This is a genomic window from Waltera sp. (assembly GCF_046969025.1).
Taxonomy (GTDB): domain Bacteria; phylum Bacillota; class Clostridia; order Lachnospirales; family Lachnospiraceae; genus Acetatifactor; species Acetatifactor acetigignens.
The window spans coordinates 66,987-124,657 of sequence record NZ_JBKVQF010000006.1; the positions used below are offsets into that span (position 1 = coordinate 66,987).

Genomic DNA, 57,671 nt, shown 5'->3' on the forward strand with positions numbered 1-57,671 from the left:
ACCTATGAGCAAGCTCATGTGGGCTTAGACCTTTTGACCCTGGCATCATTATATATGAATCTTCAGACACTTCTTGCCGGTCAGTTCCTTCGTCCGTTCATCCGGCTGTCCAAAGCCAACATAAATATCTGCTCCCCTACCGGTATGTACAAATTTACCTTCTTCATCTACAACGGTAAATGCCCTCCTCGGAATTTCCAGTGTCACCATCTTTTCTTCTCCCGGTGCAAGTTCCACGCGCTTAAACACGGCAAGTTTAGGATTGGGCACTTCGTTGATATCCTCAACCTGTACATAGACCTGCAATACATCCTCTGTAAAAACATCTCCGTGATTTGCAACGGTTACTTCAACACCTACACTCTGTTCTTCCGTCTGTGCATATACCACATCTTCCGTCAATTCCGCCCTCGTAACTAGTGTATCAGCATAATTCAGCCCATAACCGAATGGATAAAGCGGAGCTTTTTCCACAAAGCGATATGTCCTGTTCTTCATGGAATAGTCATCAAAATCCGGCATCCCCTGTAAATTGCGGTAAATGGTAACCGGCAATTTACCCGAAGGTGATATTTCTCCAAAGAGTATATCTGCAACTGCCTTTCCACCTCTTGCTCCCGGATACCATGTCTGAAGAACTGCATTCGCCCTGTTATCTGCCAGGTTCAAATCCATAGCACTTCCTGCCATCATACATACAATAAACGGAACTCCCATTTCTGCCACGATTTCCAAAAGCCTCTGCTGTGAAGGCGGAAGCATCAGCCCCTGCTTGTCTCCGGATGCATATGCATTGCCTGTATCGCCCTCTTCTCCTTCAAGACTTTCGTCCAGTCCCAGACACAGAATAACAAGATCCGAATGTTCTGCAACTGTCATTGCCTCAGAGATACGGTCATCCTCTCTTGCCAGTTTTTCTACCTGATCTAAAAACAAATGGCAGCCTTCTGAATAAAGTACCCTGACATCATCGCCTACATAGTCCTGAATACCTTCCAGTACAGTAACATACCTTGAAGCCGTCCCATGATAATTGCCGATCAGGGCTTCTCTGGAATTGGCATTGGGACCAATGACTCCGATTGTTTTAAGTTTCTTTTTATTTAAGGGTAAAATACCATCATTTTTTAACAATACGACACTCTTGCATGCTGCCTCTATGGAAAGCTCAATATGTTCCCTACATTCAACAACTTCATACGGAATATGATCATATTCTGTCTCATCAAACATTCCCAGCAAGAATCTGGTCGTAAATAAACGAATGGCTGATTTCTGCAGTAGTTCTTTGGAAATAAGCCCCTCTTCATAGGCATTCAGGATTTTCTGATAAGTACATCCGCAATTAACATCGCAGCCCATCTCCAAAGCCAGTCTGACGCTTTCCTCCGGTCTGTCTGTCACCTTATGGTGTTCATGAAAATCACGGATAGCCCAGCAGTCTGAAACATAATGTCCCTGAAATCCCCACTGTTTTCTCAAAACCTCCACCATCAGATAACTATGAGCACAGCATGGTTCACCATTGGTTCTGTTATATGCGCCCATAACCGCTTCGACTTTTCCTTCCCTGACACAGGCCTCAAACTGCGGAAGATACGTTTCCCAAAGTTCTTTCATGCTAACCTTTGCATCAAAATAGTGACGTTTTTCCTCCGGGCCGGAATGTACTGCAAAATGCTTGGCACACGCTGCCGTGCGCAGATATTCTCCCTCTCCCTGCAGACCTTTGATATATGCAACACCCAGTATTGCAATCAGTGTCGGGTCTTCTCCATAAGTCTCATGTCCACGCCCCCAGCGGGGATCCCGGAAGAGATTGACATTGGGCGACCAAAGTGTAATTCCTTTATAAATATCACGGTCTTCATGTTTTTCATTTTCATTATATTTGGCTCTCGCCTCCGTAGAAACGGCAACTCCTATCCGCTCCAGCAGTTCTTCATCAAAAGTTGCTCCAAGCCCGATTGCCTGTGGAAAAACAGTTGCTGTACCCGCTCTTGCAACACCATGCAGGCCCTCATTCCACCAGTTATACTCCGGAATATCCAGATGTGGAATTTCATCTGCGTCAAAGCGCAGCTGTGAAGCCAGTTCCTCTACGCTCATCTGCTCCACCAATTCAGTAGCTCGTCTGACTGCCTCTTGTCTGTTCATAAATTCCTCCATAAATTTTTTTCTGATTATTAGCTATATAGGCTTAATACGGTCTGGCGTTCTCCTGAAAATCCTTTCTTGCCTCTGCCACACAGGTATCATAATCTGCCGAGTAAGGAACTTTCTGCTTGGATCTGAATCATTAGAAAAGCTGCGCTGTCATTTTCTTTTTGTCTTCTCTGATACTCTGTTGGCAGAATACCGTATTTCTCCCGGAACAGTCTGGAAAAAGCCTGACTGTTGGGGAAACCGTTCTTTAATGCAATTTCGCCTATGGTCAGATCCGTTTCCTCCAGTTCCCGCAATGCATGTTCAAACCGGATGCTCCGCAGATAATCTTTATAGTTGATTCTGCCATACTGACGGAACATTTTCGACAAGTAAGTAGGGCAATATCCAAATGTTGCTGCCAGGGTTTCCAGTGAAATTTCTTCTGCATAATGTTCCCGAAGGTATCCAGTAATTCTTTCAAGATGTCCTGACTGAGTATTCCCCGGATAATAATCCTTCTTTTCCTCAGGTATCCGATAAGCGGTTACCAGAAGATATTTCAGCTGATAAAAGATACTCTGCATCAACAGTTCATAGCCGTACTCTTTTCTGATCTGCTGTCTGTACATTTTCTCAAGTAATGCAAAAAGTTTTCCATCCTCTTCCTTTTTTTCACCGGAAAACCGCATTATCTGTTTTTCCATTGGGATCTGTAAAACAATTGCCTCATTTCGTCCCGATGTATGAATGGAATGCACTTCATTGCTGTTCACAATTATAAACTTTCCTGCCGGAAGGACATATTTTTTATCGCCGAGATAAAAATCTACCTTTCCCTCCCGCAAGGCAAATATTTCAACACTGCTATGTTGATGCGCCTCACATATATATTTTCCGTCTGCACCTTCGAAACGGAATAGCTTAAAGGGCAGTCCCCGATCCGGCACCACTGCTTCCTGCCGGTATATCTTCTCTTCTTTCATAGTCATCCCTAATATTCCACACCGGAAGATTTTCTGTTCCATGATAAAATCTCACCGGCAGTTTCCCGGAGGGGGAAAATTCTCCAAACAGCATTTCGGCAATTACCTTACCACCTCTGGCTCCCGGATACCAGCAATCCACGATGGCTTTCACATTCGGGTTGTGTTCCGCCCATGGCAGATCTATGGCGCTTCCTGCCATTAACAGAACCGCCACCGGTTTTCCCATCGCTGCAACAGTTTCCAGAAGTTCTTCCTGAAGTCCCGGCAGATTTAATCCCAGTTTGTCTCCGCTGGCATATTCATTCTTGGCATCGCCCTGTTCTCCCTCTATGGTTGCATCCAGTCCAAGGCACATTACTGCCACATCGGCATGTTCCACGGACAGCTTTACTTGCTCCGTGGTACGCACTCCCACTTCTCAGCTCCGCTGCGGTCCGTGCCAATCATGTGCCACTCTCTTTATTTGTAAATTCTGTAATTTCCCGAAAGTGCCAGCATGGCAAACAGGTACAGGAAATTATCATAATATCGTCTGTCCCCGGTGCGGAGCGGAGTATTCCAGAAGCGATCTACGCATTCCTTTATATGAGGACCGTCTGCTGCCAGTGATGCCTGTGCATTGACTGCTACAATGGCAACCGGATGCAGTGCCTTCTCTTCCAGTCTTGTTCCATCAATCAGGAACACACCGTCCCAGTGTTCTCTCTGCTCTTCACAGTAAAATCTCTGCAGCCGGTTTGCGATCTCCGTCTGCCACGGATCTTTGTCATACCAGAGATGATCCATAGCAATGTTGGCTATGGTGCGGTATGCATCACTGTAGTACCAGTCATGCTTTCCGAAGATCTCCTGATGCCCAGCATGGGGTGTCCCGTCATAGTCTGCGTATTCTGCGCTGAGACCGGTTTGTGGATGACATGCCTTATGCAGATATTCTCTGCTGGCTGCCGCAGCCTGTCTCCAGAATTCCCGGTCTTCTTCCTCCACCTTCTCCGCAAACAACTCATAAAAATGAGGCAGATGATATGAGGGGTCAGAAAAATCCATGTTTGTGACAAATTTGATCAGATGATTGGAAGGCTCCCACATAGGTTCTCCCGGATGTCCAGGCTCCCCTTTGTGAATACATTCCCGCAGGATTGCTTTTGCCTCTTTGCTGTAAGCAAAAATACCTTCTCCGTCCCCCCAGCGGGCAGATGCAAAAAACAATGCCATGGCAAAATACTCTTCTCCGTCCGGTGCCGGTCCCTCTGCATTGTGCGTTCCATCCGTGCTGCAGGACCAGGCAAAATAGTTGCGGCAGGGTCCTGCCGGAATATACATATAAGTCCGCACCCACTTCCAAAGGCGGTCGAATTCTGCCTTCTTATCCATCTGGACACAGACCATCATGCCGTAGGACATTCCCTCTGTGCGTACATCATGATTGCCGGTATCCTCCAGATACGCCATATCACCGCCTGCCTCATGATAAAAACGTTCTGCCTCCGTTCCGTAAAATATGGTTTCAAAGGTCTGTTCCAGTCTTTCCCCGATTACGGTCTCATCATAACCGCACTCTTTCAATACATTTCGATAAATTCCAGTCTGATATGCTCCTGCCATTTGCTCGTTCTCCGATTTTTATTCTTTGACGCCACCCAAAGTAAGTCCGGCTACAAAGTACTTCTGTAAGAAAGGATAAATACAGATAATGGGCAGCATGGTAATGATCGTTGCCGCTGCACGCACGGAAGTCGGTGTTACGGTTCCTGCGGCATTCTTCATTGCCTCCGCTGAAGTTCCCTGATTGGTTACGGAGGATAACAGCTTCATCAATTCATACTGCAATGTGGTCAGATTACTGCTCATGCGATTGTAAAGCATGGCATCAAACCAGGAGTTCCACTGTCCTACCGCCACAAACAGGGCTACTGTGGCATAAACCGGCTTACACAGCGGAGAATAGATCTTAAGAAAAATAGTGCTGTAACCGGCACCGTCCAGCTGTGCAGATTCTTCCAAGCTGTCAGGGATTCCGTTCATATAAGTACGGATTACCAGCATGTTAAATGCGCTTACCATTCCAGGGATCACATATACCCAGAAGTTGTTGGTAAGCCCCAGCCCCTTATATAAAAGGAATGTCGGGATCATTCCACCGTTTACATACATGGTGATGACCCAGAACAGGGAAACCTCTCTCTGGAACAGGAATCTTTTGCGGCTGACAATAAAAGCAAGGATCGCATTGGCTGCCAGAGACAACAGGGTTCCGATCAGTGTTCTGGCAACTGTGATATAAGCGCCTGTGATCAGATTATCTTTATGTAAAACCGTCGTATAGTTTTTCCAGGTGAATTTTCTCGGCCACAGGTAGATTCCTCCCCGCAGGGCATCCGTACCATCATTCAAAGAGATTGCCAGAGTATTCAGCACCGGATATAACGTTACGATCACAAACAGGACCATGATGATGCCGTTTATGAACGGAAAAATGTCATTTTTTTTGGATTTGATCTTATACTTTGTATCTATCATTGTAATTACCATCTCTTTCTGTTTTAGAATAACTGCTCTTCGCCGTTATGTTTTGCAAACTGATTGGCCAGAACGATCAGGATGATACTTACCAGGCTCTTGAAAATACCTGCGGCTGTACCTATTGCATAATCTCCCTGGCTGATGCCCCATTTCAATACATAAATATCAATCGTCTGGGAGAACTTCTGTATCAATCCGTTTCCTAACAGATACTGAATTTCAAATCCTGCATTTAATACATTACCCACATTCATCAGCAATAAAATTACGATGGTCGGTTTGATTCCCGGAAGAGTAACATATTTAATTTTATTCCATCTTCCTGCGCCATCAATGGCAGCAGCTTCATACAGGGAAGGGTCAATGGATGTGATGGCCGCCAGATAAATAATGGCATTCCATCCTGTCTCCTTCCAGACATTTGCAAATGCTACAATCGGCCAGAAGTACCCAGGATGGGCAAAGAAATTGATCGGCTGGCTGAGCACATGCAGATTTACCAATACTTCATTTACAATTCCGGTACCAGACAACATATCATGCAGGATACCGGTTACGATGATCCAGGAAAGAAAATGTGGCAGATAAGAGATCGTCTGTACTGTCTTTTTCCCACCATTACTCTTGATTTCATTCAATAGAATTGCAAATACAATTGCGGTAACGAAAGTTGCCACAAGGTTGATCACGCCCATGGCCAGTGTGTTCCTGATGACCCGCAGGAATGTCACATCCGAGAATAACATCTGAAACTTCTGAAGTCCCACGAATTCGGAGTGCAGGATTCCCAACTGCGGCTTATAATTCTGGAATGCCATCGTCCATCCGGCTAAGGGAAGATAGTAAAAAATCACTCCATAGATCATCATTACTCCTGCCCAGAAAAGCAGAACTTTTTGCCTTTTGATTTCTTTCCATGTGATAGGTGTTCTGGTTTGTTTTACTTTTTGTTTCGATTTTGTTCTCGTTAACGACATATCCTCGCTCCTTAAAAAACGGGCAGATGAAATTTTACCTGCATCTGCCCATTCTCAAATTTCATTTATATGTTTTTATTTGAACTTTGCTGCCAGTTCCATTCTGCTGTCCAGTTCTGCCTGTAATTCACTGATAAAATCTTCCGGCTTGCAGGCATTATATGCATCCATATAATCCGCCCATGCTTTGTCGAAATCAGCTGCCATAACTACCTGAGGAAGATACTCATGCTTTACTTCACCGATCTTGGTCCATGCCATACCACCGGGTGTGCTGGTATTGAAGTTATTGGAGAAGGACCACATAGGATACCATTCACCGGGTGCTTCGTTGGTGCCCAGCATTTCCACGTAAGTCTCCGCACCGTATGCCTGGAATGCTTCCTTCACATCGTCGTTTAATCCATCGAAGAATTCCCTCGCCTGGCCATCTGGCTTGTTTGCATTGATACCATCATCACTGGTTCCGTTGTACTGAGGGAAATAAGAATAAGAGCACATATGGGATGCCTTATACTCTGTATCGGAAGCCTGCGTTCTCTGCTCCGGTGTTCTGTAGAATTCACCGTTCTCATCTACTTCATAGTCAACACCTTCCACACCCCAGAAACGAAGGTTATGGATATCCTGATCCAGCAGATCATTGATCAGCTTCAGTGCGCCGGGAACATCCTTACAGCTTACAGTAATGGCAAGTCCGCTTCCGGAGTTGAATGCGCCACCGGCATTATGCCACTGGTTCTTTACGCTTTCATCAATTGTGATCGGCAGAGGAATGTAATCGCATCCCTGTGCATCCAGTCCTGCCTGCTTGATGGCATCGCCTGCTGTGTAAGCGAAATCCCACCATTGATCGATCATACCCAGGACACGTCCTGTAGAAAGTTTGGAAATATACTCATCATAAGACTGGGTAAAGGACTCGGGGTCTACAATGCCTTTCTTGTATTCTTCATTTAATTTACTGAAATACTTTACTGCGGTATCGGAAGTGTTGTAATCCAGTACCGTCAGCGTCTCAGGATCTACCATACAGCTTCCGTCATTAGGATAACCATCCAGGAACTGAGGTGCGTTCTCCAGACAGAAGTATCTCCAGTCATCACAGAGAATGGTATAAGGAATATTGGCTGTTCCGTCTTCCATAGTAGGATTTGCTGCATTATACTTTTCGATCAGATCAAAATACTGATCCATGGTCCGGATCTCGGGATAGTCTGCCCATTTCAGAACTCTTGCCTGAATCCAGAATGCTTCATCATTATGTGTACATACCTTCTCTTCGTTCTTGATGCAGCTGAACTGAGGGATCCAGTAAATGTGGCCGTCTTCCTGACGAAGCTTCTCCCACTCCAGATCAGTAAACAGATTCTTGATATTAGGATAATCATCCAGATAATCATCCAGCGCTACCAATGCTCCTGCATCATACAGCTGTTTGGTTCCAGTCTGTCCCTCAATGAAGTCCGGATACTCACCACCGGCGATCATGGTACCCACAGCTTCATCTGCAGTCTGTCCGGTCAGCCAGGTCTCTTTTACTCTGGCGCCTACCTTCTCTGCGATCAGCTGCTGCACTTCATTGTCGTCATTGATCTCAGATCCCGCTACCCCAAAAAATGCGGTGAACTCTTTGATACCTGCTTCTTCTGTGGTACTGTTGGTTCCTGCGCTCGTTGTACTGTCTCCGGATGTCTGGTTTCCGTCACTGCCACATCCGGTGAACAGTGCCGCTGTCATTGCTGACACAAGTAACATGCTTACAAGTCTCTTTTTGTTCATGTTGTAACTACCTCCCTTTCGATAAATCTATTTTACCTTTTTGAGAGGAACTAACAATCAGAGGAACTATAGCAAAAGACAGGGGAAATTATAGGTAGTCCTGTAATTTCCCCTGTCTTTTATTCTCTTACTCTCCCTGTTGCATCTTTTTACGGAATCTTGCGGGAGTGCAGCCCTTGATCTGAATAAAACGGTTCGTAAAATAATCCAGATCATGGTAGCCCACATCTTCTGCGATCTGAACGATCTTTTTATCGGTACGCAACAAGGCATCCGCAGCCTGCTCCATCCGGTAATTGTTCAGGTAGTCTTTAAAGGATTGTCCGTACTTTTTCCGGAAAAGCTGACCCAGATAAGCACTGTTGACATAATATTTCTCACTCAGGCTTTTCAGTGTAATATTTGAAGCGTAATTTTCCCGGATCTCTTTTTCCACCATACCCAGAATTCCTCTGGATACATTCTTCCGCAGCTGTGACAGATAATCCGCATATTCGCAGGCAAATCTGGTCAGATGTGCCTTACTTCCGCGCTTTACCCCGGTCGCAAAGCTGCTCTCACTGATGACCCTTAAGATTTCCTCCTGGTTCACGTCATCATCCTGTTCACAGGCTAAGTGGATCAGCTGAAACAACAGATAATTAATATTCAGGGTCATCGTCTCCCCACAAATACCGCGTTTACACATTTCTTCATAAAAGAAAGCCACCGCCTCCCGGATTTCCAGATGATTGTTCTGTTCGATTGCCTTCAGCAGGCCATCCAGGCTCTGCTTACACAGGATCAGTCCTTCCGGAGATACCTGGACCTCCTCCTCATAGAAATAGATATCCTTCTTTGTCCGGAACCCCTGAAAAGAACGAAGCATACAGGTATTGCCGTAAGACTTTGCGATACTGTTGATATCCTGCACTTTTTTTCCTGCCAGCATCACCACATTTGTCTGTAAATTTGATGCAAGATATTCCCGAAACCGTTCCAGATACCGTTTTACATCCATCCCGTTTTTTTCCGGAACATAGTCAAACAAAATCAGTCCGATATCGTAGATTTTCTCATTGACAGAGACATCAAACACACACAGATCTGCATCTTCTTTCAGGTATTCCCTGCTGTATTCATACAGCCGCCTCTGTAATGTCCGCATTTCCCGATCTGTCGTTCCCTCTTCATCACAGACTTCTTCCATCTGGATTTCCACATATCTCACACCGATTCCACACCTCATGTGTTCATGTATATATCTGGCATTCAGGTCATCAAACTTCCCCTGGATCAATGCGATCATATTTCTCGCCAGATAAGCCTGCTCCAGCTTCCGGTTCTTTTCATGATCCAGTTCCTCTCTGTTGTGCAGGGCAAGAACCTTATTCAGTACCTTGCACAGAATCTCGCTGTCTACCGGCTTCAGCAGGTAATCCGTGCAGTCATTCTGTATTGCCTGTTGTGCAAAACTAAATTCCGCATATCCGCTCAGTATAACAAAATAGGCATCTGAAATTTTCTCTTTACGGATGTGTTCCAACAGTTCCAGTCCTGTCATCCGAGGCATTTTAATATCGGCAATAACCAGATCTACCTTTTCCTTCTTCAAAAAAGCCAGTGCTTCCATCCCATTTGCCGCTGTTCCCGCAACCCGAAAGCCTTCCTTCTCCCAATCTACTAAAAGTTTCAATCCCTGTAAAATAAACGGCTCGTCATCTACTAACAATACTTTCAGCATCTGTTTTACCCTCCTGCAAACAGGGAATCCGTATCGTAACCGTGGTTCCCACTCCTTCTTCTCCTTCTACACGGAATTCCACTCTGTTTTCCGTTACCATTTTCAATCTGACACAGGCGTTGATAATCCCTACTCTTCCGCCGCCCTTGAGCATCTCAATGCTGGCATTGCACATGTTGTTCTGTAGCTCTGTAAGTTTGGCCTCCGCCATACCGCTTCCGGTATCTTCAATTTCTATCTCCAGCCCTTCTTCCTGACGGCCTATCCTTACAAATATCCATCCCGGGCTGGATTTGCTTTCAATGCCATGCACACAGGCATTTTCTACAAAGGTTACAATCGTAAGCTTGGGTATCTTGAAGTTTTCACATTCTCTGTCTACTTCAATGTCATAATTCAGCCGTTCTCCGAAACGATACTTTTGAAGCGCCAGATAAGCTTTCACAAATTCAATCTCCTGGAAGATACTCACGGAATCATTGCCCCATTCCACATACTGTCTCTGCATCACCGCAAGTTTGGACACCATGTCGGCTGTCTCGTTTTCTTTTTTCAGAATGCTGTGCATCCGGATGCTTTCCAGTACATTAAACAAAAAGTGAGGATTGATCTGGCTGTGTAATGCCAGAAGTTCCGCATTTTTTCTTCCCACCAGTATCTCCTGCTCACGGATCTTATTCTTATATACAGTCTCGATCAGTCCATTGGTACGTTCCACCATGCGATTATAATTTCGTATCATACTGCTGATCTCATCTTTACCGTCTTCACAGGGCATGGGAATAAGATGATCACTGTCTACCGATTTGAATACCCTGCTCAGTTCCGTAATCCTTTTTGTAAAGGAACGGTTGAAGATCTGAACGAACCAGAAGGGAAAAATAACGTTCGCCACAAGGAGCAGCAATATGATGGGAAGTTCGTTCCGGATGCTTGTAAGAAAACTGTTCTCTACCGGCTTTACATAAATCGTAAGATCCGTACCATACAGACTGATGGTATGTTCATAGGCTTCTCTTATTGTTGCGTTATCCAGCCGCTGAAACTCGCTGCCGTAGCTGCCGTATTGTCCATTGGAAAGGAGGATCCGATCTCCTTCACAGATCAGAACCTCATTATCATAGTTCATGTTTTTAATGATGCGCACCATACTGCCATAATCAAACTCGATTTTTAAGTACTTTTCTGTCTCTGCATCATAGAAATCCAGCCGCTGTAGATAAATGATGCGCCGCTCCCTTGTGATTCTGGAACTGCTGTCATCATAGACAAAAAAGAGCCCTTTGCTTTTCGCCTCTTCGTTCAGCTGCAGATAGCTCTCTGTATTCCTGAGCTTATCCAGCGTATTGACCCTTCCTCCGTTTACAATGGTATCGTTATCCGTATACAGGGTAAATATCATACTGTTCATTCCCAGTGCATTTTCCAATAACGTCCCGCTCAGGAAATTCTGATATGCCGCCACATATTCTGCAGAATTAGTGTATCTTTTGGATAAGAACTCTTCAAAATCGCGATTGGTATAAATACTGTTGCCTATCTCCCCGGCATTTCCGATCATACTGCTCAGACTGTATTCCACCGCACTGGCAATATTAGACATCTCATGCTCCCTGCGCTCTCTGTCAAATTTTGCAGTCGTCAGGAACACAACACTGTCTGTTACAATCAGGGGAATCAACACACAGACAACATAGAAAATATAAAACTTTTTTTTGATGGTGAAATCATCCATCCAAAGCCCCAGCTTATGTAATGCCTTCCCCATAAGATCCTCTCCTCATTTATGTGAAAAAGAGCAGACGTTTCTGTAGCCTGCTCTTCTTTATTATAGGACATCTACGATCTGCCCGCAATACATTTTTATACGGCATTCTGCACAAACCAGGCAAAATCAGCATAGTTACTGCTTTCCTGTCCATTGGCAGATGCGTACATTCCTATCGTACATCCCACAAATCCCCCTGCTTCCTCCGTGGTATAAGGAAGCAGACTGATATCCTCAGCAATCAGCATCTCCCTGCCATCCCGAAAAAGCCATATCCGTGCCTTCTGCCTGTCGCAATGCATTCGTATTTTAAAGAATTGTCTACCTTCTCCTACCGGCTTTTCGGTAAGGATTCTCTCTTCCCCATGGATACAGGCTGTCACAACAAAATAATTCTCGTCAGCCCTTTTCCGGATCTCCATGCGCAGATGATTTTCATGATTCTGGTACAACACCATTCCCGCTGTCTCACATTCCTGCTTCGGTTCAAATTCCATCCCAGTCTCTGCATAGAATGCATAATTTTTCTGACGGATTCCGAAATAGGAACAATGATTGCAGTCAGATATTTTTTCCTTTTTTGCATAGAGCCGCAGCATCCCCGGACGGTGACTCAGCGAATAGTTTTCTTCACAGATTTCTTCTACACTTACCAGCCGTTTGTCCGGTTTTTTCTCCCAGAAACTGATATGATCGGAAGTACTGCTTACTTCCTCTGGAAAACGGTATTCCTTTGTGGGCAGTTCCAATGTATCTTCCAGATGCCCGACGCCTTCTGCAATCACCGGCCATCCATTTTCCCATGTGACTTTCGCCAGAAAAGTCTCTCTTCCCATGCTGCTGTGTCCTTCACAAGGTCTGGATGCCAGCATTACCACGTACCAGTTCCCCTTACCATCCTCCACCAGATCTCCGTGTCCTGCGTAGATCACAGGATAGTTTTTCCCCAGATTCCTGTGGGTGAAGATCGGGTTTCTGGGGCAGCCCTCGAACCACTGGAACAGCTTTTTACTTCTGGCAATGCTGATGCTGTGCTCCGGTCCGGTTCCTCCTTCTGCATGCATCAGATAATAGTAACCGTCGATCTTATAAAGGTGCGGTCCCTCCGGCCAGATAACTCCTTTTACAGCCCCTTTCCAGATTGCCATGCTTTCTCCCACAAGCTTCATCTGCCGAAGATCCAGTTCCTGCACCCAGATTTCCCAGTCTCCGTTATAGCGGACTCCTTCCGGATTCGGTCGTGTACCACAGTAATAGCATTTCCCGTCATCATCGAAGAAAAGACTGGGATCGATCCCCGGAGCATCTTCGCCGAGATAATAAGGATCCGACCACGGTCCTGCTGGATCTTTTGCCGTTACAATGAAATTGCCTCCGTAGCTTACATTGGTAGTGATCATGTAAAACAATCCATCATGGAAGCGGATCGTTGGTGCATAAATCCCCTGTGATATTTCACTTCCCTTCACCGGAAGTTGTTCCGGTCTGTCAAGAATATTCCCGATCTGCTCCCAGTGCGCCAGATCTCTGCTGTGGAAAATTGGAACTCCCGGTGCATACACAAAACTGGAATTCACAATGTAATAGTCCTCTCCTGCCCTGCATATGGATGGATCCGGATAGAAACCGGATAAAATTGGATTCTTTGCTGTAACCATTTTGTTTTCCTCACTCTGTTCTATATTGTGTATCCAAATCCTAAGATTGTAAATTTTTTATTCTGGTCTTCCTCTGTCACTGTAATCCGTACTTTATGGGATCTGCTTTCTGTCTCCCAAAACAGTAATACAGCATTACAATGCAGCCAATTGTTCTTATGGGGATCCGCCGTCATACAATATACATCATTTACAAATACATCGGCCTTCCCCACATCCATTTCTCCGGAATCCTTAAATATAAGAAACAGTGACTTGCAGGTAATCTCCATTTCAAATCCCGGCATCTGCGGTCTGCTTCCATCATACATCCAGTTATACGGAAATTCCGGTGTCTGTGTAAGGCTTCCGTCCATTTCCACACTCTGCAATTCTATATCTGTGGAAGTAAAACTACCCGTCCGGATTTTGGCTCCTACATAACGGTTCTTCTTATCAAGCAAAAAAATTCTTTCAAAATCAGCACCGATCACTGCCGGTCCGAAAAGCTTTTCCGACAGGATCTGTTCCTCCGTCATTCCTTCCACAAAAGTCCCAACTCTTGCAGGTTCTGCTGCATCACAACGCTCAAACAGATATTGCAGGCAGTCCGCCATAATGGTATGTCCGGTATTATTGGGATGAAACATATCATAAAAAAACTGATTTTTAGATAAAATTCTTCCCTCGCCGCACTTTAATGAAAACTGTGGAGTGACCGCATTGAGGATGCTCACCATGGGAAGATCATAAAGATCCCCCACCGGCCTTAACCGCTCCTGTAAATTCCAATCATTTGCAAATACCGAAAACAGGAGAACCACTGCCGGCTTCCATGGCAGTTTCAACACTTTCCGCACCAGGCTTTCATAACAGACACCCTTTGTCTCATCTCCCTCATCGTTTACTGCAAATTCAATAACCACAATATCCGGTCGTTCCCCTTCCCTGAGCACATCCCGGTCAAACCGGATCATTCCCAGTTCTGAAGGTGTTCCGCCGACTCCGGCTTTGATAAACCTGACATTGTTCTGTGTCGAAAAACGATTCTGAAACAGTTGAAAGGACTTATATGCATAGCATTCCGTATGGATTGGTATAGCTCCGGCTCCCTGCGTGATAGATCCACCGATATAGGCAAGCGTTACCTCTTTTCCTGCCTTAGATTTTTCAATAGCCTTACGGATACGATAAGGATTCCCCAGCTGCAACAGAGAGCGGCTGATCATGCCGCAGTATTCTTCCGAATGCATATCTATAAACAGATCCTCTTCCTCCGGAGGTGCTTCGTATCCGTCATTTAGGAAGAGTCTTACACTGACTTTTCCCATCCGCTCCGGCGCTGCAAACAGAATTTTAATCTGTCCCGGCACATGATCATCCTCTGTCCACCTGTAATCCGACAGATAGATTCTATGTTCCATGCCGTCACACTTAAGAGAAGTCGTAAGATTCGTTCCACCTCCGTACAGGTCCTTTTTCCCATACATCTGAAATACAAATTCTGCGGTTTCTTCCGGCCGGTCCGTCTCCACGCTTACGCCGATACTATGTACCAGTCTGCCAAATCCCTCTACTGTCTCCAGAAGTGTCAGTTCTTCCTTATCCGTAACATTTCCCGTGATCTGTGCACTGTTGATCAGCCGTCCGTCGCTTTCATAGATAAACTGGATTCCGGTTCCGTCCTTTTGCCGTTCTCCAAAAATATCTTTGTCTTTTAATATATAGAAAAAAGGTCTTGCCTTTTCCGGATCCTTCGGTGCTGCCGATCCTGTCATTTCTATCCCTCCCGAACTTTTATCAGTTCTATTATAGTCCGGCTCTCCTTGCACAAACACCCGGGAAAATATAGGAAATGCAGGTAATAATTTTATATCCGGCAGGCTGCAAATCGTCTCCGGAAGGAATTCCAATCTTCTCCGTCGCTTCGTTCCATGACAATTGCTTTTGCTTTTTGTCCATCCGGAATATATTTCTTTATAATGTTTTGCATCCGTTCCGGTGTCTCTTCGGCATCGGTCATCACCAATATAGTCTCTACGGCTTTTCCTGCTGCCAGAAAATACTCCATAATGTTCGGTATTTTCCCCTGGTGCAGGAAACAGGACGCAGTTTCTGTGGAAAGTGCTTTTAAGATCATTACGCTCCGCTCTTTTTCCGCTCTTTCAAAATATGCCGGTGTATATACATAGATCGTACTTACTTTCTCTTCCTCCGCAAGATAATCATAATGTATATGCACCTGACCGTGCACTGTATCCGCCAGTTCTGTCAGCGGGAACTCCGGATCTGGCATTTCCAGATAGTTCACAGCCCTGTCTCCCGAGTATCCCACCGGAGCATCCGGGTTGATTACATCCGTACCATTCGCCCTGAAATACACATTATGGTATCCCGGCGTGATATTGTGGATTTCCCCTGTCCAATATCCTTGTCTTTCCTGATCTTTCCTGAGTTTTAGGAATTCTTTTCCGTCCAGGGCGGCTTCTACCGAGACTGCCTCCGGTGCCTCGAAGCATACGACTGCCGTTCCCTGTTCCGTAATGCAGATTCCGTGAGGGATGTCCGGGTATTTTCCTGCAGGCCTCCCTGCTTCATCAGTCTCAAAGCGGATCTGGCGGTATACCGGATCAAACATCAGTATCTGTTCTTCCATGGTCTGTCGCTGTAGTCTCTGTCTTGTGATTCTGGCTGTTCTTTCCCCCGGAATGTCATCCGTTTCTGCCCCCGCTTTCCGGAACAATAACGGTACAAAATCATACAGGCTTTTCCTCCAGACATGCCATTCGTGATATCCCTCATATACTTTGGAAATGCAATACTTTCCTGCATTTTCAAACTTTTGTTCTATCTGCTTCATTCCCGTTCTGATCTGATCCTCATAGCATCCACAGGACATAAATACGACATCCAATGTTTCCTTGCTGTCGCAGATCCGTTCCATCTCATGAATAGCAACTCCGGAAAATACACCAGCAGCAGAAAATAACTTCATATTTTTTGCCACAATATCCGTAGTCTGCGCCGATCCCAGGGAAAGTCCCGCCATCGCCCGGTAATCTCTTCCCTTTCTCACCCGGAAATTATTTTCAATATAAGGAATAATGTTGTGGATCAGTTCACTCTCAAAATTTCCAGGGTAAAATACAGGTTTTTCTCCATCTTTGAAGGCATAGCCACTGCTCATGACCACGATCATTTTCTCGCACTTTCCCTCTGCGATCAGATAGTCCATGATAAAGTTCGTCTTCCCCTGCCAGATCCATCCGGTCTCGTTCTCTCCTACGCCATGCTGCAGGTACAATACCGGATATCTTTCATCTCCTTCTTCATATCCATAAGGTGTATAGACATAACATTCCTTCAGGTGGCTGCTCACCTTCGAAGCGTATTTACAGATGCTGACCGTACCATGAGGAATATCCTTTGCAAAATAGAAATCCACATTCTTCTCCTGCACCTCAAAAGTATTGATCGCAGCAAAACACCCATAAGAAATTCCGGCGTACGGATTGCAGATCCGGACACCGTCCACATACCAGAAATAATAATGCATCCCCCAGTGAAAATCTTGAACTTCCGCAAAAAATCCGCCCTGCCCATCGGGCATCAGATTTATTTTCTTATTTGTAAAATATCCCCCAAGTCCGGCAACCTGTACTATTTTTGCTGCCGGTGCATACAGATAAAAAATGACTGCGCCGTCTTCTTTCACTGTAACAGATGGTCTTCCTGCTCTCTTTTTTTCTATTGGATATCTGTCCAAAGCTCCGTTTCTCTTCTCGTTCATAAAAAAATACCCCCAATCCTTTTCTTTAGTTTAAAGGAATTGAGAGGTATTTTTCTATTTGTTTTTTATACTTTTTTGTAAAAAACTTATCCTTTTACTCTTTTTTCCACCTCAAGCTGCAACATCTGATAATAAATCTCAGGATTACAGGAATCATATGCTTTCATATATTGCTCCCACGCAGTCTCAAAATCTTCTGCCATGATCACCTGGGGAAGCCATTTGTGTTTCACCGCATCCATCCGATCCCTGACCTGTCCGGCAGGAGAATTGGCAGATAGGGATGTCGTGTAGCTATACATGGGATACCATGCCCCGGGAGCCTCATTGTTGCCGATCATATCCACATAATTTGTCACTCCGTAAGCAGAAAAACATTCCTGAATATCCTCCGGTTGATTTTTATAAAATTCCGTTGTCTGATATTCCAGTGAAAACGCATTGATTCCATCGGAAAGCCTTCCTTCTACTCGTGGAAAATAAGAATAAAAACAAAAGTGTTTTCTCTTTTCTTCCGAAGTCATCCAACGCTTCTCCTGCTCCTCTGTCAGATAAAACAATCCGTTTTCATCCACGCAGTAATCATCTCCCTCTTTTCCCCAGAAACGCAGTTTAATAATCTCCGGCTCTAACAGGTCACTGACAAACTGCAAAGCTCCGTCAATGTCATTGCAGGATACCGTAATGGATAAGCCTGTAGAGCTGTCCATCTCTGCGGAGCGTGTTACATGCCATTGGTTGGCGATTCCTTCCTCTCTGGTAATCGGAAGTGGAACATAATCGCAGCCCTGTTCTCTAAGGCCCTGTTCATCATAGGCATTCTGAATCGAATAGTAGAACTGCCACCACTGATCCGGCATACCGCAGACCGCACCCGTGGATAATTTTGCCAGATAATCCTCATAGGTCTCTGTAAATACTTCTGCACCGAGAATATCTTTGTGATATTCCTCATTCAGCTTTTTAAAGTACCATTTGGCAGTATCTGTGGTGTTATAATCGTAAACCTGTAATGTATCCGGATCCACAATACAGCTTCCGTCATTTGGATAACCATCCAGAAACTGCGGAATATTTTCCAGACAAAAATACCGCCAGTCATCACACAAAATCGTAAACGGAATGTTCGGTGTTCCATCCTCCATTACCGGGTTCGCTGCCACATAGCGCTCGATGAGATCAAAATATTCATCCACAGTATGAATCTCCGGATACCCCGCCCATTTCAGCACTCTGGTCTGGATCCAGAAGGCTTCACCTGAGTGGGTCACCTCCACATCTTCGCCATGGGTCACACCAAACTGTGGGATCCAATAGATATGACCGTCCGGTCTGCGGAATCTCTCCCACTGTTCTTCCGTCAGGTAATTTTTGATATTGGGATAATTCTCCCAGTATTCATCTAAAGGAAGTAATGCCCCTGCCTCATAAAGACTGGTATCTCCGGAAATAAAATCCGGATATTCCCCACTCACAATATAACTGTTCAAGGCACTTTCCTTGGACTGTCCCACCAGCCATAGTTCTTCACAATCCGCACCTGTCAGGCGTGCGATTTCTTTTTTTATATCATTATTCTGGTCAATAGATTCTCCCTCCACAGCAAAAAAAGCTGTGAAATGCTTCACATTGTTCTGCGCCGCTGTCTGTGCATATGCAAAATATAATATTCCGCCCAAAAGTCCAAATACTGCTACTGCTGCAATGATTCTTTTTTTCAATCGTCTGTCCTCTTATCCATCTGTTTTGAGGCTTTCAGCCATGCAATCTCCTGCTTGTAAGGTGGAATGGTCTTCTTGTCTTCGCCCTCCGCACACAGCCATGGTGTCTCCAAGATTTTGGGCACGGCGGTAAACCGTTCGTCATGGACGATCCGATGCAGGGTCTCATAGCCGATGGTACCCTGTCCGATATTGGCATGGCGGTCCTTGTGGGCTCCTAAGGGATTCAGGCTGTCGTTCACATGGATCACTGCAATCTGGTTCAATCCCAGAATCTTGTCAAACTGCGCAAGCACACCTTCGTAATCATTCACCAGATCATATCCGGCATCGTTCACATGGCAGGTGTCAAAGCATACCCGCAGTCTGTCCTTCCGCTCTACTCTGTCATAGATCTTTCGCAGCTCTTCGAAAGTTCTGCCGACCTCACTGCCCTTGCCTGCCATGGTTTCCAGTGCGATATTGACCTCACTGTCATCCGCATCAAGCACCAGATTCAGTCCCTTTGCGATCTGCTCCACGGATGCTTCCACACCGGCACTTAAGGAAGATCCCGGATGCAGTACCAGTACCTTACTGTGAAAGGCTGCGGCACGCTTTACTTCTTTTGCCAGAAATTCCACGCCGAAATCAAACATTTCCGGCTTCTCCATGTTGCCTAAATTAATAATATAGGGAGCATGAATGACGATTTCCCGGATACCTGCTTTTTCGGCATAGGAAATCCCCTCATCAATTCTCAGCTCTCCGATTTCCTTGCGTCTAGTGTTCTGGGGTGCCCCGGTGTAGACCATCAGCGCATTGGCACCGTAGCTTTCCGCCTCCTTCACAGAGCCTAAAAACATCTCTTTTCCCGACATTCCCACATGGGAACCTAATAATATCTCAGCCATGATCTCTCCTTATCCGGAAATTCTTTTTTCAAAATTTATCATCTCACAGCTATCAGTTTGGCACAATCGGGAAGGTTTTACAAGAGTTTTTATTATACCGCCTATCTCCCATATTTCTTTCAATAATAGAATATCTTTTAAAACATTTTACGGTAAAATTGTTAGCAACTCTTCAATTTTTTTAATGTGGTAATCTGCTTTGGCGTACGAATATGCTTCACCAGTTCCTACCGCCTGCATATTTCCAGCCTTTGCTGCATCAATACCCGCATAGGCATCTTCTACAACAATACATTCCTCCGGTTGCAAATCAAGGTACTCTGCCGCCTTTAAAAACACTTCGGGATCCGGCTTTGATTTTGAGATATTGGTACCATCTGATATTGCATCAAATGCCTCTTCAAGTGCCACTTTTTTCAAAATAATCTTAGCTTTTCTACTGGATGAGCCCAGTGCTATTTTGTACCCTCTTTCATGTAAATCTGCCAACGTTTTTCGCACTGCATTGCTCACATCCGAAGGTACCATATTTTCAAGATAAATCCGTACCATACGATATTCCCAGCTGCTGAAAATACTCCTTAACTGCCATTATAGACCGGTTATATGTATAGATATCACTGTCAGAATCCACCCGTGCAAACGTTTCACTATCATAAACTGCCTGTTGCATTTCCTGATATAAATGAGAATACGATACCTCAATATTTTGCAGATATGCGGTTACGATATTGCTTTCCGCCCTTCTGTTCTTCCCCCGTACCCATTTCCGTCGATTCATCTTCTCATCCTTCTCTTTTCACTGACCAGAAAGGGGAACCTTTCCGCCTTTCGGTTTCAAAGTTCCCCTATTCAGGATTATCTTATAAAATTCGTTCGTATACGGCTCTCTTCTTCCGGCAGTTTCAATCCCATTTTCAGTCCCAGGTTCTTGCAGTTAATGAAAAATGCCATATTGTTCCCAAGGGTTCGCATGGTCTGCAATCCCTCCAGATCCTGCCGCACGTCTTCCGGGCAGGCCCCGTGTGCCATGTTCCAATACTGTGAAGTGACAATGGGCATCTGCATGAGACCGAAATACTTATTCATCTGGTCCCAGGTTGCTGTGGTTCCAGCTCTTCTGGCCGAGATCACGGCCGCTGCCGGTTTCAGCCGGAAGTGGCTGCTGCCGCCATTCAGATCCGCATAAAAGACTCTGTCCATAAAAGAAGTCATGGCTCCTGTGGCACCCGCCCAGTGAACGGGAGTTCCGAATACGAATCCGTCATAATCTCCGGCAATCTCCAGGAATTCATTAACCGAATCCTGGAACACACATTTCCCTGTGCCCTGACATTTTTTACAGGCAATACAGCCACTCAATGCTTTATTACCAATCCAGAAAATGTCCGTATCCACTCCGTTATCATTTAATGCTCTGGACACCTCACACAATGCGGTGTAGGTGCATCCCTCTCTGTGGGGGCTGCCATTGATCAACAATACTTTCATTGTTGCGCTTTCCTCATTTCCTTATTCATTCAGATTCAGAGAAGCCACCCAGTCTGCCGCATCTGCATCGGATGCACCGGAGCTAAATCTGTGACCTTCCTGCCAGTCACCGGTCCCTGCCATCTCTTCCAGAAGATTGCCGCTGTCACCCAGTCCGGAAGATGAAGAGGTGCAGAACGGAATCACGGTCTTACCCGTAAAGTCATTGCCTTTGACAAAATTGTCTACCGGCCATGCTGCGATTCCCCACCAGATCGGATAGCCGATCAAAACGGTATCATAAGAATCCCAGTCTGCGGGAGTAATCTCTGTCAGTGCAATATCCCGAAGGCTCTCATCATCATGCTCTCTGGATACCCGGCTGGAGCTGTTAGTCCAGTTCAGGTCATCACTGGTATAGGGCTCTACCGGAGTGATCTCATACTTACTGTAATTTACCATATATTTTGCATCCTGATAGAGGGATTCTCCCGCCGCCGTCACCACAAGACCTCTGTGGGTTCTGGCAAAAAGCTGTACTCCAAGATTATTTTCCAACGAATTGATCTGCTTGATCACCGCCGGTGGGGAAATATACAGTTTGTCCGCTGCCTTGCTGAAACTGCCTGCTTCCACCACACAAATGAAGGTATCCAACTGGGGATTGTACATCATTTCTGTTACCTCCTTCTATTGAAAAGGTCTCTTTCTTCCTACGACCAACATTATTGCATCATATAGCGTGATTGTAGCAGTCGGTAGTAGCTACCGGTCAATGGTTTTTATATTTTTTTCGGAAAAAACGGTGAAGCCTGTTGACTCCACCGTCGTATTCTTACCCTTTATGTTATTTCAAACTCTATTTGCAAATCTGCCGATTTACAGGTGTTCCATCAATCCGCTGATCCCCTGTTCCTCATAAATATCCTTGTAATACGCTACTTCTTCCTGAATCAGCTGATCGATGACCTGCATGCCAAGAAGTTCTACAGGCGCCTTGTCATCGGTCATGAGGTAATCTCCGGTCACGTAGGCACTGCTGTTGTCCGCTACCCGCTGCATCATGTTCTGCAGTCCCGCATCTGACAGATTCTCCACATGATCGGATAATACTTCTATCATATCACTGTGCTGGGAAGCAAACAGTTCGCGGTTGGTGGAGCCTGCCACGTCTACAGTATAGACATTGTCAAATACGTTGGCAATGGTGTCGGCAAGGTACTGATTGATATCCCCTTCCTTGTTGCCGTGCATGTTCATATTGACTACCATGACACCACCGTCCTTCAGATGATCTTTGACCATGGTAAAGAATTCCACGGAAGACATCTGGAAAGGAATGGTGATGTCCTGATAGGCATCCACCATGATGACATCATAGGTGGTATCCACCGCCTGCAAAAAAGCCCTGCCGTCATAGGTAGTCACCTTCACATCCTCCGGCAGGGAAAAATATTCTCTCGACAGCTCCGTGATCTTTTCGTCGATCTCCACGCCCTCGATATTCATATCGCCGAAATATTTCCGGCACTGGGTCGCATAGGTTCCGGTTCCCATACCAAGGATCAGTACATCCATGTCCTCTACCGGTTTATCCGGCACCATAAGGGGCGCCGCCATGGCATAGTCATAATACATGCCGGTAAGTCCCCCTTCTTTCATATAGAGGGATTGGACACCGAACAGCACGTTGGTGGACAGGACCACCTGTCTGTCCGTCTCCGATACCTGCAGATAATTATAGATGGACTCTCCTTCGTAGGTCAGATCCTTCTGCCAGAAAGCAAAGGAATCCGAATATCCCAGACCACAGCATAAAATAAAGATCAGTACCGATGCTGCAATCTTTTTCTTTCCCGTATGCTGGCAGATAAAGTAAATCACAGACAGCAGGATCAGAATTCCGGAAAAGATCAGAAATGTAATGGAGGTTCCCACCGCCGGGATCGTCACGAAAGTCGGTACGAAGGTTCCGATGATGCTTCCCACGGTATTGAATGCACCTAAAGTTCCCACGGTCTGTCCGCTGTCATCCAGACTATCCACGGAATATTTTACCAGAGAAGGGGTCACAGTTCCCAGTAAAAATAAGGGGAACACGAAGATCACCATGCAGGCTGCAAACGCCGCAATGATGAGGAAATTGTTGCTGACGGTAAAGATCAGCAGTGCGGAGATCCCAAGGATAATGTACTTGCCCACCACAGGGATCAGGGCAATCCAGATGGCCGCGATCAGGATCCTGCCGTAGAGTTTGTCCGGGTTCGGGGACTTGTCCGCACTTTTACCGCCGTAGATATTGCCCAGCGCCATGGCGATCATGATGGTGCCGATGACAATGGTCCATACGATCTGGGAAGAACTGAAATACGGTGCCAACAGTCTGCTGGCTCCCAGTTCCACCGCCATGACGGACATCCCGGCGAAGAACTCTGTGAGATACAAGAACAGCTTATTTTTCAAAATTCCTGAATGATTCATAAGTGTTGTAATCCTTTCCGCATTGACAGTGCGTCTATTTTACGTTATGATTTTATCAAACGGTAGTAACTACCGGCAATACTTTTTTGTAACTTTTCAGAGCCATGCAAAACTGCGTTCTGCGAATGCTTGCATTCAGTCAGATAAGCAGTTTTATATGGCGAAGTAACCACATGAGCAAAAAGGAAGCCATTTTATGTATTCTATGAAAGAAGCCTGTGCCCTGACCGGCATGACCTATGAGAACTTAAAATTTTACTGCAAGGAGGGACTGGTACCCAACGTGAAGCGGGACAGCCGCAATTATCGTGTCTTCGATGACCACGATATCAAATGGATCCAGAGTCTCGGGTGCCTCAGAAACTGTGGTCTCTCCATCGCCGAAATGAAAGAATATCTGCATTTATGTCTGGAGGGCGAATCCTCCATTCCCGCCAGAAAAGACATCCTCTCCCGGAAAAAAGAAGCACTGTTAACCTCCATGCAGCAGCTGCAGGAGGCCGTGGACTACATCGACTGGAAACAAGGATTCTATGATGACGTGTTATCCGGAAAGACCGCTTATTACAGCAATCTTATCCCTGAGACGACACCGGATGCTTCCGAAAGCACAGCTTCCTGAAACTGTTTGCGCAATCTAAAAAGCGGCCATGCGATTAAAGCATGGCCACCATGAAAACTCATCTCTGTTATTACCGGATCAAAAGTAACCATGCCATTCCATAATAGGTTACCACTGCCACCAGATCGTTTACCGTGGTGATCAGGGGACCGGATGCCACTGCGGGGTCTACCTTGATCTTATGGAAAAACATAGGGATCACCGTACCAACAGCGCTGGAGATTGCCATTGCCACCAGCAGGGATACTCCCACACAGCCGGAGATGCCGAAGGCTCCCATCCAGGTATAACCCTTGAAGAAATGCACATAAATGCCAAGGCACAGAAGCGCCATCACGCCCAACAAAATACCGTTTAAGGAACCGGTCTTTACTTCCTTGACCACCAGCTGGAACTTCTGTTTTCCTGTCAGGTTCTCGTCCATCAGCACACGGATTGTCACTGCCAGGGACTGGGTTCCCACATTTCCCGCCATATCCAGCACCAATGACTGGAAGCATATCACGATGGGAAGCACTGCTACCACGTTTTCAAAAAGTCCCACCACAGAGGATACCGCCATGCCTAAGAACAGCAGGATGATCAGCCAGGGCAGTCGCTTTTTCATGCTTTGAAGTGTGGGCTCCTTCAGATCCTCTTCTGCGGTCAGACCTGCTAACTTTGCATAGTCCTCGCCCATCTCATTGTCTACCATTTCGATCAGGTCTTCGGATGTGATGACACCGAGGATTTTCTTATCTTCTGACAATACGGGAATCGAGTCCTCCGCATAATCCAGGATCCTGTCCATACAATCATCGATCTTCTCATGATCGGTCACATAAGGATAAGATTTCAACACCAGATCTTCCAGATGCGCATTTTCCCTTGCCCGGATCAGATCCTTCAGATCGATGGCTCCGGCGAAAACACCCTTTTCATCTACCACATAGATGGTCATGATATTGTCGTTCTCTCCGGCCTGCTTTACCAACTCGCTCATAGCCTGCCTGATAGTCAGGTTCTCCGGGATACAGATGTAGTTCGTCGTCATGCAGCTGCCGATCTCTTCTTCATCATAGGACAGCAGCATCTTCACATCTTTTTTTGCATCCTCGTCCAGCATCCGGACGATCTGTTCTTTCTCTTCCGGATCCAGATCTTCCAACAAATCGACGGCGTCATCGGAATCCATCTCGGAGATCACTCTCGCAGCACTCTCCACAGACAGTTCCCGGATATACTTACGGGGTTCCTCAATGTATTTGAAGATCTCTGCGACCTTCTGCGCTCCCAGCAGATGATACAATCGCTTCCGTTCTTCCTCTGTCATCCCCGCCATCATATCGGCAATATCGTTTTTATGATAATTCAATAAAAAATCCAGGATCTCCTCATCCGTTTTCTCGCTGCGAAATAATTCTGCCAGTTCGGAATATTTCTTGTTCATAGTCTAAGTCTCCTTTCTCGTTCTCATCTTTTAAATGCAACGTAAAGGGCAAAACAAAAGAAGCATCACACGATGCTTCCTCTGCATAAATCTCTATGCACAACAAATCAAAATACGGCCGTCACTTTCCACAGACAGCTGTACCCTGCTCGCAGGAAAAAAGCACCGTGTTTTCTACTTCGCCCATAACCATCGCAACTGTCCATGAAATTCACCTCCAACTTGTTTTTTTCGTGGTTATAGTAGCACTGTACCATTTGTTTTGCAAGCTGTTTTTCTTATTTTTCAATTGCATTTTTTATTGTATCATCATCTCTTTTTGTAAATAAGCACTTCCGGATCATCGCCTTTCTATCCATTCCTGTGCCATGCTACTGATCACGGATGCGAAATCATCCTCCGTCCAGTATGCAAACATAGACTTACTATATTCGACAAATTCCTCCAGAGACACTGTCTTGTACTGATCCGGCATACTCTCTTTATCATCTTCCGACATGTCATACTCTGCAGCCTGCTCGCTGTCTCCCTGCTCCATCCGCTCTACAATGCAGTCAAAAATATCTCTTTTACTCTTGTAATGGCGGTATAATGCTCCTTTCGTCATGTCAAGCTCTCCGGCGATCTTTTCATTCGCAAAAAAGTCATGCTATATCATACATCTCTCTGCAGATCTTTTTCCCAGTTTCCGTCCGGAAAATATTCCGATAAGCGTTCTGCAAGGCTTCTTCAGACAGTTCGTCCTCACACATGTTTACAAGGAAATCCGCTTCCACCAGAATCTGATAATCAATGCCGTCTATATTGTTGTAGGTATGATGATGGGCAATCAGATACTGTACCCGCTCAGAAACTTCTCCGGAAAAACCAAGATCTGACAGCAGCTTTTCAGCAATGACCGGGCCTTCTTTTTCCTGTAATTTTCCGTTACAGTTTCCGTATTTTTCTTCACACAGATGGATGCCGATATCATGAGTCAGTGCTGCAGTCTCCAAAATAAATAAGGTCTCAGCATCCACATTCTCCATTTCCGCAATCAGCTTCGCATAGCTGTGTACCTTGCAAAAATGCTGAATGCGCTTTGCATCTCCATGGTAAAGTTCGATCATTGCCATATGTAATTTGTTGATCATTTTATTTTTCCTCCTGCCTCCGAAATATCCTACTGGATCTTTGATACGATGCCTTCTTCCGTCAATGTCTGCAAACATTCCTGTGCATTCTCATCATGCATCATCTGCCACACCTGCTCCATACCGGGCGCCAGCGGCTTCTTCAAAAACTGTTCTCCGGAGATCCAGTAGACCTTTCCCTCCTCGGATGAGATCAATTTTCCTTCATATTCCGACGTTTTATATAAAAATCCCACATTCCTTATATCCCCTGTCATCCAGTGATAAATGCCGGTCAGTCTGGGATTTTGGATCGTCAGTCCGGTCTCCTCATAGATTTCTCTGATCACCGATTCTTTGAAAGTCTCACCCGGCTCCACATGCCCTCCGGGAAATGTCGTTCCCGAATACCCTTTTCCCTCCTTGTCCAGTGCCAGCACATTGCCCTCGTTATCATAGACCATACACATATTCATAAAGATTACTTTTTCAATTCCAGCCATTGCTTTCACTCATTTCTCTAAGATAAACTTAATATAACATAATCTCGTTATATCGGCAAATCGAGTTAGTGTAACTTGAAATTTAGCGAAATATCCCCGTAGCCCTTGGCAGGGTATAAGAAACGCGGCACGCTCGCGCTCTGTCGCAGAGCGTAGCGGTACATAAGCGGTCACAATACGACCGCTAAGTACCGACGTCTGCTTACGGCACTGCTTATTCTTATACCCAGCCGGGGCTACTGTTTTTTTAAAACTTTCCAAAATGCAGAACGCCCATGGCGGACGGAATGTCCTTCCGAGGATGTTTGTCGGGAGGTGGTGATATTTTCTCGAAAAGTGTAGAAAAACAGGGTGGAGCGAACAGGACGTTCGCGACAGGCGGACGTTGCCATGGATGGCAACTGGAGCCGTGCCCGTGCGGTTTAGAACCGCTACTCACTTTTCGTCAGAAAATTCCCACCGGGAGACCGACACCTCGGAAGGATGTTCCGTCCGCCATGGGCGTTCGTGGATTTGTTTCACTAACTCTCAATTTATTGAATCAAATCATAGCACATAATCTTCTGCTGTATCTGCGCATAAGCCTCCGGCTCCAGATCATATCCCAGATAAGCAATTCCCTGATACACTGTTTCCGGAATGATCTCCGATGAACTCATTTTTTTACAAATAGCCTCAATCAGATCCCGCTTTGCCGCGATGATCTTCGCATCTGCTGCGTAAAATTGCGACATATCGCAATCTGAAGTATTGCCACAGGGGTTGAGACAGGTAGCGCAGTCCGGTGCAATGGCGAATTTCTCCGCATGAATCTTCTGGACTGTCTCTTCTTCGCTATCGCCGTCTGTCAACCGCAGAAATGCTTCCCGGACCACACTGTCCGTCCGCTCTGTTTTGCCATTATTAGACATGGCTCCCACCAGCCCGATCAGGGCGCTGATGATTCTGTCTCCCTGCATTTTCCTACAAACCTCCATTTTTCAGATGCCTGCTTTCCGTACAGGCAATCCTGATTATTCCATAATTTCTCCGTCAATGGAGATGGTCACTACCTGCCAGGGCAGGAACTTTCCGCTGTCCTGTATAGCCTTCTTTGCCGCCATTTCCAGTCCTCCGCAGCAGGGCACTTCCATGCGCACGATGGTCACGGACTGAATGTCGTTGTTCCGCAGAATCTCCGTCAGCTTCTCGCTGTAATTCACTGCATCCAGCTTCGGACAGCCGATCAGCGTCACTTTGCCGCGAATGAATTCCTTATGAAAATTCGCATATGCATAAGCGGTACAATCTGCCGCGATGAGCAGTTTTGCCCCGTCAAAATACGGTGCCTGCAAAGGTGCCAGTTTGATCTGGACCGGCCAGTTACACAACTGGGATTTCATTGTCGCACTACTCTCTGCCACAATTTCTGCGTTCTCCGTCCGGTTCATCTGACGCATTCTGCTTCCTGGGCATCCTCCATGGGGAATCTGCATACCTTCCCGTTGCATTTTTTCCTGTTGTTTCAGCTGCTGTGCCTGCTTTACTGCCGCCTCATCATAGGCCGGCGCCTCCCGCTCTTCGAAGGTGATGGCTCCCGTGGGACACCCCGGCAAGCAGTCACCGAAGCCGTCGCAGAAATGCTCCCTGACCAATTTTGCCTTGCCATCAATAATATCTATGGCACCTTCATGACATGCTGTGGCACAAATACCGCAGCCATTGCATTTTTCTTCATCAATATGAATGATTTTTCGAATCATGTTGCCTCCTTAATTTTGCTGTTCTCTTTGTCTCTTTCCATACTATAGCAAACTTAAGCAGGTCATTATGTTGTTTTTCCAACAAAATCATTATTTTCTTCGCATACAAGATCATCTTCTCCACCGCCCTGCGATTAATCGTAAGCAGCGCTTCTCCTTCCAACTTATGACCAATGGCCTCATAAAAAGAACCGATAGTGAACCAGTCCAACCTATGGGCACCATCATGTTCTCGCCCAGCTCCAGCGGTAAAATTCTGAACACAAAGGGCAAAAAAGTACCGCCTGCATGAATATTAGTTCCACACAAGCGGTATATACAGCACGACTTATAATTTAGAAAGATACGGTCAGCTGCATCTTGAATCTCTCTTCACCGTATACTGCGTGAGGAATATCCTTGGGCATGATCAGTGTCTCGCCCTCTTCCACATAGAATACCTCATCGCCCACGGTAAATCTGCCCTTGCCTTCCAGAACGGTCACCATGGCATCTCCGCCTGCTGCATGGGTAGATATCTCCTCGCCCTTGTCAAAGGAAAAGATTGTCATGCTCACATAATCGTTCTGTACCAGAGTCTTGCTGACTACCTGGCCTTCCTGGTATTCCACCAGCTCCTTCAGAGTTAATTTGGTCTGCTTGTCGATATTTTTATACATCGTTGTCCATCCTTTCTTAAACACATCGTTATTGTGCCTGCCCGGCATGCTCCCACCAGAGCTCTCCTTGACTTTCTGAGGTGATTATACTAGAATCATCCCATCAAGTATGTTGATTTTCCAACAAAAGGAGAATTCATTATGACTAGCACTCTTTTTCAAAATATTTTACCCGAAGATATCCCTGTTATGCTGAAGCGTCTGAATGCATATACGAAATCCTATCAAAAGGAAGAATACATCAAGCATGCCGGTGATCCTGCGGATTTCATCGGCATTATCGAATCCGGCTCCGTTCACATCCTACAGGACGATTATTACGGCAACCGCAATATCACCGCTTCTATCCCCCCGGATTCCCTGTTTGGGGAGGCTTTTGCCTGTGCAGGAATTCCATATCTTCCCGTGGATATTGTGGCAGCAGAGGACTGTACAGTGATGTTCCTAAATGGGAAAACACTGTTAAACACCTGCGACAACAGCTGCACTTTCCATCATACCCTGATACGCAATCTCCTAGGAATCGTAGCGCAGAAAAATATGTATCTGAATCAGAAGATCAAATATACCTCCCGTAAGACCACCCGGGAAAAACTGATGGCCTATCTTACCGATCAGGCAAAATTGAAAAGGAGCAACGATTTTACCATCCCTTTCAACCGGCAGGAGCTGGCGGATTATCTCGGGGTAGAAAGAAGCGCCATGTCCGCAGAGCTGGGCAAGCTCACAAAGCTTGGCATCCTCCGGACACAGCGCAGTCATTTCACCTTATTAAAACCACTGGATTAATTTTTGATCACCTTTTCAAAATCGGAAGCTGGGTGTTTGCACAGCGGACAGATAAAATCTTCCGGCAGTTCCTCGCCCACGTATTCGTAACCGCAGATGGTGCAGCGCCATACCGTCTGGCCGTCTGCGGTTTTTCCCACTTCCTCCGGCTTCGGCTTTACCTCTTCTTGATAGTACTCATAGTTTGCCGATGGCTCCTCGCTTAACACTTCCATCTCTGTCACTTCACCAATGAACATGGTGTGGGATCCCAGATCCACGGTCTGACTGACCTTTACCGCCAGATAAGCATTTGTGCCTTCTATGATGTAGGGCACGCCATTCTCCGCATTTTTATACGCTGTGTAGTCTGCGAATTTGTCCACTTCCCGGCCGGATTGGAAACCAAAGCGCTGATATAGAGGGAATAGTGCTGTCTTACTAAGCACCGATACGTCGAACACGCCAGTCTTTAACACCATATCATGGGTATAATTTGCCTTATTGATGCATATGCAGAGCTGATTCGGAGTGGATGCCGCCTGAATCGCAGTATTGACGATACAACCGTTTGCTTTCTCTCCATCTTTCGTCGTTACGATATATAATCCATAACTTAATTTGTGCATTGCCTTGTTATTCATTATATTCTCTCCTTTTCTCCTTCAGCCTGTTTCGCTTCCTTTTTAGTATCTCTTATCTACCATATTTTATTTTCTTAACATTACTTATTTTCTTTATCTGATAATAACACAGTTGAAATTATCTGTCAATAATATTAGTAATTATTCTTATTTTTATTTCTATAATTTAAAAACACCGATACCTTTCGATACCAGTGTTTCTTATCTGTTTCCTAATAGGTCACAACGTTATGATACACTCTGTAATATCCGTCTCCGATATCCACCAGCTGCAGCTGTATTGCAAAATGCTCCATACCGAGATTTTTCAACACATCCACCACATATCCCTGCTCGTAGGCTCCGGTATGATAGGATTGCTCAATGGTACTCCACAGGCTCTTAGGCACAACATTGTCAAAATGCTGGTCACCACTTCCCAGGCCGGTCAGCTGCTTCCTGCAGTCTTCATAATAGGAACTTAAATCCGTCAGCGCATCGGCTCTGGGCTCCGGCGTAGCGGCAGCTGTGGTATTGCCTGCAGAGCCTGCGGTATTGCCGGAGGGATAACGCAACGGCTCCTGAGGATCCGGATTGATATAATCACTGAGAGAGCTGCCAGGCTGCTCCGGTTCCTGCGTACCGTCTCCCTGCTGTCCGGGATCTGTAACGCTCCCGTCTGTCTGACCGCCGGAGGGCGTGGTGCCTGCGTCCGGATCCGGTGTGGCTCCGCCTGCTTCAGACGGCTGACCGGTACCCGCTGCCCCTGTGGTATTTTCCTGTCTGTAAGCGGTACCGTTGCAGGCCGGCAGATACACCGACAGATTCTGTCTTACATGGGTGGAGGCAAAATCTGCATCCGTCTTGTTAAAATAGTCATATCGGATGGCCGCTGCGTCATCCCAGGTCACATCCACATTGTAATAACCATCCTCCAGCTTTACGATATTCCAGGCATGATCCCCACCGGAATAACCGGTGCAGTAATAACAGGGAATTCCCAGCTGCTGTAACAGATACTGATAAGCTCTGGCATAACCGGCACACACGCTCTTCCCATTCACCAGTGCACTGTAAGCACTCTGGTTCATATCCGCTGTCAGATCATAGGTCACTGCCGATGCCAGTGCATCATGCACATATTTCTCTTTTTCATAATTGCTGTCAAGGGACGCTGCCCCGGTAATCAGATTCTGTGCCGCCGCATCAAATCTTTGCTTTGCGCTCTCCAGATCATCTGCCGTACTGTTATATTTTAAATCGATCTCCACGCATTGCCCGTTGGTCAGATATTTGCTGGAATAACCCGTCTCCAGCCAGAACATTTCCGGATGATCACCGATCACCGCCTCAAACGCTGTCTTTACATCACTGGCAGACACGGTCTTCTCCGGTGCAAACTTTTCCGTCAGGTTCTGTGCGTTGGCATAAATCTGCCGGTATACGGACTGCTGATTCTCCGTCAGCATCTGATAATACGGATACTCCTCTGCGGAAAATGACAGCCCCTCTCCCGTTTCTCCGGAACCTAATGTTTCCTTCAGATTCTGTGCTTCCTGATCCGGAATCTGCTGTTCTTCCGGCTGCACGGGAGTAAATCCTGTCCTGCCGCTAACATCCTCCGGAATCTGCATCTGATCCATGGACGGCGCCACGTAGCCGTTCATTTCCCCCGGCATACCATTAGGAAGCGTCACACTGATATTTCCATTCCCGGAAGTCTGTCCTTCCCCGGTCTCTTCGGTCCCAAGGGGTATATCCACTGTATTGCCATACAGTTTCTGCGCCAGAGAACTGGTCATATTGGGGTTCAATGCGAATACCAGGATTCCGCCACACAACAGCAGACACAACACTGCAATTCCTATCATGATCTTATTGACTACTTTCATCTTATGCTCCTATCAGACCGGGCTCCTGGCCTGTGCTCCTGCCCGGATTTGTTATAAAGCCAGCTTCTGCCGCTATTGCTTCTCTTCTCCTGCGGCAAGTAATCCATCCGGAGAATAGCGGTTCGTTGCATTCCACAAGATCCATTCTTCATATCCCGCATCGTAGACTGCCTGGATCTGTTCTCTGATCTGTGTTCCGTTGTAGGAAATATGTCCCGGAACCCAGGTTGCGGTAAATGCCTGCAGCCATGGCCGTACTACAGCCCTCTCCGCTTCCGGAATCTCCTGCAATTCTTCTGCAGACCCCTGCATGGCGGCCGATACCGTTTCGTAAGGATGGGCATCCGGCACCTTCAGACCAAACACACCGTTAGCATAATGAGAGGGATATACCATAGGGCTGATGGCATCCACTGTCTGTCCCAGTGCCGTGTAATCCTGCCCTACGGTCTGCACATCCGTCTCGCTGCCGATAATAGTGCCGAAGACATCTGCCGTGACCACACAGCCCTTTTCGTGAAGTCTGTCTCCCGCATAGGAGAGAAAATCCTGTATAGCCTGCCGCTTCGGATAGGCTTCCATATCCACACCGTAATCTGCCGCATCGGCATCCGAACCTACCGGGAATCGCACATAATCATACTGGATCTCATCAAAACCCAGATCTGCCGCCATCTCCGCAAGCTCTGTCAGATATTCCCAGACCTCCTGCCTGTAGGGATTTACCCAGGCCAGTCCATTGGCATCTGTCACCGGCTTACCGTCCGGCTTCGTCAGTGCCAGTTCCGGCTGTGCCGCCGCCAGAATGGGATCCTTAAAGCATACGATCCGCGCAATGGTATATATATTATGATCTTTCAATTCCTGCATCATTGTCTGAATGTCCCGGATGTAACGTATTCCGGCCTGCATTTCGGATATCCGGTCCAGCACGGGAATGTCCTGTGGAATCTCCTCATTAGTCAGCCGGAACGTCAAATTTCCCTCGTCGTTTTTCACGTCGATGACCATGGCATTCAGTTCCGTCTCATCCACCAGGCGGATCAGATCTTCCATTCCGGCACTGCCAGCCTTCGGGCCGGTGACGTAGATTCCCTTTACCTTCGTCCGTCCCGCCATGCGGTCCGCCGTAGTCTGCTCTGCATCCCCGGTGGCGGCATCCCCATCCGTGACATCCGGTGCATTCTCCCCGGTGGCAGCCTCTTCTGTGAAATCCACCGTGGCCATTACTTCTATTCCTGTCTCTTCCGTCCCTGTCAGAGATAATTCATTGTCTGTTCCACAGCCGGTCATGCCTAGTATAAGTACAATCCCTGCTGCCAGAAGTCTCTTCCCCGGACCAGTATTTCGTATCATCGGTACTCTCCCTGCATACCGCCGGTCGCTCCTGTTTTCTTTATCCAGCGGTACAAAAGCTTCATAATTTCATGGTTCTGAATAGTTCCGTCGGAGTCAAAAGGTCTTTCACCCACTTATGAGCAAGCTCGTGTGGGCTTAGACCTTTTGCCCCTGGTATCATTATATTTTTAATTGTTGAAAAATGCAAGAAATGCTATACTATATCTATCGGCTCTGCCTCCGCTTGAGAAAAGAGCCGTCCTGATTTTCCCTGGAATAAGGTTTTTCACCACAAGAAATTAGGTCTTCCATGTATCATAATTTTATCTTTGATCTCTACGGCACCTTAGTAGACATCCACACTAATGAAAATAAAACTTCCCTCTGGAAAAGGCTTGCGCTGTTCTATTCCTTCCAGGGTGCTTCCTATACGGGGAGGGAACTGAGGAACAGATATCGCCAGCTGGAAACGGCTGCCCGCAAGGTTCCCTCATCTTACACCTGTCCGGAGATCTGCGCCGCAGATATTTTTCGAACTCTTTATGTCGAAAAAGGGATCCAACCCACAGAGGCTCTTCTGACCGCTACCGGTCAGTTCTTCCGGATCGAATCCCTCAATATTTTACAATGCTATCCCGCCACGATCGGCACACTGCAGCAGCTCCATGCAAAAGGCTGTGGGATCTACCTCCTGTCCAATGCCCAGCGGATCTTCACCGAATACGAGCTGCGCTCGCTGGGACTCTGGGATCTGTTCGACGGTATCCTTATCTCCTCTGACGAGGGGTGCTGCAAGCCGGATCCCGCTTTTTTTCAGATCCTGTTTGACCGCTACGGATTAGATTTCACCACCTGTCTGATGACCGGCAACGAACGCACCAGTGATCTGGCAGGTGCTATAGCTGCGGGGATCGACTGCTGTTACCTGCACACCGCCACCTCTTCCGGTTCCGCAGATGAGCCACCAAAAAAAGCCCGCTTTACAGTTATGGATGGTGACTCTTATGCGCTGCAAAAAATTCTTCTAAGTTTAGCGAGATAAGATAAAGCACCCGGAAGTCAGCTTTCCCGGGTGTTTTTTCATCCATACAAATGCTGCCACACAGATCACCACAGAGATCATGGAGCCTGTCAGGAACTGCATCAGGGATGCTCCTCAGATTTTTTCCGTGGCACGCTCTTCCTCTGGATAAGTCAGTCCCCAGTCTTTTCGGATCCGGGTCATCATTTTCATAACATCCTCGGTAAGCTCAAGCTTCATTAATTCCGGATGTCCGGCGATGGCCTGTTCCATATCCTCCACCTCGTATCCCAGTGCGTCTGCCGTAGCTCCCGCCACAATTTCCTCGGTGTGTCCGTCTTCCGTGTACGTGATCACTGCTTTCTGCCCTCTGGGATACTCATACATTTCCACGTAAGCCTTGTCAAAAGAGATCATGCCCCGTTTGGGCTGCTTGGCATGCAGGGACAATGTGACCGTTGCCATCTCCTGCTCCCGGTTCATCAGAAGTATTCCCGCCTGCTCGTCCACACCGGTAGGTGCAAGCTTCACCTGCGAAGTAATCTGATCCGGGCAGGAATTTAAGAACATTCTGACAAAGGAAAGGGCATACACACCGATGTCCAGCAATGCTCCTCCGGCCAGATTCCGGTTGAAGAACCGGTTCTTCATATCGTATTCCTTATAACTTCCGAAATTCATCTGTATCACACGCAATTCTCCGAATTTTCCGGCATCCATGCGTTTTTTCAGTTCTTTATAAATCGGCATATGATAGATAGTCATAGCTTCCGCCAACACCACACCATGCTCCTTCGCCAGCTGCACTGCCTCTTCCAGTTCTTCGGAATTCAGCGTAATGGATTTTTCGCACAGCACATGCTTGCCGGCTGCCAGCGCTTTCCGCAGAAAGTGAATGTGAGTGTTATGGGGTGTGGAAATATAAATGATATCCACCGCAGGATCCGCACATACATCCTGAAAGCTCGTAAACACCTTCTGCACACCGTATTTTTCCGCAAAGGCCACTGCCTTCTCCGGTGTCCGGTTCACGACACCATACAGTTTCTGTCCTCTTTTTTCCATAGCCTGCGCCAGCTCATTTGCAATGGCACCGCAGCCTGCACTTACCCAGTTTGCCATCCTATTTTCTGCATTCCTTTCCACGCGTCTTATTCTCATACATCTTTGCATCCGCTTCATTGATGATCTTACGGACATCCACACCACAGCCTTCTGCCCAGCCCACAGCACTGGAGACCGGCATCTCGCCCTGACTGTTTTTCTCCTGCAATGCAGCACTGACAGATTCGATCATGGACTGGATCTCCGCTTCCACCGGATTCTCGATCAGCATGACAAATTCATCTCCGCCTATGCGATAGACCTTACGTCTGTCCGTGGATAATTCATATAATACGGAAGACAATGTCTGGATCAACACATCTCCGGCGGCATGGCCATATTTGTCATTGACACATTTCAGATTATTCACATCCCAGAAAATAGCTGCCAGTCTGTCCACCTGCGGATAGTAATCATTGATCATTTCCTCATATTTGTTCTTGTTATATACATGGGTGCCCAGATCGGTCTCCTTACGATATGTCAGATCAGCGATCCTCTGTGCATCCTCGTGGCTGGTAATGCTGATATACCGCAAAATAATGGTGAATATCAGAAGTATCACCGCCCGGGGCAGCGCTCCGTAGAACAATATCACGAACACCGGATCCGGCTCAATGCCAAACTGCAGCGTCCCCGCCATCCACTGCTCCATATACCAGTCTCTGGAATGATTGCTTCCTAAGAGCATATTCAAATCACAGATTCCGTGATAGAATCCCGTCACCATACTGACAGCCATTGTCACGTCATTGACAACATAGGTGATCCACAGTGTCATCCGCTCCCTGTACTGTACCGCCAAAAGCAACGGCAACACATAGATAAGCACCGCGTGGAATGACAAAAATGCCGCAATGACTGCCGATATCATACAGATCAGTGTCAAAAACACATACTTTACCCAATGCTTTGACAGATCCACCTTTTTATAAATGTATAAAACAGGAATTCCCATCACCGCCGACACCCCTGCTGCCATGGTAAAGATTCTGGCATCCACAATAAAGATTCTCACTAATGTCAACAGCCAGAGGAGCAGAATAGTCACAAAAATCCAGAAAAAGCCTTTTAGTGTGTGTATATTTGAGTTGATCTCCTGTTGGTGTAATTCTTTTTTATACTTTTCCTGATAATTTTCCATCATAACATCCCTATGTTCTTCTATCATTTGTTCTCTTCATTCAGTGCTCAGCGCATAACAGATACAGTATAACATATTATGATATTTTTTGCATTAAATGAGCTTACTTAACATAATTAAAATCCTATTTTTCCACATTCTGTTTCATGCTGCCGGTGCCCCGGCAATCGACCTCTTTACTGGGAAATAATCAAGCTGCGGTTATTTTCCCGGTACTCTTTTGGGGAAATGCCATAGATTTTCCGGAAATTCCGCAGGAAAGAGGAGTAATCCGCAAAGCCGGTCTGCTGCCAGCTCTCAGTAATGTTCTTCCCCTCCGCCATGATCTGACAGGCAGCAATGATCCGCTTGTTCACAATAAAATTATGCACCGTCATTCCGGTGATTTCTTTAAATTTCCGCAGAAAATAGAACTTACTCATATGCACAGTCTCCGCCACATCCTCTACGGTGATCTCCTCACCGATATGGGCTTCGATATACCCTGTCACCTGCTCCACCAGAGGATGATCCACGATCTCCTGTGTGGAAGACAAATATTCCTCCCGTTTACACAACACATTCAGATACCCAAAAAACAGGCTCAAATTGCCTCTGTCCATGACCTTACGGATTCCGCAGTTCTGGACATCATCCCCCTCTAAGATCTCCGACATAGCAAGCTTTAGCAGAAATCCACGCAAAATTTCCTCATAATAAATGGGGAAATGATACAGTTTCGGCCCCGCTCCCCAGAAGCATTCTGCAAGAAACGGCTCTCCCGCCGCCAGCTCCCGCAGCATCTGATCACTGATCCACAAAATGATCCGGCGGGACGAATCCATTTTCTTCTCCGTGGGATGATATTTGTGCATGACATTCTTATCGATCAGCAGGAAATCTCCCTTCCGCATCCGCACCGCCCGGTCCTCGATCAGGGAAGAAAATTCCCCCTCTATAATATAGATCAGCTCATAAAAATCATGATAATGGAACGACACCGCTCCGACAGGCTCCCCTACCTTCTCATAGACCTCATAGTCACCGCTCAACATATATTGCCGTTCGTCCGCCGCATCCCGGCAGCGCAGGCTGCTTTTTCTGTTCACGACCATCCATTTTCTCTCCTGTATCATTCTGTTCAGTTTTTATTTTCCATGGTTTATATCCCCTGTCTTACTATATAGCAATTTTTGCACTATTTCAAGCAATTCATGCAGTTTTAATGCATTTACCATTCTGCTATGCTTAAGACAGCAAAAAACGAAACCAAAGCATTCCCTACAAGGAGGATTTCTATTATGCAAATGACATTACGCTGGTATGGCAGCAAGTACGACACGGTTACCTTAAAACAGATCCGTCAGATTCCCGGTGTCACCGGAGTCATCTCCACTCTCTACGGCACCGCTCCCGGAGAAGTCTGGGAAATGGATGACATCCTGGCCCTAAAGACTGAGATTGAAGCTGCCGGCTTACAACTGGCCGGTATCGAGAGTGTCAACATTCACGATGCCATCAAGATCGGTTCTCCCGACCGTGAACAATATATAGAGAATTATATCACTACCCTGGAACGGCTCGGCCAGGCAGGCATCCATATGGTATGCTACAATTTCATGCCGGTCTTTGACTGGACACGCACCGAGCTTGCCAGAATGCGTCCCGACGGTTCTACAGTCCTTGCTTACAATCAGGCTGCTGTAGACGCTATTGATCCGGCCAAAATGTTCGAATCCATTGCCGGCGATATGAACGGCACTGTAATGCCCGGCTGGGAGCCTGAGCGTATGGCTCATGTCAAAGAACTGTTCGAAATGTACAAAGATGTGGATGATGAAAAGCTTTTTGCCAACCTGAAATATTTTCTGGAGCGTATCATGCCCACCTGTGACAAATACAACATTAACATGGCGATCCACCCTGACGATCCTGCGTGGAGTGTTTTCGGACTGCCCCGTATCATCATCAACAAGCAGAATATCCTGCGTATGATGAAGATGGTGGATAACCCTCACAATGGCGTTACCTTTTGTTCCGGTTCCTACGGCACCAACCTGGAAAATGATCTGCCGGATATGATCCGCTCCCTGAAAGGCCGCATTCATTTCGCCCATGTCAGAAACCTGAAGTTCAACTCTCCTACTGATTTTGAGGAGGCTGCACATCTGTCCAGCGATGGAACCTTCGATATGTACGAGATCATGCTGGCTCTTTATGATATTGGTTTTGACGGTCCCATCCGTCCCGATCACGGACGTATGATCTGGGATGAAGTGGCCATGCCCGGATACGGACTGTACGACAGAGCTTTAGGCGCCACCTATTTAAACGGTCTGTGGGAAGCTATCGAGAAGTCCCATAAGCAGAAATAATCATCGCACCTGAAAACTCATAAATCAGTTTGGAGGAAACCATTATGGAACTTACCTTAAAAAGTCTTCATGACGACCGGGACGCATTTCTCGCTGCCGGTTATCATCTGCCGGAATTCGATTACGATACCGTTCATAAAAACACCGTGGAACATCCCCACTGGATCCACTTCGGTGCCGGCAATATCTTCCGTGCCTTTCAGGCCAACGTAGCACAGAATCTGTTAAACAGCGGCGTTCTGGATACCGGTCTCATCGCAGCGGAAGGCTATGACTACGAGATCATTGAAAAAAGCTACCGTCCCCACGACAATTTAAGCATTCTCGCCACCTTAAAGGCCGACAACACTGTGGAAAAGACCATCGTAGGCAGCATCATGGAGTCTCTGATCCTGGACAGTAAAAACGAAGCAGAATACGCACGTCTCCGGGAGATTTTTAAAAATCCTTCTCTCCAGATGGCCAGCTTTACCATCACTGAAAAAGGCTATGCTACCGCCAATGCCAAAGGAGAATTCTTCCCCGCAGTAGCCGCTGACTTCGAAAAAGGTCCCGAAGCCCCCGAAAGCTACCTGGGCAAGGTAGTCTCCCTGCTTTATACCAGATACACTCACGGAGCGCTCCCCATTGCCATGGTCAGCATGGACAACTGCTCCCATAACGGTGACAAATTATATGCCGCTGTCAATGCGTTCGCCAAGGCATGGACCGACAACGGACTGGTGGAAGCCGGCTTCTTAGGCTACGTCAATGACCAGACGAAAGTCACCTTCCCCTGGAGCATGATCGACAAGATCACCCCCAGACCTGATGCCAAAGTAGAAGCTATGCTGGCCGAGGATCATATCGGCGGTCTGGATGCCGTAGTTACTTCCAAAAACACCTATATCGCTCCCTTTGTCAATGCGGAAGAATGCGAATACCTGGTCATTGAAGATGCTTTTCCGAACGGTAAGCCCGCACTGAACAAAGGCGGCATCATCTTCACCGACAGAGCGACCGTAGACAAAGTGGAGAAAATGAAGGTATGTACCTGCCTGAATCCTCTGCACACCGCACTGGCCATCTATGGCTGCCTTCTGGGATATACCCTGATCTCCGAAGAGATGAAGAACCCGTTATTGAAAAATATGGTGGAAGTCATCGGTTACAAAGAAGGACTTCCCGTAGTGGTAAATCCCGGCATCCTGGATCCGAAGAAATTCATTGACGAAGTGGTGAATGTGAGGATCCCCAATCCCTTCCTGCCGGATTCTCCCCAGAGAATCGCTACCGATACCTCCCAGAAGCTTTCCATCCGCTTCGGCGAGACCATCAAAGCTTACGAAGCTTCTCCAGACCTGCATACGGAAGACCTGAAGCTGATTCCTCTGGTCTATGCCGGATGGCTCCGGTATCTCATGGGAATCGATGATGAGGGCAGAGAATTTACGCCCAGCTCCGACCCCCTGTTAGAGGAAGCCCGTCAGTACGTTGCAGACTACGAACTGAGTTCCGCTCCCAAGGATCTGTCAAAGCTGGACGCATTACTTGCCAATGAGAAAATATTCGGTGTGAACCTCCACGCCATCGGCATGGATACTCTGGTAAAACAGTATTTTGCAGAATTAAGCTCCGGTATGGGAGCCGTGGCTGCAGCCCTGAAAAAATATGTTCCTGAGAAGGTAACCCTTTGATCTTAGAAGTTACCACTTCTCATAAGGACACCGGTTGACGGCGATTACAGCCCTCAGTTCCACAAAGCAGCCGCAGGCACCACACAGCCCCTCATTCAGATATTTACATTCCTTACATACAGCAAGGCGGTCTTCATAGACCGCCTTATCTGCTTTACTATCCCCTTCGATCCTGTCTATGTAGGCATACAGATTCTCCATATAGGCATTCTTGTCCATTTCCCGCAACAGACATTTCCGACAGGAATATTTTCTTGTGACATCCATCGTTTCTATTGTTTGCTTTTCTTCCATAACTATTCTTATTGCTTATTTTATCCGTAACATAACGACGCTGCATGCCGGCATGGTAAATATGATCTTTCCATTTTCAATCTTATAATCTGTAAACACTTCCTCGTGCACCTTATCGGGATCCTCAAAGGTGTTGTAAGCATGCATATCATTGGTTAGTATCGCAGCGGTCACGTGCTTTGGATCACACTCTGCGAAAGCGATCTCCACCTCTTCTGCCTTATCAATGGACAGGTTGTTCAGGGTGATGGTCACAACACCGTCCTTATCCACGGAAGCGGATTCCTGTAAATTGGGAACCTTGAACTTTTCATCTTCACCGATCTGTTCCACACCATCGATATAGCTTTCCACCAGATCCGCATCCTGATGATATTTGTACATATGGAATACATGGTAAGTCGGGGTACGCAGCATCTTCGGTCCCTCGGTCAGGATCACTGCCTGCAGTACGTTGATAAGCTGTGCGATGTTTGCCATCTTCACACGGTCACAGTGCTTGTTGAAAATATTTAAAGACAGTCCGGCCACCAGAGCATCACGCATGGTACTCTGCTGGTATAAAAATCCGGGATTCGTGCCGGGCTCCACATCATACCAGGTGCCCCACTCATCGCAGATCAGTCCGATCTTCTTCTCAGGATCATATTTGTCCATGATCGTAGAATGCTTATGAATCAGTTCATCCAGCTTAAAAGCCTTTGCCAGCGTCTTATACCATGCTGCATCGTCGAAGTCCAGTGCACTTCCCTTGTGAGACCAGTCATCCTCCGGCAGTGTATAGTAATGCAGGGAAAGTCCGTCCATAAAGCCATGCATCCATTCCGGTGCATTTTCAAAACAGGTCTTCAGCACATTTTCAGTCCAATAAGTATCTCCCGCATTGGGGCCGCAACAGACTTTGAAAATAGGCTGTTTGGAATCATAATTTCTCACATAGGTCTGGTATCTGCGGTACAGATTGCCATAGTAGGATGGGGTCATATTGCCGCCGCATCCCCAGTTTTCGTTACCGACACCGAAGTAATCCACCTTCCATGCTTTCTCTCTGCCGTTTTTTCTACGCAGGTCTGCCATAGGAGATACCCCGTCGAAAGTCATGTACTCTACCCACTCAGACATCTCCTGTACGGTACCGCTTCCCACATTGCCATTGATGTAGGTCTTACAACCGATCTGTTCACACAGTTCGAAGAACTCATGGGTACCGAAGCTGTTGTCCTCGGTCACACCACCCCAATGAGTGTTGATCATTTTCTTGCGGTTCTCCTTCGGTCCGATACCGTCTTTCCAGTGGTATTCGTCCGCGAAGCACCCACCGGGCCAGCGCAGTACCGGAAGCTTCATCTCCTTCAGGGCTGCCACCACATCATTACGCATGCCTTTGGTATTGGGGATCTCGGAATCCTCTCCTACATACAGTCCCTCATAAATACATCTTCCCAGATGCTCAGAGAAATTGCCGTAAAGTTCCGGGTTGATATGTCCCTTCTTGTTTTTTTCGTTAATATACACCTTTGCCATATTGATCCTTTCTGTGGCAGGCATCCGTTTCCTGCCACTGTTGCAACATCACGCCATTGCGTCGCAGTGCGATCCCACAGCGCATTTATTATTGGAAGCCCTTCACTTCATGCCAGCTCTCCGCAGGCTCCGTACTTTCTTCCACCTGTACATTCTCATATACTACACTTCTTAACTTGTCTTCCGAAAAGTTATCCACTCTTGCCCTGATCCGCAGATCCTGCAGGGTAAAATCGGAAAGCAGATACTGGCTCTCATCCGGCATCACATCAAAAAAGGTATCACAGACGCAGTCACAGTCCTTCATCGTGATATGCTCCGCATAAGACAGCGGTTGGTCCTTCCGATCCTTCAGATCATAATACTGGGTCCAGGGATAAATCTTGAGGAACTCCTTTACCCGGCCTTCGATCTGCTCCACCGTGATATATTCATAGTGCTGCGGGGTGTCCGGCCGCATTTTCAGCCACAACAGTCTCGCTGCCCCCTTGATCTGAATCCTGCGCATGATGATATTGCGGTTATGTACTGATTCCGAACCGCAGGTGAGACACCCATGGCAGAAGCCATAGACACAATCCTCCACCAGAATCCGCTCATTGGAGCCGTTCTCCGGCTGGCTGTCCGCCCAGGGGCCCTTACCGCCCTTCAGCACCACAGAGTCGTCATTGACTTCCATATAACAGCCTTTCACCAACACATCCGTACACACATCGATATCAATGGCATCCGTACTGGGTGCCGCAACAGGACCTGCCGGGGAATAAATATGGCAGTTCAAGTATTTTACATGGTCACATTTATAAATATGTGTGGTCCAGAAATGGGAATTCTGTAAATTCAGACCGGCGATCCGCACATTTCTGCAGTTGGACAGATAGACCAGCCGGGGTCTCTGACCATCCTTGTTGGTGCCGTTACTCCATTTCCAGCGCAGCCAGCAGGCTTTCCAGGTCTTAAGTCCGTTACCGTCAATAGTGCCCGGTCCGCACATGGTAAATCCATTCAGACCGTCCGCATTGATCAGTGCCGTAAAATACAGGCAGGTCTCTCCCTCAATCCGGGTCTCGGCCAGATCATAATCCGAGATATCATCGCTGCCCTTTAACGTCGCACCGGCGGAAACATAGAGATTCACTCCCTGTTTGAAATAAAGTGCTCCCGTCAGATAGGTTCCCGGCGGCACCACCAGGACACCACCGCCCTCTTCTGCCGCCAGGTCGATCACCTTCTGGATCTCTTTGGTATAAACTTTTCCGTCGTCCCAGATCCCGTACTCTGTGAGGACATAGGGTCTGCCCAGTTCCTCAAGCTCCGGCATCCCTATATCATAAAACCAGTCATCTATGGGAGTTCCGTCCGGGAAATATTCCGTAGGTCTTTCTTTTTCGTTATGCATTCTCTGCCTCCTTTGCGTTCTGCTCCCTCAGAAAACGAACACAGGATTTCCGCCCTGATCGTTATCGTTGGTTATCTGATTTCTACAAAGGTAGTGTCGTAAGGTGCAATGGTTACCGTACATGCGCCCGCTTCCGTGGGGATAGTGGTGGTCTGCTCGGTGTCACTGTTGTTGATGACTACCAGTTTTTTACTCTCCGGGTAATAAGCACATTCCGTATACAGGTTATCCGTCATATAGCTGCCGGAGGTGCCTTCTCCACCGGCATAACGGATCAGCTGGTACAGCATTCTGGTATTCCACAGGTTCACCTGGAAGGAAGACAGATAGATTCCCAGTCCCTTGCCGAAATGATTCAGGGTGATCAGTGGCTTCCCGCCGTCTGCCAGAAGTACCTGTGCTTTTCCATCCGTCAGATACCGGTTCTCCTTCGCTTCCACACCTGCGCCCTCTGGGATCAGATGCTCCGGATCCGCTGTCTCAAAGATCCATCTGCCGTGACAGACTCTTGCGCCGGTGTCCTCGTCAATTCCCAGCACATGTGCCATACGGAAATACGTATCATATCCTTCCACAGCGGAAGGCTCGTTCACACCGATAAAGCAGCCTCCCTCGTGTACCCACTTTGTAAGTGCAGTAACAAGCTCCTCATCCTTCCAGGCATCCCCGCCGCTCCAGGCGCTTCCGGCTCTACCTGCATTGATTACGACATCTACATCCTTCAGTATACCATTTTTTACATCCTCAAAGGAAATAAATTTCACATCCACAGGAAGTCCGGACAAAGCTTCGTTGATGTGGATCAGGTCATGCATATAAGTCTCATGAAAGTGTCCAGACAAGGTCCAGGAACGTAAGCTTCCCCAATAATGCAGCACTGCCACACGGGTCTTGATGCGGTAAGGTTCTCCCGCATCGTGGAAGCTGCGGATCAGACGGAACTCATCTGCCACTTTTTCAATATAATCACAGAAATCCGGGAAACCCTCCACCAGATGAAGGTATCCGCCGAGACCGATCCGGTCGATCTTCGCACGCAGCAGGGCACGTCTTACGCTGTTCCAGTATTTTTTCGCATCCAGTGTGGGATTGCCGCCCTCCATGAAAGTCGGAGCACCGCCCAGCCCCACCGGGAACAGATAGGGGTGCAGACGCAGTTCATGTGTAGGCACATCCACGCCCGCACACAGTCTGGCTTCATAACCGGAGAATACACATTTGATCAGTCCGTCAAAACCAAACTCCTGAAATCTGCCATTATAAGGTTCCACACCAACCCAACTGTCATCATAGAAGACATAAGCCTTTTTGCCGTAGGAATGCACCATATCGATCAGCTTCCTGCCGAAGGAAATAACGAAATCATTGATAAATACCATCCAATCCGCCTTTTTCGCATTGCCAGGCATATGAGTCACATGCAGCTGTCCCTTATTGATAAAATCTTCCGCTGTCATGCGATATCCGTATTGTTTTTCGAACTCCTGTAAAGCAGGATCGCTCACAGTGAAATCATAGGAACCCCAGTCAGAGAACAGATTCCGGTTCCTCTCACTGCTGCCCCAGATCCATACGAAATTGTAGAACATGGAGGTAAAGCGCACCACCGTGGTATCCGGATGGGTCTCACACCAGTGCTTCATCCAGCCCAGCAGATACTCCTGAGTCTCAGGATATCTGGGATCGATCTGCATCAGATGCTCCTTGTCCCAGTGGTTCGTAGTATGATTGTACATAGAGATTTCTTCCCAGATACGATAGGCTAAGAAGCTTACTGTATACTTATGAAAAGGGATGATGCCGCTCAGGGACACGCTTCCCTTCTCTTTGTCATAGCTCCAGTCCGCATTGTCGATCTTCACATTGGTGGTTCTGTCATAAACCTCCCAATATTCCAGACTCTCTGCGCTATCATTGATCCGGAACTGCTCCGCAAAAAAGCTGTCCATCAGTCCGATGGTCAGGGTGTCACTCTCTGCTGCCTGGGGCGGTGTGCACAGGAAGGTCTGCTGTAATTTGTCCTGATTCTCCTTTGCCCAGGCATTGTGATCTCTGATAATACAAATGGTAGAATAGATTCCGTAACCGGCATGGGTGATTTCGTCGGAAAGCACGGTCCCATCACTGTCACGGATCACATCTGCTCCCCATTTTTCCGCCATTTTCAGAGTCAGTTCTTCATATCCTGATTCTCCCGGTAAGGTAAAACCACCTTTTCCCATTCTGAGTTCCTCCTCATATTCCTGCTTATTTTTCATTCCTGTCATTTCTTCACTTCTATTTTCCAGTACAATATCTGTCCTGTTACAGCAATTCCTCTTTCAGACACAGTCTGACCACACGTTCCAGCTGCTCTGCCTCAGACAACAGCACCTGATCTCCTGCAGGATCCGGAATGTCCTTGTAGATCTCCGGTTTCTTAGGAACATTGATTTGTCCCACAGGCTCCCATGCGCCGAAACCATCCGTCACGCACTCTGCCAGATAAGCGTAGGCTCTTTCAGAATGACCTTTGCATTTCTCCCGGATCTCCTGTGACACATATCCTGCCATCTTATAAGCACCGAAGTCATTGGTATGGGTATAGTCCCCGGGGAAAAAGATGGGTTTGGCATCCTGTAAGCCCTTTTCCAACACATATTTCTTGCTGTGGGCATGAAGATCCAGCACCGGAATTCCGTACTGTGCTCCCAGTTCCAGACATACATCCGCGAATTCCTCCAGCAGATCCAGATAAGTCTGATCCCGCAGTCTCCAGGTATTTCTTGCAATGGGTGTCACCAGTACCGGGTATACTCCCTTTGCCTGATTTTCTTTGATATAGCGTTGCAGATTCGCCCGGTATCCGCCCTTTGCCTGCAGCCCGGGAAGCTTCTGATCATTATGCCCGAACTGGAAAAACACATAATCTCCCGGCTTGCTGTACTGAGAGATCACCGCATAATGCCCTTCCTTGCGGAAGCTATCGGTAGTCAGTCCGGAGTGGGAATGATTCGACACTGCCACACGTGTGTCAAAATATGCCGGAAGCATCTGTCCCCAGCCACAGTAACAGGTGCCTGGATAATAGGGATAATCTCCGGGCTGATCTGTCACTGTGGAATCTCCCGCCAGATAAACCGTAGGACCGTTCACCTCTTCTACCGTAAGAGCACTGATCCTTGGTCTGTCCGCCAGTACTGCAATATCCACAGTCTTATCCGCAAAAATCCGGGAATAACCCACAGGTACAACATCGCAGACATTTGTAATCATTGCATAAGTGAACTCTCCGGCTCCCACTCTTCCATAAAAAGCAAGACGCCTTCTGCCGGTAAAGATCAGTACCTCTCCTATCTCCTCTTCTGAGCGGATAGTCAGCGTAACCTTATAATTGCCCTGCCTGGGCACATCCACCTTGAACAGTAACGGGATCCGCCTGGGTGATCCCGCCATCTTCTCTCCTGACTGTGCCTCCAATGCTGCCACTTCTTCTGCAGAATCCAGATAGCAGCCGTTCTCATCTTCCTTCAGGAAGGACAGCTGTTCGTTTTGATACCAGTACATCGTATCAAAAGAGGAATTCAGTTCCCGGATCTGCAGCAACTTCTGCTCTCTTCTGTTTTTTTCTGTTACAAAACCGTAACCTTTGCCCGGCTGATAGAGGTCTTCACTGCCCACATCGATCAGATTGGCCGTTCCTCCATCCTTTCCGAACAGGAAATTCCTGCGAAACATCTATAACGCACCATCCTTCTCAATATCATCGGAAATTAACAAGGTTGCAAAGAAGGAAAGTGCCAGTCCCTGTCCCCATCCCTGAATATACGCCTTGGGAATGCCTCTGTATCCTTCCTTGTCTCTCATGACGGCAGTTCCGCCGGAGACATTCATCACCTTACCATCCTCGCTGACATTGGCAAGCAGGCCCTTGATGGCCTTGTTGATATATTTGCTGTGTAAAGGATTGCCTCTGGTCAGCATTGCTGCGGCAATTCCTGCAGATGCGGAAATCTCTTCATAAGATTCCGGATCATCCACTACGGTTCTCCACAATCCATTCTCCGTCTGGTATACCTTCAGGGCTGCCAACTGCTCATTTAAGGAGCCGGCCACATCGATATACTTCGGATACAGATAGCACTGAGGCAGAATACCGCCTACCTGCGACATGGTAAATGCTGCCCAGGCATTGGCTCTTCCCCAATAGATGCCGGACATATGATCTCCGGCAATATTGTCATAGCCGTGATACCAGAGTCCACTGCTTGGATTCTGTAAATATTTGATATGCCAGTAGTACTGGTTCAAGGCATCATCGATCAGTTCTTCATCGTGTTCCATCACGCCCACACGCAGCATCAGGAACGCTGCCATGAACAAAGTGTCACACCAGCACTGCTCCGGGAAATCGTTGTTGGCAGATACGGTGTGCTGCAATACATGATCTCCGAAACGCAGGGCATCTTTTCTTAAATAAGCGATCTTGCTCATAAGAATGTCATGATACTGCTGCTCTCCGGTGGCCTGGTATAAGGTGATCAGGCAATGTCCCATGGCACAGGCGTTTACTGTCCATACCTTGGGCAGTCCCAGATCGATCAGTTCGTCGATACGATCCTTTAACAGATCCAGATATTCCTTCTTGCCTGTCTTCTCATAGGCATCGCTGATTCCGTAATATGCCACACCGCAGGGCCAGTCCCAGGTAAGATCCATATTCATGGTCTTTTTCACAATTTTGTCAATGACCTCTTCTATTTCTTTCTTATCATATTCCAGCTTTAACATAGTTCCTCCATTTCTGCCTTTCGGCTCTTTATATTCTTTTCCCACAGTTGTTTTTATTGTAAAACAGTCGGTCGGAAAAGGACATAAAGTAACTTCGCCCTATAAATATTATCAAATGTTCTTACGAATGCAAGCATTCGACGCTCATTAAATAATATTTACATGGCTCTGAATAGTTGCATTTTTAATATAGCCCCCAAGCCATTCATGCCTGGGGGCTGTATGTACTTCCTGTAATAAAACTTTTTACTTACTGAAGTCTGGTGGTGTTACCTGCATCCAGAGCAGCCTGTCTCTCATCGATAACTTCCTGATAACCTGCATCCAGGTACTTCTGGCTCAGTTCTTCATACAGAGAATCGAACTGGTCCTTAGGGCACATGGTCAGCTTGTCACGGTACTCAGTATACAGATCATACAGCGTCTGGTTGTACTCGGTAACAGCATCGATAGCGGTTGCGAACAGACAGTCGGAGTTAGCCTTGCCTGCTTCATAGATAGCAACCTGTCCGTTGTAGTTAGCCAGGATCTGATCATAGAAGTCCTGAGGAATACCCTGAGGGGTAACTGCCTGGATATCTTTCTCGATAGATCCGAGGGTCTTAACTGCGGTTACTGCACACCAGTAGTCTACGTTGTTGTTGTGTCCCTGCTGCTCAGCCAGGCCGGTCTGATCTGCTACTGCTACGGGATCGCCGTTATCATCATAATTGAAGTTCACGCCTTCGATACCCCACTGCATAGTGAACAGATTCTCGGGCTGGTTCAGCCACTCAAGGTACATCATAGCTGCCTTTACTTCATCCTCGGTAGCATCGTTAGCGAAGCCAATCATCATACCGAAGTTGGTTCCGGGTCTGTAAGAAGCGGAAGATCCCCAGGTCTCATCCTGTGTCCAGGTGGAAGGAGTCACTGCTACTGCCAGCTTGGCATCGGGGTTAGCATCATAGAAGGAGTTCAGTACGTTCATGCTGGAGGAGATATATCCGGTCCAGGTAAATGCTTCACCGTTGATGAAGTCTGCCTCTGCCTCGGAAGCATCTCTCAGATAGTACTCAGGATTGTAGTAACCATCGTTGTACAGCTCGTTCTCCCATTTTAAGAATCTCTTCTGAGCCTCGGTGGACAGAGCGGGGATCTGGTAGTCACCGGTGGTTGCCCATGTGGTCTCATCCTGAGGATAATCTCTGTAACCATAGTTCTGGTCAATACCTGCGCCGCTTACTTTCTTACCGCTCAAAGGATACTGATGGCCGTTCTCAACCAGTTTTGCATACAGCTCTAACAGCTTGGTGTTGTCGCCAACGGGATACTCAGAGAAGCCAGCTTCTTCCAGCCAGTCCTGACGATAGAAAGTGCACCAGGTATAAGTGGTGTTACCGTAAGGTCTGTAACCGAGTACCAGATAATCTTCATCATCCAGCTTGGTGTAAGCATCGTTGCCGTGCTCTACCATGGTCTCCCAGTAAGTAGGAGCGATCTGCTTGAACTCTTCTACATCGTAGGTCTGCAGATAGCCGTCTGCCTGCCAGCTTGCCAGCTTATCATAGTCATATTCCATACAGATGGTAGGAAGGCTCTGGCTTGCTGCCAGCATAGCGTAATCAGTCATAACGTCGCTACGGGTAATTCCTACATATTCTACCGTGATGTTGTACTTATCACCGAAGTTCTCCTGTACCCAGTTGGTCCAGTAGTTGTTCTCTACATCAGAGCATCCGTTTCCGGAAGAACCACGATCGTATACGGGGATCTGCAGAGTAACATTGTCTGCGAAAGCCTCCCATCCGTCAATACCTGCTACTGCTGTGGATGCTCCTGCATCTGTGCTTGCTGCAGAACTCTCTGCTACAGATTCCTTTGTTCCGGCATCTGCGGTTGTGTTGTCCGCGCTGCTGCCGCATCCGGTCAGAGTGCTCATTGCCATAGCACCAACAAGTGCTGTTGCCATTACCTTGTGAAGAGTATTCTTCTTCATAAATCAATCCTCCTTGTTTTTCCGAAGGAAAAATCCGAGTCCCTGGCGAGGAGAGGATTTTCCTCCTTAAAAATTATACATAGTTTTATGTGTACCCCCGGTTTTGGGGAAAACTAACTTGGTTGTTTTGTTCCTTTTAACTTTTAGCCCTTAACTGCTCCGATCATGGTACCCTGTACGAAGTACTTCTGCAGGAAAGGATAAATAATAATGATAGGAATTGTTACAAACATGATACTTGCTGCCTGTAATACTTCGGGAGTGGACTGGATCGCACTGCCGGTATCTGCCAGGGAGGAAGTCTGTGCTTCTGCTGCGGATGCCACCAGCTGATATAACTTGTACTGGATCAGCTTCAGGTTAGCACTCTTGGTGTAGTACATGTTGTCTGCGTAAGAGTTCCAACGGCCTACGGCGTAGAACAGAGACAACGTTGCCAGGATCGGTTTGGACAGCGGTAATACGATCTTGCTCAGGATCTGGAAGTTACTTGCGCCATCCAGGAAAGCGGATTCCTCTAAGCTGTCGGGAATCGTACTCTGGAAGTAGTTCTTCATGATCAGCATGTTGTACGGGGAATAGATCAGAGGTAAGATCAATACCCACATGGTATCCAGCACATGCAGCTTCTGATATAACAGGTAGCTGGGGATGATGCCGGCGCTGAAATACATTGGTACCATCAGCAGGAAAGTCAGTAGCTTTTTACCTTTTAATCTCTTCTTAGAGAGAGGATAAGCGGCACAGGTACATACCAGCATTCCCAGAGCCGTGAAGATCACGGTAACGATCACCGAGAAGATCATGGAATAGGTCATGGAGTTGTCTGCAAATACCTTCTTGTAAGCATCGAAGGTGATATCCTTGGGCCAGAAGTAAACGCTCTTGGACATTACTGCGGTATTGCCGGAAATGGATTTCACTGCTACATGCAGGAAAGGTAATACGCAGCTGGCGCAGAGGATAACGATCACTGCCATCATGACAAAATCGCTGATGCGGAATTTGTTGACCGCATGGGCTCCGCCTGCAGAGGTAGATTCTTCGTTGATATTCACTTCTTTTTTCTTCATCTCTCCCACCTCCTACAGTAATCCATCTTCGCCGAGCTTCTTGGCAAATTTATCGGATAACAGAACCAGGATCAGTCCGATCAGTGACTGGAACAGACCAACTGCGGTCGCCGCACTGAACTTTCCGGCTCCGATACCTTTATTGTATATGTAGACAGCCAGCTGATACTGGAAGTCCTTGACCTGCGAATTCTCTAATGCGGTCAGTCGCTCTAAGTTACTTCCCATAACACGTCCGAGGTTTAAGATCAGCAGTGTTACTACCGTGCTCTTGATACCGGGAAGCGTGATGTGCCACATTCTCTTCCAACGGTTCGCACCGTCGATCATGGCTGCTTCGTACAATTCTCCGTTGATACCGGTGATCGCTGCCAGGTAGAGGATGGTGCCCCATCCCATTGTCTGCCATACACCGATCAGAAGATAAGTGATTGCCCAGTGCCATTTCTCATTCAGGAACGGGATTCCTTCAGAGATCATTCCCATATTGGTTAACAGGATATTCACCAGACCGGAGTTGGGGCGGAACATTGTCATCGCTACGCTTCCGATGATGGCCCAGGAAAGAAAGTGCGGCAGATACAGGATCGTCTGGGACACTTTCTTGAATCTCGGATATCTTAATTCATTCAGGATCAGTGCCAGAATGATCGGCATCGGGAAACCGATGATCAGATCCGCCAGGTTAAACACTATGGAGTTGCGAAGTGCTCTCATGAAATCGGCATCCTTGAATATCTTAACGAATGTCTTCATGCCCACCCATTCGCTGCCTGCATATCCCTTCGCCGGTTTATAATCCATAAAGGCCATCCGCAATCCCGGGTATGCTCCGTAACTGAATACAAATACCATAATCAGTGGAAGCAGTAACAGCAGATACAATTGCCAGTCTCTTTTAAAAGCTTGTTTCCACGTGGTTTTCGTTTTCACTCCCACCACATTGGCTGCATTCTTCTTCGCCATGTCGAACCTCCTCAAGTGTCAACTATATTTTCTCGTCATTTTGTACATTTTTTGTAACCTTGTAAGCATATTATCATACATGTTGTCATATTTTTCTAATCAATCAATATAGAAAACTATGCAAAAACAACCATTATAGATCATGGTCGTTTTTCGTAAGTATTGAAGTTTCGTTGCATTTTCGTAAATTTTGCGTGAATTTTGGAGCGTTTTTGCTGTAGGATTCGCTGTTTCACGGTATTTTTAGCCTTTTTTAATCTCTTCCACGGAAACGTTGCCAACCCTAAAAAAGTCATTTTCGCAACATAATGGTTGATTTTATCCATTTTAATTGTTATATATAATGTATAGACATTATTTCTACTGCAGCATGTCTTTCCGTTGCATCATCATACAGGATGCACAAAGCTATTCAGGAAACTCTGGAACAGGAGGCACACTATGGCGAAATCCAAACGAGCTGTCACAGAATACCGAAGTTATTATCTGCCAACACACTTCCCGGTACTGCTTCTGTCCGGTGATTATTGGAAGATTTCCGATATTCCCAGCGGAAGCCTTCATTTTCATAACTGTCTGGAGATTGGGATCTGTCATTCCGACAGCGGTACGCTGGAGATCAACGGAGAAAAACAGACTTTCCATGCCGGAGATGTCACCGTTCTTCCCCGCAATGTTCCACATACCACTTACAGTGCACCAGGCACGAAAAGCCACTGGTCTTATCTTTTCCTGGATCCGAAGGAATTGTTCCGCAATCTCCTCCCCGCCTCCTGGAAAAATTACGACCTGTCCACGGACGGTTTCCCAGCATTCCGTTATATTTTCAGCAAAGAGGCTTTTCCCCACATCAACTATCTGGTATCTCATATCATCCACGAGCTGGAAGAGCAGAATCCCTGCTATCAGATCAGTGCCAGAAGCCTGTTATGCTCCCTCTATATTGAATTGTACCGGATCGAAAGTCTCGGCGGTGTCAATCCCGACACGGCCAAACCGGACTCTCTTGAAATACTGGCCTTACAGGAACGTAAGAAAGAAGGCGAGATCGCCGAAAACTCTCTGGTGATCTCACCCGCTCTGGAATATATTGAGAAAAATTATATGCAACAGTTCTCGATCGAATATCTGGCCGATCTCTGCCACTGGAGCCCGACGCACTTCCGCCGGGTTTTCCATGATATTATGGGAACTTCACCGTTAGACTACGTCAACAACACCCGGATTTTAAAATCCTGTATCCTGTTACGCAGTACGGAACACTCTATTCTGGACATTTCCGAGATGGTGGGGTTCCATTCCGTGTCCAGTTTCAACCGCTACTTTATCAAACTTATGCAGATGTCTCCCAGAGAATACCGCAAGCAGATGCAGCAGAGCGAGAAAAAGGCTGAGAACCAGTCCATTCTGGAATTTGCCGGATGGATGCGGCCGGAATAGCCCCTCTGTGTTCCGGCCACTCCGGTCATCAGGCCAGCCTCTTGTGCTTCCATTTGCCGGAATAATACCGGATCACCGGAATCACACAGCCACAACTCCAGGACAGAGGAGTGGCGATCCAGATTCCCGTGACGCCCAGGGTTCCGGACAATAGATACGCGAACACGATCCTGCCGGACAGCTCCGTCAGTCCCGCTACCATACAGGTATTGACGTCTCCGGCTCCCCGGATCACATTCTGGTAGCTCTGCATCACCCCCGCGATCACATAAGCCACGCCGATAATGGCCAGATAGGTGCAGCCGATGCCGATGGCTTCTGCCGATTCGCCGGCATCCAGGAACAGGCTCATCAGCTGTACCCGGAAGATCAGCACCAGTGTCGCAATACAGACGCTGGCTCCCACCATGACCGCCAGCGTCTTATAGAGGGCTTCCCGGATCCGGTCATATTGATTCTTCGCAATATTCTGCCCGGTAAATACCGACAATGCCGTTCCGATGGAGACAATGACCTGGATCGCCACGCTGTCCACACGGTTCGCCGCCACATAGGCCGCCATGGTAGAGGATCCGAAGGAATTCACCAGTCTCTGGACGCTCATTCCGCCCAGTGCGATCATGCAGGACTGGAATGCCGCCGGGAATCCGGTCTTCACCACCAGCTGAATATAATGGACTTCCGGTTTCCATTTCATCAGAGATAATCCGATCTCTTCTCTCACTTGTCTTACTTTCACAAAACAGATCACCGCCGAAGTACACTGTGCCAGAATCGTCGCATAAGCTGCTCCCGCTACTCCCATCTTACACACAATGATGAAAAACAGGTCAAACACGATGTTCACTACCGAGGAAGCGATCACCGCCCGCAGCGGAGTCTTCGAATTCCCCACACTGTTTAAGATCGCCGCACAGCCGTTATAGACCACACTGCCGAAAACAAAAGTATAAATGATATGCAGATACGTAGCAGAATAGCCGATAACATTTTCCGGCACGCTTAAAAGCCGCAGGAAAAATTCCGCGCCGAAAATTCCGATGAGTGACATGATGCAGGTCAGCCCACCTGCCACCCAGACAAGTGCCGTCACAGTCTTCGCCAGTCTCTCTTTATTGCCACAGCCAAAACACTGCGCCACCACCAGTCCGGCACCGTTACACATGCCACTGACGAGCGCCAGCAGAAAATAGGTCAGGGTTCCTGTACTTCCTACCCCCGCCAGAGCACTCTCGCCCAAAAATCTTCCCACGATCACTGTGTCCGCCACATTATATACCTGTTGGAATATATTACCGATCAGCATCGGTACGGCGAAGCCGATGATCAGTTTTAACGGTTTTCCCTGTGTCATGTCTTTCATATACGTGTCCTCTTTTTTATCCTTCTGTTTCCCAAATGAGTCCCGCCAGACCGGGTTCCGGTCAACTCAACCGCAACAGTCTTGCCCCTGCCAGACGCATCTCCCGCTTCGGTGGCAGATCGTAATAGACATCCATTTTGAACGGATCGAGTTCCAGCGTCAGTTGTGTCGGGCAGCCGTAGCGTTTCAGAGCCACACGCCATAGTTCACCATTGGAGAACCAGTCGTCAATCATTTTTCCGTCCTGATACAAGCGTGCGCAGTCCCCTCCGAAATCCAGTTCCAGCCAGACATCACCTGACAGTGCATCCGCCGGATGATACTCATATTCCAAGGTTAATTCATAGACGTTCGGTTCTGTTTGACCATATACGTTCCAGATGTTTTCCACTGTCTGTCCGACATCCGTGATCTGCACCTTACCGGCTTCCGTAAAGTGCAGATCCGGCAGCAGACTCACCTTACCCTTTTCATCTGCCCCTTCTTCCACATAACAAAAATGCTCTGCAGCATGTGTGGTAAGGATCCTTACCGCTTCCGCAGGATCTTTGCCATCACTCCACTCGAAATAAATATCCTCCGGCTTCTCATCCGTATAGAAATAATAAATTCCGCCAAAGCATCCCAGATAAGAAGCGTTGGTTTTTCGAAGCCGCAACTCCTCTCCCCGTATCACCACCGGCAGATTATAAGGCAGCACCAGAATTGCATCCGTCCGTACATGAATCCGGTCGAAACTAATCTGCCTCTGTGTTCCTTCAACATCTGTCACCGTAAACTGTAATGGCTTTTCCGGTGTGATCTGTTTCTCTGTCATTTTCCGCTTTCTCTGGTGATTATTGATAAATAAGAATCCACAGTCCGCCGTTTTATTATAACGGAAGGCTGCCCGCAGCGTCTCCATATCTTCTGCATCCATGGGTTCGGGGATATTATCCGGCAGATACACTTTCGCCCGTGCCAGCAGTTCTTCTATAT

At 47.1% G+C, this 57,671-nt stretch carries 49 protein-coding genes (1 of these 49 only partly in view); 6 read left to right on the forward strand and 43 right to left on the reverse strand.

Annotated features, from left to right (window positions below):
• Window positions 1–48 precede the first annotated feature (48 nt).
• From ACLTOH_RS04630 to ACLTOH_RS04720, 19 genes are all read right to left on the reverse strand, one after another.
• Entirely contained in the window at window positions 49–2,157 is a 2,109-nt protein-coding gene (locus ACLTOH_RS04630) for a glycoside hydrolase family 3 C-terminal domain-containing protein (RefSeq protein WP_262593248.1), read from the reverse strand.
• Between the two features lie 98 nt (window positions 2,158–2,255).
• A complete protein-coding gene (locus ACLTOH_RS04635; protein WP_337762979.1) occupies window positions 2,256–3,137 on the reverse strand; it encodes an AraC family transcriptional regulator in 882 nt (293 codons plus the stop codon).
• Window positions 3,070–3,549, reverse strand: coding sequence for a glycoside hydrolase family 3 C-terminal domain-containing protein (locus ACLTOH_RS04640; protein WP_337762980.1), 480 nt, complete (start codon window positions 3,547–3,549; stop codon window positions 3,070–3,072). The genes ACLTOH_RS04635 and ACLTOH_RS04640 overlap by 68 nt, the downstream gene beginning before the upstream one ends.
• 44 nt (window positions 3,550–3,593) lie before the next feature.
• Window positions 3,594–4,739, reverse strand: a complete 1,146-nt coding sequence (locus tag ACLTOH_RS04645) for a glycosyl hydrolase family 8 (protein ID WP_337762981.1) — start codon at window positions 4,737–4,739, stop codon at window positions 3,594–3,596.
• Between the two features lie 18 nt (window positions 4,740–4,757).
• Window positions 4,758–5,654: a carbohydrate ABC transporter permease gene (locus ACLTOH_RS04650; protein ID WP_022313632.1), complete on the reverse strand. Its 897-nt coding sequence runs from the start codon at window positions 5,652–5,654 to the stop codon at window positions 4,758–4,760.
• A 23-nt stretch (window positions 5,655–5,677) separates the two neighbouring features.
• Window positions 5,678–6,634, reverse strand: coding sequence for an ABC transporter permease (locus ACLTOH_RS04655; RefSeq protein WP_118537156.1), 957 nt, complete (start codon window positions 6,632–6,634; stop codon window positions 5,678–5,680).
• Window positions 6,635–6,709: 75 nt separating this feature from the next.
• Window positions 6,710–8,416, reverse strand: a complete 1,707-nt coding sequence (locus ACLTOH_RS04660; protein WP_412124160.1) for a sugar ABC transporter substrate-binding protein — start codon at window positions 8,414–8,416, stop codon at window positions 6,710–6,712.
• 127 nt (window positions 8,417–8,543) lie between these two features.
• Window positions 8,544–10,139 (reverse strand): response regulator transcription factor, encoded by a 1,596-nt coding sequence (locus tag ACLTOH_RS04665; RefSeq protein WP_412223474.1) that lies wholly within the window; start codon window positions 10,137–10,139, stop codon window positions 8,544–8,546.
• Window positions 10,114–11,907, reverse strand: a complete 1,794-nt coding sequence (locus tag ACLTOH_RS04670; RefSeq protein ID WP_022313628.1) for a sensor histidine kinase — start codon at window positions 11,905–11,907, stop codon at window positions 10,114–10,116. The genes ACLTOH_RS04665 and ACLTOH_RS04670 overlap by 26 nt, the downstream gene beginning before the upstream one ends.
• A 95-nt stretch (window positions 11,908–12,002) precedes the next feature.
• Window positions 12,003–13,565: a glycoside hydrolase family 43 protein gene (locus ACLTOH_RS04675; RefSeq protein WP_412223475.1), complete on the reverse strand. Its 1,563-nt coding sequence runs from the start codon at window positions 13,563–13,565 to the stop codon at window positions 12,003–12,005.
• A 20-nt stretch (window positions 13,566–13,585) separates the two neighbouring features.
• Window positions 13,586–15,322, reverse strand: a complete 1,737-nt coding sequence (locus ACLTOH_RS04680; RefSeq protein ID WP_022313626.1) for an SGNH/GDSL hydrolase family protein — start codon at window positions 15,320–15,322, stop codon at window positions 13,586–13,588.
• A 92-nt stretch (window positions 15,323–15,414) separates the two neighbouring features.
• Window positions 15,415–17,334 carry an alpha/beta hydrolase-fold protein gene (locus ACLTOH_RS04685; protein ID WP_178016199.1) on the reverse strand — a complete coding sequence of 640 codons (1,920 nt, stop codon included), beginning with the start codon at window positions 17,332–17,334 and terminating at the stop codon, window positions 15,415–15,417.
• A gap of 86 nt (window positions 17,335–17,420) precedes the next feature.
• The gene (locus tag ACLTOH_RS04690) at window positions 17,421–19,055 is read right to left on the reverse strand and encodes a sugar ABC transporter substrate-binding protein (protein ID WP_178016200.1); all 1,635 of its coding nucleotides are present in this window, start codon (window positions 19,053–19,055) and stop codon (window positions 17,421–17,423) included.
• A complete protein-coding gene (locus tag ACLTOH_RS04695; RefSeq protein ID WP_412223478.1) occupies window positions 19,052–19,948 on the reverse strand; it encodes a deoxyribonuclease IV in 897 nt (298 codons plus the stop codon). Before ACLTOH_RS04695 ends, ACLTOH_RS04690 begins: the two co-directional genes overlap by 4 nt.
• Window positions 19,949–20,095: 147 nt before the next feature.
• Window positions 20,096–20,500, reverse strand: a complete 405-nt coding sequence (locus ACLTOH_RS04700) for an HAD-IA family hydrolase (RefSeq protein ID WP_022313622.1) — start codon at window positions 20,498–20,500, stop codon at window positions 20,096–20,098.
• Window positions 20,481–20,729 (reverse strand): hypothetical protein, encoded by a 249-nt coding sequence (locus ACLTOH_RS04705; RefSeq protein ID WP_022313621.1) that lies wholly within the window; start codon window positions 20,727–20,729, stop codon window positions 20,481–20,483. The genes ACLTOH_RS04700 and ACLTOH_RS04705 overlap by 20 nt, the downstream gene beginning before the upstream one ends.
• A 77-nt stretch (window positions 20,730–20,806) precedes the next feature.
• The gene (locus ACLTOH_RS04710) at window positions 20,807–21,439 is read right to left on the reverse strand and encodes a flavodoxin family protein (protein WP_117465079.1); all 633 of its coding nucleotides are present in this window, start codon (window positions 21,437–21,439) and stop codon (window positions 20,807–20,809) included.
• Window positions 21,440–21,460: 21 nt separating this feature from the next.
• A complete protein-coding gene (locus ACLTOH_RS04715) occupies window positions 21,461–22,093 on the reverse strand; it encodes a flavodoxin (RefSeq protein WP_117465078.1) in 633 nt (210 codons plus the stop codon).
• 204 nt (window positions 22,094–22,297) lie between these two features.
• On the reverse strand, window positions 22,298–23,899 hold the full coding sequence (locus ACLTOH_RS04720) for a spermidine synthase (RefSeq protein ID WP_227734029.1): 1,602 nt from the start codon (window positions 23,897–23,899) through the stop codon (window positions 22,298–22,300).
• Window positions 23,900–24,095: 196 nt separating this feature from the next.
• On the opposite strand from ACLTOH_RS04720, the gene ACLTOH_RS04725 reads away from it, so the two are divergent.
• A complete protein-coding gene (locus tag ACLTOH_RS04725) occupies window positions 24,096–24,521 on the forward strand; it encodes a MerR family transcriptional regulator (RefSeq protein ID WP_117465077.1) in 426 nt (141 codons plus the stop codon).
• Between the two features lie 70 nt (window positions 24,522–24,591).
• Here the strand turns inward: ACLTOH_RS04725 and mgtE are convergent, their stop codons facing one another.
• The 7 genes from mgtE to ACLTOH_RS04760 form a co-directional block, all read right to left on the reverse strand.
• Window positions 24,592–25,950 (reverse strand): magnesium transporter, encoded by a 1,359-nt coding sequence (gene mgtE, locus ACLTOH_RS04730; RefSeq protein ID WP_178048345.1) that lies wholly within the window; start codon window positions 25,948–25,950, stop codon window positions 24,592–24,594.
• Between the two features lie 340 nt (window positions 25,951–26,290).
• Window positions 26,291–26,557, reverse strand: coding sequence for a hypothetical protein (locus tag ACLTOH_RS04735; protein WP_117465076.1), 267 nt, complete (start codon window positions 26,555–26,557; stop codon window positions 26,291–26,293).
• A gap of 37 nt (window positions 26,558–26,594) precedes the next feature.
• A complete protein-coding gene (locus ACLTOH_RS04740) occupies window positions 26,595–27,083 on the reverse strand; it encodes an HD domain-containing protein (protein WP_337415286.1) in 489 nt (162 codons plus the stop codon).
• A 29-nt stretch (window positions 27,084–27,112) separates the two neighbouring features.
• Window positions 27,113–27,565, reverse strand: coding sequence for an 8-oxo-dGTP diphosphatase (locus tag ACLTOH_RS04745; protein ID WP_227734028.1), 453 nt, complete (start codon window positions 27,563–27,565; stop codon window positions 27,113–27,115).
• A gap of 533 nt (window positions 27,566–28,098) precedes the next feature.
• The gene (locus ACLTOH_RS04750; protein ID WP_119623835.1) at window positions 28,099–28,524 is read right to left on the reverse strand and encodes a hypothetical protein; all 426 of its coding nucleotides are present in this window, start codon (window positions 28,522–28,524) and stop codon (window positions 28,099–28,101) included.
• Between the two features lie 54 nt (window positions 28,525–28,578).
• Window positions 28,579–29,307 carry a 4Fe-4S binding protein gene (locus tag ACLTOH_RS04755; RefSeq protein ID WP_118502844.1) on the reverse strand — a complete coding sequence of 243 codons (729 nt, stop codon included), beginning with the start codon at window positions 29,305–29,307 and terminating at the stop codon, window positions 28,579–28,581.
• A gap of 335 nt (window positions 29,308–29,642) precedes the next feature.
• Window positions 29,643–29,966, reverse strand: coding sequence for a cupin domain-containing protein (locus ACLTOH_RS04760; protein WP_118538123.1), 324 nt, complete (start codon window positions 29,964–29,966; stop codon window positions 29,643–29,645).
• Window positions 29,967–30,107: 141 nt separating this feature from the next.
• Between ACLTOH_RS04760 and ACLTOH_RS04765 the strand changes: the two genes are divergently transcribed.
• Window positions 30,108–30,755, forward strand: a complete 648-nt coding sequence (locus tag ACLTOH_RS04765) for a Crp/Fnr family transcriptional regulator (protein WP_022313576.1) — start codon at window positions 30,108–30,110, stop codon at window positions 30,753–30,755.
• On the opposite strand, the gene ACLTOH_RS04770 is transcribed toward ACLTOH_RS04765, so the two are convergent.
• From ACLTOH_RS04770 to ACLTOH_RS04780, 3 genes are all read right to left on the reverse strand, one after another.
• Window positions 30,752–31,378, reverse strand: a complete 627-nt coding sequence (locus ACLTOH_RS04770) for a flavin reductase (RefSeq protein WP_412223481.1) — start codon at window positions 31,376–31,378, stop codon at window positions 30,752–30,754. The two genes, ACLTOH_RS04765 and ACLTOH_RS04770, sit on opposite strands and share 4 nt — an antisense overlap.
• A 212-nt stretch (window positions 31,379–31,590) precedes the next feature.
• Entirely contained in the window at window positions 31,591–33,249 is a 1,659-nt protein-coding gene (locus ACLTOH_RS04775) for a transglutaminase domain-containing protein (RefSeq protein WP_412223483.1), read from the reverse strand.
• A gap of 72 nt (window positions 33,250–33,321) precedes the next feature.
• A complete protein-coding gene (locus ACLTOH_RS04780; RefSeq protein ID WP_337630592.1) occupies window positions 33,322–34,605 on the reverse strand; it encodes a putative glycoside hydrolase in 1,284 nt (427 codons plus the stop codon).
• A 292-nt stretch (window positions 34,606–34,897) separates the two neighbouring features.
• On the opposite strand from ACLTOH_RS04780, the gene ACLTOH_RS04785 reads away from it, so the two are divergent.
• Window positions 34,898–35,629: an HAD family hydrolase gene (locus tag ACLTOH_RS04785; RefSeq protein ID WP_412223484.1), complete on the forward strand. Its 732-nt coding sequence runs from the start codon at window positions 34,898–34,900 to the stop codon at window positions 35,627–35,629.
• Window positions 35,630–35,743: 114 nt separating this feature from the next.
• On the opposite strand, the gene ACLTOH_RS04790 is transcribed toward ACLTOH_RS04785, so the two are convergent.
• From ACLTOH_RS04790 to ACLTOH_RS04800, 3 genes are all read right to left on the reverse strand, one after another.
• Window positions 35,744–36,730, reverse strand: coding sequence for a Gfo/Idh/MocA family oxidoreductase (locus ACLTOH_RS04790; protein ID WP_337763671.1), 987 nt, complete (start codon window positions 36,728–36,730; stop codon window positions 35,744–35,746).
• A gap of 1 nt (window position 36,731) precedes the next feature.
• A complete protein-coding gene (locus tag ACLTOH_RS04795) occupies window positions 36,732–37,883 on the reverse strand; it encodes a GGDEF domain-containing protein (RefSeq protein WP_412223486.1) in 1,152 nt (383 codons plus the stop codon).
• A 149-nt stretch (window positions 37,884–38,032) separates the two neighbouring features.
• A complete protein-coding gene (locus ACLTOH_RS04800; protein ID WP_181968612.1) occupies window positions 38,033–38,950 on the reverse strand; it encodes an AraC family transcriptional regulator in 918 nt (305 codons plus the stop codon).
• 186 nt (window positions 38,951–39,136) lie between these two features.
• On the opposite strand from ACLTOH_RS04800, the gene uxuA reads away from it, so the two are divergent.
• Window positions 39,137–40,210 (forward strand): mannonate dehydratase, encoded by a 1,074-nt coding sequence (uxuA, locus tag ACLTOH_RS04805; RefSeq protein WP_022313440.1) that lies wholly within the window; start codon window positions 39,137–39,139, stop codon window positions 40,208–40,210.
• Between the two features lie 44 nt (window positions 40,211–40,254).
• The gene (locus ACLTOH_RS04810) at window positions 40,255–41,886 is read left to right on the forward strand and encodes a mannitol dehydrogenase family protein (protein WP_412223488.1); all 1,632 of its coding nucleotides are present in this window, start codon (window positions 40,255–40,257) and stop codon (window positions 41,884–41,886) included.
• Window positions 41,887–41,895: 9 nt separating this feature from the next.
• Here ACLTOH_RS04810 and ACLTOH_RS04815 read toward each other — a convergent pair whose 3' ends face one another.
• The 9 genes from ACLTOH_RS04815 to ACLTOH_RS04855 all read right to left on the reverse strand — a co-directional run bounded on the left by ACLTOH_RS04815 (window position 41,896) and on the right by ACLTOH_RS04855 (window position 53,890).
• A complete protein-coding gene (locus ACLTOH_RS04815; RefSeq protein WP_412223490.1) occupies window positions 41,896–42,180 on the reverse strand; it encodes a DUF6171 family protein in 285 nt (94 codons plus the stop codon).
• 15 nt (window positions 42,181–42,195) lie between these two features.
• On the reverse strand, window positions 42,196–43,704 hold the full coding sequence (locus ACLTOH_RS04820; RefSeq protein WP_412223492.1) for an alpha-N-arabinofuranosidase: 1,509 nt from the start codon (window positions 43,702–43,704) through the stop codon (window positions 42,196–42,198).
• Between the two features lie 88 nt (window positions 43,705–43,792).
• Entirely contained in the window at window positions 43,793–45,103 is a 1,311-nt protein-coding gene (locus ACLTOH_RS04825) for a glycoside hydrolase family 28 protein (protein WP_337417735.1), read from the reverse strand.
• A gap of 71 nt (window positions 45,104–45,174) precedes the next feature.
• On the reverse strand, window positions 45,175–47,370 hold the full coding sequence (gene gnpA, locus ACLTOH_RS04830) for a 1,3-beta-galactosyl-N-acetylhexosamine phosphorylase (protein WP_412223493.1): 2,196 nt from the start codon (window positions 47,368–47,370) through the stop codon (window positions 45,175–45,177).
• Between the two features lie 37 nt (window positions 47,371–47,407).
• Window positions 47,408–48,820: a rhamnogalacturonan acetylesterase gene (locus tag ACLTOH_RS04835; RefSeq protein ID WP_412223495.1), complete on the reverse strand. Its 1,413-nt coding sequence runs from the start codon at window positions 48,818–48,820 to the stop codon at window positions 47,408–47,410.
• Window positions 48,821–49,873, reverse strand: coding sequence for a glycoside hydrolase family 88 protein (locus ACLTOH_RS04840; protein WP_412223497.1), 1,053 nt, complete (start codon window positions 49,871–49,873; stop codon window positions 48,821–48,823).
• Between the two features lie 250 nt (window positions 49,874–50,123).
• Window positions 50,124–51,851: a sugar ABC transporter substrate-binding protein gene (locus ACLTOH_RS04845; protein ID WP_227063463.1), complete on the reverse strand. Its 1,728-nt coding sequence runs from the start codon at window positions 51,849–51,851 to the stop codon at window positions 50,124–50,126.
• A gap of 143 nt (window positions 51,852–51,994) precedes the next feature.
• Window positions 51,995–52,924: a carbohydrate ABC transporter permease gene (locus tag ACLTOH_RS04850; RefSeq protein WP_118502869.1), complete on the reverse strand. Its 930-nt coding sequence runs from the start codon at window positions 52,922–52,924 to the stop codon at window positions 51,995–51,997.
• A 12-nt stretch (window positions 52,925–52,936) separates the two neighbouring features.
• Complete coding sequence (locus ACLTOH_RS04855) at window positions 52,937–53,890, reverse strand: ABC transporter permease (RefSeq protein WP_412223498.1); 954 nt, start codon at window positions 53,888–53,890, stop codon at window positions 52,937–52,939.
• A 441-nt stretch (window positions 53,891–54,331) separates the two neighbouring features.
• Between ACLTOH_RS04855 and ACLTOH_RS04860 the strand changes: the two genes are divergently transcribed.
• Complete coding sequence (locus tag ACLTOH_RS04860) at window positions 54,332–55,330, forward strand: AraC family transcriptional regulator (protein ID WP_227063465.1); 999 nt, start codon at window positions 54,332–54,334, stop codon at window positions 55,328–55,330.
• 28 nt (window positions 55,331–55,358) lie between these two features.
• On the opposite strand, the gene ACLTOH_RS04865 is transcribed toward ACLTOH_RS04860, so the two are convergent.
• The gene (locus tag ACLTOH_RS04865; protein WP_412223499.1) at window positions 55,359–56,693 is read right to left on the reverse strand and encodes an MATE family efflux transporter; all 1,335 of its coding nucleotides are present in this window, start codon (window positions 56,691–56,693) and stop codon (window positions 55,359–55,361) included.
• Window positions 56,694–56,754: 61 nt separating this feature from the next.
• A protein-coding gene (locus tag ACLTOH_RS04870) for a beta-galactosidase (RefSeq protein ID WP_412223501.1) crosses the window boundary here: on the reverse strand, window positions 56,755–57,671 show its final stretch. The gene runs 1,114 nt beyond the window's last position; 917 of the gene's 2,031 nt are visible here — the last part of the coding sequence; its start codon lies beyond the right edge, outside the window; it ends in the stop codon at window positions 56,755–56,757.

What these genes read in the sequence shown, in the direction of transcription:
- ACLTOH_RS04630 (WP_262593248.1), bottom strand. Translation starts at nt 2,157, where the DNA reads ATGAACAGACAAGAGGCAGTCAGACGAGCTACTGAATTGGTGGAGCAG.
- ACLTOH_RS04635 (WP_337762979.1), bottom strand. Translation starts at nt 3,137, where the DNA reads ATGACTATGAAAGAAGAGAAGATATACCGGCAGGAAGCAGTGGTGCCG.
- ACLTOH_RS04645 (WP_337762981.1), bottom strand. Translation starts at nt 4,739, where the DNA reads ATGGCAGGAGCATATCAGACTGGAATTTATCGAAATGTATTGAAAGAG.
- ACLTOH_RS04650 (WP_022313632.1), bottom strand. Translation starts at nt 5,654, where the DNA reads ATGATAGATACAAAGTATAAGATCAAATCCAAAAAAAATGACATTTTT.
- ACLTOH_RS04655 (WP_118537156.1), bottom strand. Translation starts at nt 6,634, where the DNA reads ATGTCGTTAACGAGAACAAAATCGAAACAAAAAGTAAAACAAACCAGA.
- ACLTOH_RS04660 (WP_412124160.1), bottom strand. Translation starts at nt 8,416, where the DNA reads ATGAACAAAAAGAGACTTGTAAGCATGTTACTTGTGTCAGCAATGACA.
- ACLTOH_RS04665 (WP_412223474.1), bottom strand. Translation starts at nt 10,139, where the DNA reads ATGCTGAAAGTATTGTTAGTAGATGACGAGCCGTTTATTTTACAGGGA.
- ACLTOH_RS04670 (WP_022313628.1), bottom strand. Translation starts at nt 11,907, where the DNA reads ATGGGGAAGGCATTACATAAGCTGGGGCTTTGGATGGATGATTTCACC.
- ACLTOH_RS04675 (WP_412223475.1), bottom strand. Translation starts at nt 13,565, where the DNA reads ATGGTTACAGCAAAGAATCCAATTTTATCCGGTTTCTATCCGGATCCA.
- ACLTOH_RS04680 (WP_022313626.1), bottom strand. Translation starts at nt 15,322, where the DNA reads ATGACAGGATCGGCAGCACCGAAGGATCCGGAAAAGGCAAGACCTTTT.
- ACLTOH_RS04685 (WP_178016199.1), bottom strand. Translation starts at nt 17,334, where the DNA reads ATGAACGAGAAGAGAAACGGAGCTTTGGACAGATATCCAATAGAAAAA.
- ACLTOH_RS04695 (WP_412223478.1), bottom strand. Translation starts at nt 19,948, where the DNA reads ATGGCTGAGATATTATTAGGTTCCCATGTGGGAATGTCGGGAAAAGAG.
- ACLTOH_RS04700 (WP_022313622.1), bottom strand. Translation starts at nt 20,500, where the DNA reads ATGGTACGGATTTATCTTGAAAATATGGTACCTTCGGATGTGAGCAAT.
- ACLTOH_RS04705 (WP_022313621.1), bottom strand. Translation starts at nt 20,729, where the DNA reads ATGAATCGACGGAAATGGGTACGGGGGAAGAACAGAAGGGCGGAAAGC.
- ACLTOH_RS04710 (WP_117465079.1), bottom strand. Translation starts at nt 21,439, where the DNA reads ATGAAAGTATTGTTGATCAATGGCAGCCCCCACAGAGAGGGATGCACC.
- ACLTOH_RS04715 (WP_117465078.1), bottom strand. Translation starts at nt 22,093, where the DNA reads ATGATGTACAATCCCCAGTTGGATACCTTCATTTGTGTGGTGGAAGCA.
- ACLTOH_RS04720 (WP_227734029.1), bottom strand. Translation starts at nt 23,899, where the DNA reads ATGAATCATTCAGGAATTTTGAAAAATAAGCTGTTCTTGTATCTCACA.
- ACLTOH_RS04725 (WP_117465077.1), top strand. Translation starts at nt 24,096, where the DNA reads ATGTATTCTATGAAAGAAGCCTGTGCCCTGACCGGCATGACCTATGAG.
- mgtE (WP_178048345.1), bottom strand. Translation starts at nt 25,950, where the DNA reads ATGAACAAGAAATATTCCGAACTGGCAGAATTATTTCGCAGCGAGAAA.
- ACLTOH_RS04735 (WP_117465076.1), bottom strand. Translation starts at nt 26,557, where the DNA reads ATGACGAAAGGAGCATTATACCGCCATTACAAGAGTAAAAGAGATATT.
- ACLTOH_RS04740 (WP_337415286.1), bottom strand. Translation starts at nt 27,083, where the DNA reads ATGATCAACAAATTACATATGGCAATGATCGAACTTTACCATGGAGAT.
- ACLTOH_RS04745 (WP_227734028.1), bottom strand. Translation starts at nt 27,565, where the DNA reads ATGGCTGGAATTGAAAAAGTAATCTTTATGAATATGTGTATGGTCTAT.
- ACLTOH_RS04750 (WP_119623835.1), bottom strand. Translation starts at nt 28,524, where the DNA reads ATGCAGGGAGACAGAATCATCAGCGCCCTGATCGGGCTGGTGGGAGCC.
- ACLTOH_RS04755 (WP_118502844.1), bottom strand. Translation starts at nt 29,307, where the DNA reads ATGATTCGAAAAATCATTCATATTGATGAAGAAAAATGCAATGGCTGC.
- ACLTOH_RS04760 (WP_118538123.1), bottom strand. Translation starts at nt 29,966, where the DNA reads ATGTATAAAAATATCGACAAGCAGACCAAATTAACTCTGAAGGAGCTG.
- ACLTOH_RS04765 (WP_022313576.1), top strand. Translation starts at nt 30,108, where the DNA reads ATGACTAGCACTCTTTTTCAAAATATTTTACCCGAAGATATCCCTGTT.
- ACLTOH_RS04770 (WP_412223481.1), bottom strand. Translation starts at nt 31,378, where the DNA reads ATGAATAACAAGGCAATGCACAAATTAAGTTATGGATTATATATCGTA.
- ACLTOH_RS04775 (WP_412223483.1), bottom strand. Translation starts at nt 33,249, where the DNA reads ATGAAAGTAGTCAATAAGATCATGATAGGAATTGCAGTGTTGTGTCTG.
- ACLTOH_RS04780 (WP_337630592.1), bottom strand. Translation starts at nt 34,605, where the DNA reads ATGATACGAAATACTGGTCCGGGGAAGAGACTTCTGGCAGCAGGGATT.
- ACLTOH_RS04785 (WP_412223484.1), top strand. Translation starts at nt 34,898, where the DNA reads ATGTATCATAATTTTATCTTTGATCTCTACGGCACCTTAGTAGACATC.
- ACLTOH_RS04790 (WP_337763671.1), bottom strand. Translation starts at nt 36,730, where the DNA reads ATGGCAAACTGGGTAAGTGCAGGCTGCGGTGCCATTGCAAATGAGCTG.
- ACLTOH_RS04795 (WP_412223486.1), bottom strand. Translation starts at nt 37,883, where the DNA reads ATGATAGAAGAACATAGGGATGTTATGATGGAAAATTATCAGGAAAAG.
- ACLTOH_RS04800 (WP_181968612.1), bottom strand. Translation starts at nt 38,950, where the DNA reads ATGGTCGTGAACAGAAAAAGCAGCCTGCGCTGCCGGGATGCGGCGGAC.
- uxuA (WP_022313440.1), top strand. Translation starts at nt 39,137, where the DNA reads ATGCAAATGACATTACGCTGGTATGGCAGCAAGTACGACACGGTTACC.
- ACLTOH_RS04810 (WP_412223488.1), top strand. Translation starts at nt 40,255, where the DNA reads ATGGAACTTACCTTAAAAAGTCTTCATGACGACCGGGACGCATTTCTC.
- ACLTOH_RS04815 (WP_412223490.1), bottom strand. Translation starts at nt 42,180, where the DNA reads ATGGAAGAAAAGCAAACAATAGAAACGATGGATGTCACAAGAAAATAT.
- ACLTOH_RS04820 (WP_412223492.1), bottom strand. Translation starts at nt 43,704, where the DNA reads ATGGCAAAGGTGTATATTAACGAAAAAAACAAGAAGGGACATATCAAC.
- ACLTOH_RS04825 (WP_337417735.1), bottom strand. Translation starts at nt 45,103, where the DNA reads ATGCATAACGAAAAAGAAAGACCTACGGAATATTTCCCGGACGGAACT.
- gnpA (WP_412223493.1), bottom strand. Translation starts at nt 47,370, where the DNA reads ATGACAGGAATGAAAAATAAGCAGGAATATGAGGAGGAACTCAGAATG.
- ACLTOH_RS04835 (WP_412223495.1), bottom strand. Translation starts at nt 48,820, where the DNA reads ATGTTTCGCAGGAATTTCCTGTTCGGAAAGGATGGAGGAACGGCCAAT.
- ACLTOH_RS04840 (WP_412223497.1), bottom strand. Translation starts at nt 49,873, where the DNA reads ATGTTAAAGCTGGAATATGATAAGAAAGAAATAGAAGAGGTCATTGAC.
- ACLTOH_RS04845 (WP_227063463.1), bottom strand. Translation starts at nt 51,851, where the DNA reads ATGAAGAAGAATACTCTTCACAAGGTAATGGCAACAGCACTTGTTGGT.
- ACLTOH_RS04850 (WP_118502869.1), bottom strand. Translation starts at nt 52,924, where the DNA reads ATGAAGAAAAAAGAAGTGAATATCAACGAAGAATCTACCTCTGCAGGC.
- ACLTOH_RS04855 (WP_412223498.1), bottom strand. Translation starts at nt 53,890, where the DNA reads ATGGCGAAGAAGAATGCAGCCAATGTGGTGGGAGTGAAAACGAAAACC.
- ACLTOH_RS04860 (WP_227063465.1), top strand. Translation starts at nt 54,332, where the DNA reads ATGGCGAAATCCAAACGAGCTGTCACAGAATACCGAAGTTATTATCTG.
- ACLTOH_RS04865 (WP_412223499.1), bottom strand. Translation starts at nt 56,693, where the DNA reads ATGAAAGACATGACACAGGGAAAACCGTTAAAACTGATCATCGGCTTC.